The sequence below is a fragment of the Ruegeria sp. AM4 genome, assembly GCF_056540665.1.
Map to the genome: position 1 here is coordinate 334,440 of NZ_JBQFXD010000001.1, position 57,279 is coordinate 391,718.

The window sequence follows — 57,279 nt, forward strand, 5'->3', positions numbered from 1 at the left end:
AGCCGGCGGAGTGTCATGGCACGCATCCTCAGATATCCAATGGTCGGATGAAATTGGCAAAGGAATAGAGGCGGATGTTGATACGCCTCAGAAACTCAAAGCTTTTTCCCTGACCGGTGTAAATTGCCACCGCCGCATGGCCACCAGCGGGAAATGTGTGACCTTCGGGCACATCCACGTTGATCTGAACAGCAATCCGGCCCGGAATTTTGGGTATCTCAAAGCCGGGCAGGCGGCCCGAGGGCAGGTATTGCCCCTGACGGGTGGCCCACCAGATGGCCTCGACCTTGCCGGTCAGAATCTCTCCGGGATAAAGGTCCAACGCCACTTCGACCGGTTGGCCGGGTTCTACAAATTTCAGGTTCTGCTGGCGGAACGTGGCGAGGATATAGGGATGATCTTCGGTCACGAAACTGGCGATTGCACCCAGTCGGATATCGCCCACGACCAGGCCGGGTCGGGCCTGTTGTGACACGATCATCCCGTTTTCCGGGGCGTATATCGTCGTTTGTTCAAGAAAATACTCGGCTTCGGACAATTGCGCCTGGGCTTGCAGGATGCCGGTGTTCACACCGTCGATCTGGGAATTCAGCGCCAGTTGCGATTTCTCCAGATTGGCCTCGGCCTGTTTGACCGCCGCTTGGTCTTCGGTGACCTGTTCGTTCCAGCGATCCAGTTCGTCCTGACGCGCGCCACCGGCAGGCACTAGGTTTTCGTACCGCGCCTGCTGCGTCTGAGCGTAGGCCAGCTGCGCATTGGCGCGCTCGACCGCTTCGGTCGACGAAATCACGTCCTGTTCGAGTATCTTCGCGTTCTGCTGCGCCGCAACCAGTTGCGCCTTTGCATTGTCGACCGCCAGAGAAAACACAGTGTCGTCAAAACGATAGAGCGGCTGACCCTTGGTGACGATGGTGTTGGGTTCGACCAGCACCTCGGTCAGGATGGTGGGCTGCGTCAGTTTGGGAACGATCTGGATTGTCGACCGCACAACATGACTATCGACCGAGAAGGGCTGGAAAAATCGCAGGGCGACCAGAAAGATCAGCAACAGATGCGCGCCAACCCAGAACGAGACGATGCCCCAGGTGATATTGAATTTCAGCCATTGCGCCTTGAAGAAAATGAACCAGACGAAAATGATGTAAAAGAGCGTGATGCCCAGCGCGACGAACATTTTTTGTGACTTCCTTTGGCCTTAGCTCTTTTCGGTTTCGTCGGATGCGGGCTGATATTCGTCCTTTACCTTGCCACCCAGCCGTTCGATGTCTTTGCGGATGGCGTCTTTCTCTTCATCCGGGCCGCGACGAATATCGACGGTGACGCCGTCGTGGAATGCCCACATAAAGGCATGCACCCAAGGGACCACGGCGAGAAACCCCATCCAGCCCATGATCTTGACAGCCTCGGCATGCGGGTGATTGCGCTTGATGGCGATGCGACCGGGCAGTCCCATCAGAAACAGAAACAGCGCCATGACCGCTGCAAGCAGCAGTATCAGGGCAACAAATGTCAGATAGTCGTAATAGCCTAGCGGCTGTCCCAGTAGTCCCATGCTCGCGCCTCCGGTTGGGAAGGTTGTCCTATCCTCAGTTGTTGGTGCCCACTTCGTCAATCAGTTTGTAGCTTGTCGGCGGGTCGGCACAGATCGTCGGGCCACATTCGATCAGGGCGGAGCCCGCGTTCAAGACCGCGAGGCCCAACATGACGAAGAAAGCGAACCGTGCCAGTTTGTTTCCGCCGAACCGTTCCGTATCCGGCTCCGACGCATATTGCCGGTCGAACATCAGCATCACCGCCGTGCCCAGCAGGATCAGGAAAAAGCAGATCGCGGCCCAAGTGTAATAGTGTAGCCCCAGGACCGGAGAACCATAGTGGCCCGTGCCTGGTACGATGTGCAGCAGGATCTGGCGTACGGCGACGCTGCCGCCGAACAGGGCGGCAAGCAGCATCAGGGCATAATGTTGCGGGCGCGGCCCATAAAGCAGGTTCAGGCCCAACCCGACGCCCACCGCGACAAAGCCGACCCTTTGCAACAGGCATAACGGGCAGGGGAGTTCGTAGAGCGCGATCTGGTAACCGAATGCCAGCGCCAGCACGATACTGACCGCCAATGCGCCAAGCGCGTTTAGGGTCCGGGACAGTTCTTGTGTCATCATCATTGGTCCCTATAGCTGAATGGTGAGTTGGCTGGTTGCATGGTACTTCAGCCAATAGACGCTCAACGCCAGCGTGATCAGGAACAGCGTTGTTCCTGCTTTGGTGCGACCGTAATAGTTCAGGCCCATTGTGGCCGTAAATAACGTAAACAAAAGCGCGATCATGGCCCGGTTCTCCCCTTCCGAGTGCCAGTTTTCGGTTCCGTGGATACTGGCAGGCCAATCGGACTCTGACAAGGTGTATGAGCGTAACTATCGGAAAAGGCGAGTGAACCTTCCCAGGCAAGACGCAAACCGGGGTAGCTGGACACCTTAAACAAAACGCCCCGCCGGGTCGGGCGGGGCGTCCATTTTTTGGGTCATGTGGATCAGGCGGTTTCGTCAGCGGGCTTGGGCCCGCCTTTGCCGCCTTTGATCCATTCACGCAGCCCTTGCATCACTGCGTAAAGCACCGGCACAAGGATCACGCCGAACAGGGTTGCGGCCAGCATACCGCCGAAAACGGCCACGCCGATGGCCTTTTGGCTGGCCGCGCCGGCACCACTTGCTGCCAGCAGCGGCACAACGCCCAGCAGGAAGGACAGCGCAGTCATCATCACGGCGCGGAAACGCTGATGCGCAGCTTCGGCAGCAGCGTCCTTGATCGACAGCCCTTTGGCGCGCTGCTCCATCGCGAATTCAACGATCAGAATGCCGTTCTTCGATGCGAGGCCAACCAGCATGATCATTCCGATCTGCGTATAGAGGTTGATGTCACTGCCGACGATCGCGACCGCGGCCACCGCACCAAACAGCGCGACAATGACCGACAGAAGGATCGACACCGGCATGGTCCAACTTTCGTATTGCCCAACAAGGAACAGATACCCGAACAGGATCGCCAGCCCCAGAATGACGATGACCAGACCGCCGGACGCCAGCTGTTGCTGCGCGGTGCCGGTCCACTCAAAGGCGTATCCCGGGGGCAGGGCGGTTTGCGATTCTTCTGTCATCACATTGATCGCATCACCCGTGGACAGCCCCGGCGCAGGCACGGCTGTCACCGTCGCCGACCGGAAGAGATTGTGCCGTTTCAGCAGAACCGGGCCCAGCACGTTCTCGACATCGATCAGCGTGCCCAGCGGTACCATCTCGCCCTTGGTCGACCGGACATAGAGGTTCGAGATGTCCTCGACATTGTCCCGATACGAACCTTCGGCCTGGATCATCACGCGATAAACGCGCCCGAACAGGTTGAAGTCGTTCACGTAGTACGAACCCAATTGCGCCTGCATGGTCTGGAAAATCTCGGCCACCGAAACTTGCAGTGTCTTGGCCTTTTCCCGATCCAGATCGACGAATAGCTGAGGTACATTGGCCCGGAACGTCGTATAGGCCTGCCCGATTTCAGGCCGCTGGTTCGCCGAATAGACAAACGAGCCCACTGCCGACGCCAGATCCTGAGGGGTACCGCCTCCGGTTTGCTGAACCTCCATCTCGACGCCTGCAGACATGCCGAGGCCCTGGATGGGCGGCGGATTGAAAGCCACGATCGAGGCGGCGGATTCGCCGTTGGCGATGGCCAGAACCTTGCCCAGAATGGCGTTGGCACTCAGGTCATCCTCTTGCCGTTCGTCCCAGTTGTCGAGGTTGACAAAGATCGCTGCACCGTTGGTGGTGGTCCCGTTCAGCAGCGAAAAACCGTTGATCAAAACGGTACTGGCAACGCCCGGGATTTGCTGGATTTGCTCATCGACACGGGCAGAAACCGTTTCGGTTCGTTCCAGTGTCGCGGCGTCAGGCAGTTGGATGTCGACGAAGAGGTACCCGTTGTCTTCCAGTGGCAGGAAGCCGCTGGATGTGTTCGACATGATGGTCACGCTGCCAAAGGCGAAGCCCCCGATAATAGCCAGCGAGACCACGGGAATGATCAGCAGTTTCCGCACAATGGCGACGTAGCCGCTGCGCACCGATCCGATGAAGCCTTCAAACACAGCCAACAGACCTTTGGGGGGTCCCGACCGCGCCTGCAGCATCAGCCCGCACAAGGCGGGTGACAGCGTCAGCGCGTTGATCGACGAGATCACAACGGCTGTCGAGATCGTAACCGCGAACTGCGAATAGAGTCGTCCCGAGATGCCGGGCATGAACGTCACCGGCACGAACACGGCCAACAGAACGAGCGTGGTTGCAATGACAGGTCCGGTGATTTGCCCCATCGCCTTGCGCGTGGCTTCGGCCGGGGGCAGCCCTTCATCCGCGATGATCCGCTCGACGTTCTCAACCACAACGATGGCGTCATCCACCACGATACCGATGGCCAGTACCAAAGCGAACAACGAGATTGTGTTGAGGGACATGCCAAAGGCCAGAAGGAAAGCGAAAGTCCCGATCAGTGAAACCGGGATCGCAACGGCCGGGATGATCGTGGCGCGCCAACTGCCAAGGAAGACAAAGACAACCGAGATCACCAGAATGAAGGTCAGAATCAGCGTTGAAACCACATCGTTCAGCGATTGCTCGACAAAGTCAGTCGTGTTGAACGGGACCTGATATTCGACGTCCGTAGGGAAGGAGCGAGACAGCCGTTCAAGCTCGGCCTGGACACGTTCGGATACTGCCAGCGCATTGGCACCAGGTGCCTGATAGATACCAAGCACGGTTGCCGGGACACTCTCGAAGAAACCTGATGCCGCATAGTATTCGGCGCCAAGCTCCACCCTCGCGATGTCCCGGACCCGTACGATCGAACCCGCGTCGCCGGTGCGGATGACAATCTCACCAAATTCGGCAGCCGATGTCAGACGTCCCTTTGTCTTGATCGTGTATTGAAACGTCTGGCCTTCGGGCACCGGGGGCGCACCGATAGAACCTGCTGACACTTCGATATTCTGCTCCCGAATGGCATTGATGACATCGCCCGGCGTGATTGAAAGGGCGGCCATCTTGTCCGGATCCATCCAGACCCGCATGGCATATTCGAGATTGGTCAGAACGTCCGCCTTGCCGACACCTTGAACCCGCGCCAGCGCGTCTTTGAGGTTGATCGAGGCATAGTTGGACAGAAATACGCTGTCATATGTCTTGTTTGGCGAGGTCAGCGTGACCAGCAACAGCATGTTGGTCGAGGCTTTTTGCGTCACAACTCCGGAAGATGTCACTTCGGTTGGCAGCGAAGACATGGCCTGCGCCACACGGTTCTGCACGTTCACCGACGCGATATCCGGGTCTGTGCCAACTTCGAACGTAATATTCAATGAATACGAGCCGTTATCGGCGGACGTTGACGTCATGTAGATCATGTCGTCCACGCCGTTCACCTGCGCCTCAATCGGCGCGGCGACGGTGTTTTCAACCGTCTCGGCATTGGCACCGGTATAGGTGGTGGTCACGCTGACCACTGGCGGAGTGATGTCCGGGAACTGTGCGACCGGCAGCACCAGATATCCGATGCCGCCCATGATCGTGAGAACAAGCGAAATAACAAGCGCCAGCTTGGGCCGGCTGATGAACAGGGCTGAGAACATCAGTTATTCTCCCGGCTGTTCTGAGGCGACAACCGCATCGACAGCGACACCCGGTCGAACCCTTTGCAGACCTTCTACAATCACGCTTTCGCCCTCGCGCAACCCGTCCAGCACGATGACGGCCGAATCCACGTTGTCTCCGGTGGTGATATAGCGCTGTTCGACCATTTGTTTGTCGTTGACGACCAGCACAAATTCACCCCGCTGATCCCGTTGCAGGGCAGCCTGCGGGATCAACACTTGAAGCGTGGGTTCCAGCGCCTCGATCTGGACGTTCAGAAAGGCGCCGTCGATGATCAGGCGGTCGGCGTTGTCGAACTCGGCCCGCACCGTGATCGCGCCGGTCAGGGGGTCGATACGGTTGTCGACAAACACGATCTCACCGGTTTCATCCAGATCCGTGCCATTGGGCAGGGTCACGTGGACATTCGGGCTTTTGTTGCTTTCCGCCAGCGAGGCGGCGTTTTCACCATATTGCTCCAGAACCGAGGTGAACTGCTTTTCGTTCAACGAAAAGTTCACATAGATCGGCGCTTCGCTGACCAGATTGACCAACGGCGGGTTGTTTGGGCCAACCACGTCGCCAACACTGGTTTCCACGCGCCCGATACGACCGTCGAACGGGGCGTGGATTTCGGTATAGCTCAGGTCAAGCTCGGCCTGCTGGATCGCTGCGTGGGCGGCTTTGACCTCAGCCTCGGCCACCAGTTCGTTTGCACGGGCAATGTCACGTTCGGATTCCGGTGTTGCATCGCGCTTATATAGCTCTTCCTTACGGGCCAGATCGACCTTGGCCAGTTCCAGATTGGCCTCGGCCCGATCCAAATCCGCTTTGCGCGCTTCAAGCGTGGCTTGGTAGAGGTCGGGTTCGATGGTGAACAACAGGTCATCCTTTGTCACCAGCGCCCCGTCATCGACATTCTGTGTTTCCAGGAACCCGTTGACCCGCGCCACGATATCGACCTTGTTTATTGCTTCGGCGCGGCCGATAAACACCGCCTCGTCGGTGATTTCTTCACTATAGGCCGCAGCGATTGAAACCTTGGGCGGAGGGGCGTCGCTTTGATCCTGCGCCAATGCCGATTGTGCAGTGCCAAGGCATATCGCAAGGGCAATCACCCCGCTTGGCCTGCAATGGCTGAGTGTCGAGTTCAGGAAAGCAAAAGACATAAGGAACGCCCCGTTCAAACTATGAATCACGCGACCGGCTGGCGAGGCCATCCGGACGAGTCGTTTTATTTTGAGATCAGGATGGCGGTTTTGCCCTGAATTCTCAAGCGCGATGAATGCAAAGATTGGGATATGGCCATGGAAATTTCTTTTTCCGCTGGCGGGCTTATGGAGACATCTTGCGTTATTCGCCCAAATTCACTGATGCGCCCGAATGCAAGAAAAAACCAAGGGTTTGCCAGGCCCTCGGTTTCTGTCAGCTAGAATTGTGGAATATCAGGTGCGCGTACCGGCAAAGCGGGTTTGCCAATCCTCGCGCTGTTCATCCGTGATTTTGGCGAACAGCACATCTGGTACCGTAAAGGCGTGGCCAGCTGGCAGGGCGCGCAGCGCGGCATCCACATCTTCGGGCCAACCGGTGTCCAGCGTGTTCATCGCGCTCAGCATCCGGGCCGAGGTGTCGGGGATGAACGGCGCGCTGAGGACAGCGTAGAGACGGACCAGGTTCAGGCCCAGACGAACCTGTGCGGCGGCTTGGTCAGGGTCTTCCTTGAAGGTCGACCAGGGTGCCGCGGCTTGCAGATACTCATTGCCCGCTACCCAAATCGCGCGCAACTCCTGCGCCGATTTGCGAACCTCCATCGCCTCCATATGCCCTTCATAGGCGCGGACGCGTCTGGTGAGTTCGTCGATCAATGCGTTCTCGCGCTCGCCATAACTGCCGCCCTCGGGCACTGCCTCACCGAATTTCGAACGGCAGAACTTGGTGATCCGGCTGACGAAATTGCCTAGCACATCTGCCAGGTCCTTGTTCACGGATTGCTGGAAGTTCTCCCAGGTGAACTCGCTGTCGCTGCTTTCCGGCGCATGGCTCAGCAGCCACCAGCGCCAGTAGTCGGCGGGCAGGATTTCAAGCGCCTGATCCATGAACACGCCGCGCCCCTGGCTGGTCGAGAACTGGCCGCCATCATAGTTCAGGTAGTTGAAGGATTTCAGGTGGTCGACCATCTTCCAAGGCTCGCCCGACCCCAGAATGGTCGCCGGGAAGCTGAGCGTATGGAAGGGCACGTTGTCCTTACCCATGAACTGCATATAGCGCACGTCTTCGGCGCCCTTGTCGGTCCGCCACCAGCGCTGCCAATCGGCGTCGGTCTTGCCGTTGGCATCCGCCCATTCCTTGGCGCAGGCGATATATTCAATGGGCGCGTCGAACCAGACATAAAAGACCTTGCCTTCCATCCCCGGCCAGTCCTGATCGCCTTTCTTGACCGGCACACCCCAGTCCAGATCGCGGGTGATGCCCCGATCTTGCAAACCATCACCATCATGCAGCCACTTCTTGGCAATCGAGGTGGTCAGGATCGGCCAGTCGGTCTTGCTGTCGATCCAAGCGTCCAGTTGATCCTTCATTGCCGACTGACGCAGATACAGGTGCTTGGTCTCGCGCACCTCAAGATCGGTCGAGCCGCTGATCGCGCTGCGCGGCTCGATCAGGTCGGTCGGGTCCAACTGCTTGGTGCAGTTTTCACATTGATCACCACGGGCGCGGTCATAGCCGCAATTGGGGCAGGTGCCCTCGATATACCTGTCGGGCAGGAACCGGCCATCGGCGTTGGAATAGATCTGTTTTTCGGCGACTTCGCGGATCAAACCGGCGTCGTCCAGTTTGCCCGCAAAATGCTGGGTCAGTACCTTGTTCTGATCGCTGGACGAGCGGCCAAAGTGATCGAAGCTAAGCCCAAACCGCTTGGCGATATCGGCCTGCACGTCGTACATCTCGGCACAATACTCAGCCACGGGCTTGCCTGCCTTCGCTGCCGCCAATTCAGCGGGCGTGCCGTGTTCGTCCGTGGCGCACAGGAACATGACCTCGTTCCCCCGGCCGCGCTGGTACCGCGCGTACAGATCGGCAGGCAATTGCGAGCCGATCAGATTGCCGAGGTGTTTGATCCCGTTAATATAAGGGATCGCCGAGGTGATGAGAATCCGAGCCATGTTCCGTTTCCACGTATCTGTCTGCGCGCTCGTCTACCCTATGTATTCAGATTGCAAAAGCCCGGCTTTCAAATCGGCGACACTTTCGACAACGTTGCGTGGGAAAAAACCGGCGCAAGGACATTGCAGATTGCAATCCTGCGAAAGGTGACACTACCCATAGGTTGAAATTTGGAATCACAACCTCTTGAAATGTTTGTTATGGCTTCCCATCTGTATTGCATACAAAAGTATACAAAAACGGGGACAATCCGCTGATGTTCAGCTCTCTGCTCGAGGGTGCCTTTGTGCCCTTTACCATTTCGCTTGCGCTGTTGTTCGGCCTTCTGGGGCTAGAGCTGATTGCGCTTTTGCTGGGCGGAAGCCTGATGGCGGGAGAGGGCGAAGTTGATCTGGACATGGTCGACGCCCCGGATTTGGATGTTGCAGATTTCGACCTGGATATCGACGCAGATGTCGATCTGGGCGATTTCGAACTGGCCGAGGTCGAAGTGGACGCACCGGGTTCGGCACCTGCCGGGCCTTTGGCATGGCTGGGTCTGGGCAAGGTGCCGTTCATGATCTGGCTGGTGGTTCTGCTGGCAGGCTTCGGCCTGTCCGGTATCGGCCTGCAACTTGCGCTGCGCGATCTGCTGGGTTTTGACCTGCCCAGCTGGATCGCCGCAATCCCTGCCGGAGCCTTTGGCCTGTGGTTCGCGCGCGGCTTTGGCAGCGTCTTTGCTCGCGTGCTGCCGAAAACTGAGACGGAGGCCATGTCCGAACGGATGCTGGCCCGGCGTCGGGGCGTCATCACGCAAGGAACAGCCTCACGCGGCCGACCGGCCGAAGTGCGGGTGATGGATCGGTTCGGCAACACGCACTACCTGCGCGCCGAACCCTTGCAGGACAAGGACGCGCTGGAACAAGGCACCGAGGTGCTTGTGCTGCGCGACCGACGGCGGGACCGGTTCGTTCTGGTTGGCATGTCGGACTAACAAAATTTCAAACCCCATCAAGGAGGATTTTGCATGGAACTCACTTTCCTGATCACTATTGTTGCGACCCTTTTGGCCGTCGTTGTGTTTATTGGCCTTGTGCTGGGCCGCCTCTATCGCCGCGCGACCCGAGAGGTCAGCCTGGTAAAAACCGGGGCAGGCGGCAAAAAGGTCATCATGGATGGTGGCGTCATCATTGTGCCCCTGCTGCACGAGGTCAGCCCGGTCAACATGAAGACCCTGCGCCTTGAGGTGCAGCGTAGTGGTGAGGCGGCCTTGATCACCAAGGACCGGATGCGTGTTGATGTTGGCGTCGAATTCTATGTCTCGGTCATGGCTACCGAAGAAGGCATATCGCGTGCGGCTCAAACACTTGGCGGTCGTACTTTTGACGTCGAGCAACTGCGCGAGATGATCGAAGGTAAGCTGATCGACGGTCTGCGCGCCGTGGCCGCTCAGATGACCATGGACGGGCTGCATGAAAACCGCGCCGACTTTGTGCAAGAGGTGCAGAATGCGGTGTCCGAGGACCTGCTGAAAAACGGACTGTCGCTGGAATCGGTCTCGCTGACTGCGCTGGATCAGACGCCGTTCGAGGCGCTCGATGAGAACAACGCATTTAACGCCGTAGGTATGCGCAAGCTGGCCGAGGTGATTGCAACCTCGAAGAAAGAGCGCGCGCAGATCGATGCTGAGGCCGAAGTCGAAGTGCGTCGTGCGGCGATGGAAGCGCAGCGTCAGAAGCTGTTGATCGAAAAGGACGAAGAACAGGCGCGTATCGAGCAGACGCAGCAGGTCGAAACCCTGCGTGTGGCGCAAGAAGCCGAGATTGCTGCGCGGACCGAAGACTCGGTGCGTGAAACCGAACGCGCCCGGATTGCCCGTGAAGAAGCCATCCGTGCCGCAGAGATTGAGCGCGAGCGCAAGATCCGCGACGCCGAGATCGCCAAAGAGCGCGAGATCGAAGTGGCCGAACAGGAGCGCCAGATCATCATCGCGCAGAAATCCGAAGAGGAAAGTCGTGCCCGTGCCTCCGCCGATCTGGCCCGGGCCGAGGCGACCAAGGCGACAGAAGCGGTGGCAACTGCGCGTGAAGTGGCCGAAGCCGAGCGCCAGAAGCAGATCGTACTGATCGAGGCCACCCGTGAGGCCGAACGTCAGGCAACCGCCATCCGTCTGGCCGCACAAGCCGAGAAAGAGGCCGCCGCCGACCGCGCCGAAGCGCGCCGTGAGGAAGCGCAGGCCGAAGCGGACGCGCTGAACATCCGGGCCGAGGCCAAGAAGAACGACATGCTGGCCGAAGCGGAAGGTAAGCGCGCGATTGTCGAGGCCGACAACGCTCTGTCGGCTGAGCAGATCCGCATGAAGGTCGATATGGCGCGGATCGAAACCATGCCGTCGATCATCTCGGAAATGGTGAAACCGGCCGAAAAGATCGACTCGATCAAGATCCATCAGGTTGGCGGTATCGGCGCCGGCTCTGCTGGTGGCGCGGCCAACAGCGACAAGCCTGTGGTCAACCAGGCGCTGGATTCGATCATGGGCATGGCGGTGCAGATGCCCGCGCTCAAGAAGTTGGGCGAGGAACTGGGCCTGTCGATGGAAAACGGAGTCGGCGGTGTCGTGAACGGCGCGCTAGAGCAGACGCAAGCGCCGGTAGATACGGTCGAAGTTCTCGAGGAAGAGCCAGCGCCGAAGCAATAAAGGCGCAGCATTGACGAAAGGGCCGGGGTTTACCCGGCCCTTTTCTATTCTTCGCGCGATTTCTTGAGCAGCCGTCCAATGGTAAATGACGTGCGCGGGGCATAGACATAGTTGGTCCGCGCCTCGGGTGTCGGGCGCGACCGCATCCGGGCAAGACCAAATGCGATCAGGCCCAGATGCCCGACCGCGACAAATCCGAACAATGCCCCCGGCCCGAACTGCTGGATCAGGGTGGACGAGACATAGGGTGAGGCGATCGCCCCAAGTGCATACCAGAACATCAGAGCTGCCGCCAGCTCGACCCGTTGCTCGGTCGTGGCAAAGTCGTTCGCGTGCGCGGATGAGACCGAGAATATCGGGAAGGTGGTGAACCCGAACACACCGGCGGCCAGCATGACACCTAAGGTCCCGGTGCCGCTGGCGGCTATGGTGATCGCGCAACTGCCCATCGCCGCAACCGATAGCCAGATCAGCACCCAGCGCCGATCATATTTGTCCGCCAGCCATCCCATTGGATATTGCGCCAGCGCGCCGCCCAGAACGAACGACGCCAGGAAGAAGGCGATTTGGTCGACGCCCAGACCAACCTCTTGCCCATAAACCGGTCCAACCATTCGGAACGAGGCTGAACTGAGCGCCGCAACAATCACACCAGCCACCGCCAGTGGCGAGCTGCGCCAGGCCAGTTTTGGTCGCAGACGCGGAGCATCCGGCGTTTGGGGCTGGCTGGCTCGGGTCATCGTAAGGGGCAAAAGGGCAGCACAGCACAGGATCGCCAGCAAGTTGTAAGAGACATAGGATGCGGGCGGCAGGACCGCGATTATCAGCTGCGCCCCAAGGGACGCCCCCATATCGACGATGCGATAGGTTCCCATTGCGCGCCCGCGGGTCTCGTTCGTGACCTTGGCGTTCAGCCAGGCTTCGATCACCGTATAGCTGCCCGCGACGCAGGTGCCGGATGCAATCCTGAGTGCGGCCCAGACATACGGATTGTCGGTCAGGGTATGACCGATCAGTCCCATCGCCCCCAAGGCCGTGCAGACGGCAAACGCGCGCGAGTGCCCCACGTTGCCCATAAGCCGGGGGGCCCACCAGCAGCCAATAAAGAACCCAAGAAAATGCGCCGATCCCAGCAAACCGATCTGTTCGGTTGAGAAATCTAGCGTCAGCCCCGAAATTGCGTCCAGCGGACCAACACCGCCCGTCGAAAGCTGTAGCAGAATGACCGAGAGGAACAGGGCGGTAAATGAAATGATCGTGCGCATAACATGGCCAGCATTACCGCAATGCCAGGTATTGCGCGTGACAATTCGACGTGGTCGCGTCGTTTTTTGCCCTTTTGCCGATCAGGCCCGGCGAACAAGCTGAGCGCGGATGTCCAGCGATACCAGATCTGCGACCAGTTCGGGGTATCCGGATGCGCCAAATGTGTGGCGGTCCAGGGCACCGGCCAAACGGATGGACAGGGCACTCAGGTCGTCCGCGTCGCTGCCCGGCCTACGATAAAGCGCGGCCTTCAAGCTCATCGGGCGTGTGACACCGCGCATCGTCAGGTCGCCGGTGATTAGGGCCCCGTCCGAGATGCGACCGTCCGATCCCAGCCGTATGCGGGTCGATGTGAAGGTGATCGTGGGATGGGTCTGCGCGTTCAGAACACCCTCGCTCAGCATCGGGGCGCGAGCAAAGGGCAGTTTGGTGCGGGCGGCGGCGACATTCAGAACGACGGAAACCTGGCTGTTTTGCAGATGCCTTGTGTCGATCCGAATATCAGTGGACTGGATCGGCATCGTACCGGACTGTGAAACACCGGACAGATCGAAAGTGAACCCGACAGACGTGCCGTTCGGGGTCAGCGCATATGGGACCAGAGCAGCATTTGCGCCGCGGGCCATCGGGGCCGCCGCCAAGCCTGCTAGAAACGAACGCCGAGTCAGAAACCTCATACCGGAACCTCCTGCTTGCGGGGTCGTGAACGTCCAAGAAGGAACAGCAGAATGGCGATATTGAGGCCATTCCATAAAATCCCGTTGATAAAGGCCAATTGATAATTTCCGGTTAAGTCGTAAATCCAGCCCGACATCCACCCGCCCAGAGCCATGCCAAGGATGGTCAACATCAGTACAAATCCGACGCGGGCTCCGGCCTCTTCCGGGGGCATGTATTCTCGGACTACCAGCGCGTAACTGGGTACGATTCCACCCTGCGCCAGCCCGAACATCAGGCTGATGACGTAGAGCGAGGCCATGCCGTCATACGGCAGGAACAGGAAGAGCGCGATGCATTGCAGAACAGATCCGATAAGCAACGTGACGATGCCGCCCAACCTGTCTGCCACCATTCCGGATATGAGGCGGCTGACGACACCGCCCAAAAGCATGAGTGACAGCATCTCGGCCCCGACGGCCGGGCCATAGCCCAGCCCGACGCAATAGGACACGATATGGACCTGAGGCATCGACATCGCGACGCAGCATCCAATCCCGGCGAGGCCCAGAATGTACTGCAATGCACGAGGGGACAGCCCGACACTGTGCGCATTGGCCTGCGCGCTGCTGGCGGCGGTGTGATGCGCCTCGGCCGGGACTTGTCGGAGCAATAGGAACGAAAGAGGAATGACAACGATCAGCGTTAAGGCGGCCAGTGTCAGATACACCTGCTGCCATCCGTCCCGTGTCAGAATTCCGGACAGCAATGTAGGCCAGATTGCGCCGGACAGATAGTTTCCGCTGGCGACCAGTGCCACGGCAATCCCGCGCCGCCGCATGAACCAATGCGAAATATCGGCGATCAGGGGGGCGAATCCGACTGAGGTACCCAACCCCAGCAGCAAATGTGCCGCGGATAGCAAGGCCATGTTCGGTGCCAGCGTCGCAAGAACGTAGCTGACGGCACTCAGAACGGCGGCTCCGATCAGCGCCTTGGTGACACCCATCCTGTCAACCAGTTGGCCCAGCCACATGTTCCCCAGCGCAAAGCCGATCATGGCCAGCGTGTAGGGCATTGATGCCTCGGCCCGCCCGGCGCTGAATTGCATCTCGATCGCGGGCATTACCACGATAACGGCCCACATGCCGGCATTTGCCACTGTGGCGATCAACAGCGTGATCACCAGGCGCAGCCAGGAATAGCGGCTATCGTGAATTGCATGGGTCATGGCCGAAACGCTAGGGCGCACCCTTTGTTTTGGCCAGTCACAACTTGCTCAGGCCCGCCGGGCTCACACGGGTGTGTCTTCTGTGGCGATCCGTTCCAGGTTCAGCCCGGCACGCAGTCTGGTCTGGGTGGCATGCCAACTGACCGAGGGCAGGGCACGGGCGCGGCGGCGGGTCAGGACCCAGCGTCGCGCCTCGCCCTGATGGGCGGCAGCCATGTGCCAGCGCGTCTCGACCCCCTGTGCGCCGCCGTCTCCGGGTGTCAGCAGTACCCCCAGCGGGGCCCGGCCCATCGCGCCACCCTGTTCGGCGGCCAGATGCATCCGGCGCACCGGCGTCAGCCCCGGCGCGCCGGGCAGGTCGCCGATCACCAGCGGGACCGACCCGCTGCGCAGCGCCTCCTCCATGCACCACAGCAGATCCTCGGCACGGTTGGGGTGGGCGAAGAGGAAACGGGCCGGGTCGGCAAAATCCATCATCCCGTTGGGGTTCATCTGATCCAGCGACCACGCGGGCGAAATCCACAAGACTGGCCCCTGCGCCTGAGCAGCCAGCCACATGGCGAAACTGCGCCGGGCGGGGCCGCAAGCTTCGTGTACGCGGGCCAGTTGCAGGCTGATCTGAGGGTGCAGGGCCAGTCCCGGCGCCTCGCGCGCGGGTTTGCGGCCAAGTAGGTGTGCAGACATGCTGTCAGCCTAGCATGTTCTCATTTTGTTCTCAATTGTGAAATGTGCCCGCACAGCCTTTAACGCGACAGGATCAGGCGACCATCCGCAAACTGAACATTTGAAAACCGATGCAGGTAATCCATCCCCAGCAGCGACTGGTGCAATTCCCCCTCATTGACCCAGGCCGAGACATTAGAGTCTGAAATCGGCCCCAAGGTGAGGGTCTCAAGCCGCACCGGCGCGGTCCGAACCACTCCGTTCGCGGTCGATGCGCGGCCGAAATAGTTCAATTGATCGGGGTCGATGCCTATGCGCTCGGCGTCTTGCGTGCTGAGTACGATCTGGCTGGCACCAGTGTCGACCAGAAAGGTGATCGGCTCTCCGTTCACCGATACCGGCAGGTAATAGTGCCCATCTTGCGCGCGCGGCACCTCGATCGTTTCGCCGCTGACGGTCATCTGCGGGGCCGGGCCAACAGTGCTGCGGATATCCTCCCACAAGCCGACGACGGCAATCACGCCGATAAAGATGAACACCCAGGCCATCGCCTGTTGCAGCGTCTTGTTCAGTGTCTGGCGGTTTTGCGAGAGGAACCAGGCCACGACAGCCGCGCCAAGCAGGCTGAGATACGCCAAACGTGCAATATTGTCGCCATCCATTCCGATATCCTAACCCGTTTATCTAAAAGATATATGGGGATTTACGAGGCAAAACCAAAGGCCTTGAGCCCGTCCAGAATGAACTGAACCGACAAGGCCGCAAGCAGCATCCCCAGCAGGCGGGTCAGCACGTTCAGCCCGGTCTTGCCCAGGATGCGCGCGATCAGGCCGCCCAACAGGAAAAACACAAACACCACCGCCATTACGGCCAGCATCACAGCACAGGCCGCAGCAATACCCTGAATGCCGGGATTCTGACCAGCCAGCAGGATGATTGTGGCAATTGATCCCGGCCCGGCGATCAGTGGGATCGCCAATGGAAAGACCGAAGGGTCGGGGCGTTCTTCCTCCTCGGCGCGGTTTTCGCGGCGCTTGGTGCGGCGTTCAAACAGCATGTCGAGAGCGGTCAGGAACAAAAGCGCGCCACCGGCGACACGGAAGGCTGGCATTGAGATTCCGACGAATCCTAGCACCGCCTCACCAAAAGCGGCGAAAGCAATCAGGATGAATACCGCCGTCACGCAGCTGCGGATCGCGATTTTGCGACGGGTCGCGGCATCCAGATCCTGCGTTAGCGCAACAAAGATCGGTGTCGTTCCGAACGGGTCGATCACCACGAACATCGTAGTGAAGGCCGTTATGAAAAAGGCCATGTCGATCATGCTGCGTTCTCGGCGTTTTCAAGTCGTTCGGCTGCGGCGACCCACAGGGCTTCGGCCTTGTTCATGGCCTCGACCACTTCGGCGAATTTGCGGTTCCAGGTCTCGAGATCGTTGATCCGGTCATCTTCGTACAGCGCCGGGTCCGCCAACTTGGCCGAGAGTTTTTCGTGCATATCCGTCAGCTTTTCGATCCGGTCCTCGCATTTGCGCAGATCGGCGCGAAGCGCCAGCATCGCATCGCGCGACGGGCGCTTGGGTTTTGTGGTCTGAGGTTTTTGCCTGACCGGCTTGTCCCGTGCCAGCAGCATAGAACGATAGGCTTCGAGGTCCCCATCGTATTGTTTCACGGTCCCTTCCGAGACCAGCCACAGACGATCCGCCACCAACGACAGCAGGTGCATGTCATGGCTGACCAGAACGACCGCTCCGGAATAGGCGGTCAGGGCCTCGCCCAGCGCCTCGCGGCTTTCGATGTCCAGATGGTTGGTGGGTTCGTCCAGGATCAGCATATGCGGTGCGTCGATGGTGGCGATCAGCAGCGACAGGCGGGCTTTTTGGCCGCCCGACAGGCGACCAACCACGGTCTCGGCCTGATCGGCGTTCAGGCCAAACCCGGCCAGACGCGACCGCCATTTGCCCGGAGCCTCATCCGGGCGCAGGCGGCGCAGGTGGTCCAAGGGTGTTTCGTCCACATACAGCTCATCGACCTGATGCTGCGCGAAATAGCCGATGCGCAGCTTGTTGCTGCGTGTCATTTTGCCCGCCATCAGCGGCAGACGGTCCGACAGCAACTTGGATAGCGTCGATTTGCCCTGACCGTTCTTGCCCAGCAGCGCGATCCGGTCGTCCTGATCGATACGCAGGTTCAGGCGGCGCAGCACCTCGGTTTCGCCATAGCCCGTCACGCCGCCTTCGATCTGGATGATCGGCGGCGACAGTTCCTCGGGTTCGGGGAAGGAGAAGGCACGAAGAGCAGCCTCTTGCGGGGTTGAGACCAGTTGAATGCGCTCGATCATCTTCAGCCGCGACTGGGCCTGCACCGCCTTCGAAGCTTTATAGCGGAAGCGATCCACAAAGCTCTGCAAATGCGCGATGCGGGCCTTGGCCCTGGCATTTTCCGATTCCGCCTGCGCCAGACGTTCGGCGCGGCGTTCAGCGAATTTGTCATAAGGAACCGCGTAGTAGGTCAGCTTGCGGTCTTCGAGATGCAAGATCGAGCCCACTGCGCGGTTCAGCAATCCGCGATCGTGGCTGATGATGATCACCGTATGCGGGTACCTCGCCAGATAGCTTTCCAGCCACAAAGCACCTTCGAGATCCAGATAGTTGGTCGGTTCGTCCAGTAGCAACAGGTCAGGCTGCGAAAACAGCACTGCCGCCAGCGCGACGCGCATTCGCCAGCCGCCCGAGAAATCGGAACAGGGGCGTAGCCGGTCACCGTCATCGAACCCCAGCCCCTTGAGGATCGAGGCCGCCCGCGCCTCGGCCGACCAGGCGTCGATATCGGCCAGCCGGGTCTGGATCTCGGCGATCCGCGCCGGGTCCTCGGCACTTTCAGCTTCGGCCATCAGGGCGCTGCGCTCGGTATCGGCGGCCAGAACCGTGTTGATCAGCGATACATCGGACGAGGGCACCTCTTGCGCAACTCCGTCAATCCGGGCGCGCTTGGGGATCGAGATGTTACCCGATTCCAGCGCCAGTTCCCCACGGATCAACCGGAACAGGGTGGTCTTTCCGGTGCCGTTGCGGCCGACAAGCCCAACCTTGTGACCATCGGGGATGGTCGCGCTGGCCCCGTCGAACAATGGGCGCCCTTCAACGGCATAGGTTATGTCTTCGATCCTTAGCATGTGGCCGCTCTTAGCAGAGCCGTGATGCAGCCGCCAGCGGGTTGGCATGTTCAAGTCCAACGCGATGTGTTAGAGCCCTCACGTTTGTTGATCTGAACCGGTTTTTTCATGCGCGCGGCCCAAACGCCCCCTTCCTTGATCACGCTGATCTTTGCCACCGCGCTGTCAGTGCTGTCGCTGAACATGTTCCTGCCTTCGCTCGCGCGAATGAGCGATGATTTTTCGGTGGATTACGGCCTCATGAACCTGTCTGTTGCCGGATATCTTGCGGTTTCGGCGGTCTTGCAGCTGATCATGGGGCCGCTTTCGGACCGTTTTGGGCGCAGGCCGATCCTTTTGATCTGCATGACTATTTTTGTCGTTGCATCCTTGGGCTGTGTGCTGGCCGGGTCGATCTGGGCGTTCCTTGGGTTCCGCCTTGTTCAAGCGGCTGTGGTGGCCGGGCCGGTTCTGTCCAGCGCCGCGATCCGGGATCAATACCCTCCGAACGAGGCAGCCAGCAAACTGGGCTATGTCGCGATGGCGATGGCGCTTGCGCCGATGCTGGGACCAATGCTGGGCGGCGCGTTGGACATGCTGTTCGGCTGGCGCGCCGGGTTTGTCCTGTATACGCTGCTTGGGGCAGCGGTTCTGGCCTTGCTGTGGTTCGACATGGGCGAGACAAATACGAACCGATCCTCGACCTTTTCATCCCAGTTGAGCGAGTATCCTTATCTGTTCCGCGCCCGTCGATTCTGGGGCTATGCGCTGTGTGCGGCGTTCTCGATCGGGGGGTTTTACAGCTTTATAACGGGCGCGCCGCTGGTTGCTGCCGCTTGGTTCGACCTGAGCCCCGCCATGTTGGGCCTTGGTATAGGCATCATCACCGGTGGTTTCATGGTGGGCAATTTCATCACCGGGCGGATCGCGGCCTACACCCGGCTCACAACGATGATCCTGATCGGACGGGTTGTTGCCTCGACCGGGCCCTTCGTCGGGTTGCTGCTGTTTGTCGCCGGTCTGGGTTCGGTCTGGGTGTTTTTTGGTTCGGCCATCTGCGTTGGTTTTGGCAATGGCCTGACCAACGCCAACGCCTCGGCAGGTGTCATGTCGGTGCGCCCGAAACTGGCGGGCAGCGCTGCGGGTCTGTCCGGCGCCATGATCGTGGCGCTTGGCGCGGTGCTGACGTCGGTGACCGGCGCATTCGTCAGCCCCGAAAACGGACCTTATCTGGTTCTTGGGATGATGTGTGCCAGCAGCTTCATCGGCCTGCTTGCCGTGCTCTACGTTCGCCGTGTGGACGCGCTGGACCCGCTGCCGGACACAATCTGACTGCCAAACCCCGCAGGCCCCATCATTCCACTTTTCATAAGGCACAGACCGTGCTAGGCGGCGCGCGATGGATTTCGGCGCGGGTTTCGCGCCCTATGTTAAGGAGAGGCCGATATGGCACTGGAACGCACATTCTCGATCATCAAACCCGATGCAACCCGCCGCAACCTGACTGGCAAGATCAACGCCAAGTTCGAAGAGGCCGGTCTGCGCATCGTTGCCCAAAAACGCATCCACATGACCAAGGCGCAAGCAGGCAAGTTCTATGACGTGCACGCGGAGCGCCCGTTCTATGACGAACTGTGCGAATTCATGTCGTCGGCGCCGGTTGTTGTTCAGGTTCTGGAAGGCGAAGGCGCCATTGCCAAGAACCGCGAAGTCATGGGTGCAACAAACCCTGCAGATGCGGCCCCCGGTACCATCCGCGCCGAGTTCGCTGAGTCGGTTGGCGAAAACTCGGTTCACGGTTCGGACGCACCGGAAACCGCTGCGGTCGAGATCGCCTATTTCTTCTCGGGCATCGAACTGGTCGGCTAAGTCGCTGACAGTCAAAGATCAGGGCCGCATCCGTCCCGGGTGCGGCTTTTTTGTTTTCAGACCTTTTTCAGATCCTGTGGCGCTATCCGCACACCAATCGCGTCCAGATCAGAGATCATCTGGTTTTCCGGTGCGGTGCTGACACCGGCCTTTATGGCGTCGAATCTTTTGCGCAACGCTTTCTTTTCCTCGCCCTTGCAGTCGTTCCAGGGCCGCCCCTGCAACCCCATGACCAGAACATAGTATCCGATGAAATGTGGGCGCGACCCGGCTTGAAGCAGCCGCGTATAGGCCTCGTCCGCACCCAAATCGCGCAGTTCCTGTGCCGAATGAATACCCGCGCGCGCGCAGGCTTGCTCGAATGCTGGGCCGAGATTGCGGATCGAGGAGACAGGGTCTGACATGTCCCTTGTCTTAGCGCCGCGATTGGTCAATGTCACCAAGGTGTTGACCTGAAAAGCGCCTTGTCTGCTAGCACCTGCGGGCGTGGTTGGTTTTCCTTGCCAATGCGATAGACGCACGCTTTCATGCTGTCATGAGCAAGGCTAGGTCCGCCACTTTCACAATTCCAAAGGTTCTGAGCCCGGACGCACTTGCAGAGGTGCTGGACCGGTACAACCTGTTGGTACGGCCTGAACGATCAGCGTTGCCATTCAAACTCCTCGATTGCCACGATCAGTCTTTGCAACGATCCGGGCGTGTGCTGCTGGAGGCCGAGGGTGCGTTGCGACTGTTTGATGGTCAGGGGCAGATCGTTCGACGGCGCTTCAAAGCACGCGGACGGTTCCTGAAGGATTTTCCGGAAGGTCCGATGAAACAGGCTCTGGCCGGTTTTCCCGTGCTGCGGGCGTTTGTCGTTGTCGGCGAAGGGCAATTCAGCAGCGCAGAGTATTCAATTCTGGACGAATTGCAGAAAACTGTGGTCAAGGCGCGTGTGACAACGCTGGCCTCAAACTCGGGCCAGGCCACGATTGTTCAGGTGGAGGGGTTGCGCGGTTATGACCGGGCGTTTGCAGCAATTTGCGCAGCGCTGATTGATACCAAAGGGGCCACCCCCGGGGTCGAAGCGGTTATTTCGCATTTGTACCCGGATCATTTAAGCTATCAATCCAAACCGAAGATCCCCCTTGGACAGACCGAGCCCGCCATCGAGGCTGCTGCAGATATCATCAGGACCTATCTGGGCGTTGCGCGGCAGAACGAAGCGGGTGTGATCAGTGACATCGATACCGAATATCTGCATGACTACCGGGTGTCTTTGCGCCGCATCAGATCAGTGCTGAGCCTTTTCAGCGGCGTCTATTCTGAGGACGAGACTGCGGAGCTGAAGCAGGTATTTTCTGACCTGATGACCGCAACCGGCAGGCTCCGCGATCTGGACGTCTACCTGCTGGAAAAGGATAGGTTTTACAATCTGATACCGTCGCCTCTTCATGTCGGCTTAGACGAGATGTTTGCAGCGTTCCAAAAGGATCGGACGCGAGAGTTAAACCGCCTGGCGCGATGGCTTCGCAGCGCCGAATATGGCGATACCATGCACCGCCTCACCGTCAGGTTTGAGGGCGCATACAACCTGCAGCCTGGCCCAAGCGCGGATTTTGGGGCCTATCGCTATGCCTGCGCGCTGATTTGGAAACGGTACCGCAAGGTCTGCAAACTGGCGCGCGGTATTCAGCCCGAAACCCCGGACGAGGTGGTGCATGACCTGCGTATCCACTGCAAGAAACTGCGTTATCTGATGGAGTTCTTTGGCCCTTTGTTCGATCCAAAAGATTTCAAGACGATTATCAAGCCGTTGAAAAAGCTTCAGGACAACCTTGGCAGGTTCAACGATTGTTCGGTTCAACAAAACGCATTGCAGGAACTTGTTGCCACGTCCGGCGGGCGGTCCGGGCAGGTCGATGGACAGTTCGCCATGGCAGCCGGTGGTTTGATTGCGGTGCTGGACAAAAAACAACGGGACGAGCGGGATCTGGTGATGGCCAACTTCAACCATTTCGACAGCCAAAGAACTCGGCAACTTTTCCGGACCCTGTTTCACAAGGTGGAGGATTGAAGCATGAAGACCATTGCCTGCTACAGCAACAAAGGCGGCGTTGGCAAAACCGCAACCTCGGTCAACCTTGCTTATGCCTTTGCGCAGGCGGGTCAGCGCGTTTTGCTGTGCGATCTGGATCCACAGGGGGCATCGGGCTTTTACCTGCGTGTCAAACCCTCGAAAAAACTGACTGAAGCGAGGTTCTTTGAGGACGTCAAACGCTTTACCAAATCCATCCGCGCAAGTGATTTCGAAGGGTTGGATGTTTTGCCCGCCAACCTGACTTTTCGGGACTTCGACGTATTTCTGTCACGCATGCGCAACAAGCGGTCGCGGCTGAAAAAGGCGCTGGTGTCGGTGGGGGGTGACTATGACGTGATCGTTCTGGATTGCCCACCGAACTTTTCGACGCTGTCCGAGAATATCTTCAAAGCTTCGGATCTGATCGTGGTGCCGGTGATCCCAAGCACGCTATCCGAGCGTACGTTCGAACAATTGGTTGGGTTCTTTGATGAACACAAATTGCCAAAGAATAAGATCAGGTCCTTCTTTTCCATGGTGCAACGCCGAAAAACCCTGCACCTGCAAACGATGGAGACCATGCGAAAGCAATATCGTAAACGATTCCTCAAGACCTCTGTCCCGTTTTCGGCAGATATCGAGCGTATGGGGCAGTACCGCGCCCCCGTGGTGACCTATGCCGGTCGCAGCGTGGCTGCCACGGCTTATAAGGCACTGTTCAAAGAGATCAAAAAGGGGATGGGCCGGGTCAAATGAGTATCGAGATCGAACGCAAGTTTCTGGTCGCGACCATGCCGGATCTAGGGTCGGCCAAGAAAATGCTGGTGCGTCAGGGGTATCTGACTGCGCCCGAGGACTCGACCGAATTGAGGCTGCGCCAGAAGAACGACGTCTATTACCTGACGCTCAAAGGCAGCGGCGGTATCGCCCGCGTTGAACGCGAGGCGGAAATCTCGGGCGAACAATTCGAAACCTTTTGGCCGGAAACCGACGGGCGTAGGCTGGAAAAGGAACGCTATACCGGAGCATTGCCCGATGGGCACATATTCGAGTTGGACGTGTTCTTGGGCGATCTTGCACCACTGCGTCTGGTTGAGGTCGAGTTCACATCCGAGGTCGAAGCGCGCGCCTATTCGCCGCCGGATTGGTTTGGAACAGATGTGACCGAAGATAAACGCTATAAAAACAAAATCCTGGCCATCAAAGGATTGCCGAGCTAGGGCGAGCGGTAAAGTTTCAGCACCGTCTCAAGCCCGGGTTGGCAGTTGCGCGCGATGAACGCGCCGCCATGCATATGTGAAATTGCGGCAACAAGTGCCAGACCCAATCCGGCATTTCGCTGAGTCCTCGCCGGATCCAGGGTGACAAATGGCATTTGCAGCCGCGCCAGATCCTCGTCAGGCACTCCGGGTCCGCGATCGCGCACGCTCAGCAGGGTAAACGGACCATCCTCGCGGATACCGATTGTAATTGCCGAGTCATGCGGGGCGTAGCGCATTGCGTTTTCCAGCAGATTGGACAATGCCTGCGACAGCAACGGCCGGTGGCCCTGAATCGGCTCGGCCGTGCCCACAACCTCCAACCGGATACCTTGATCGGTTGCGACGGGGTCGTAGAGTTCGACCACATCCTCGACCAATTGGCGCAGGTTCACAGGCTCGAACTGTTCGCGGCCAAGACCGGCCTCGGCGCGCGAAATTTCGGTCAACTGGGTCAACACGCGCAACACATGGTCAATCTCTCCGGTGGCGCGCGCCATGTCGATCTCGCGCTCTGCATCGGTCTTGCCGGGTTCTGACAGCGCCTCGACCCGCTGGCGCAGCCGCGACAGGGGCGAGCGCAGGTCATGAGCAATGGAATTGGAGGTTGTCCGAAGATTGCTGATCAATTCCTCGATGCGATCCAGCATGTTGTTCAGGGTGCCTGCGACCTGATCGAACTCGTCGCCCGTTCCACGTAACGGCATGCGCAGAGACAAATCGCCGGACACGATATTGTCGGCCGTATCGGCAAAATCCTTGAGGCGCGAGAACACCAGCCGCGTCAGTAACCAACCGGTCAGCAGGCTGAGCGCAAAGGCCGTCACCAGCGCAAGGCCCACGGAACGCAGAAGAATACGGTCGAACTGTTGTCGCGCCAGCGCATCGCGCCCGACCAACAAACGTTCGCCACCCGGCAGGCGGATCGAGGCGGCCGAGATCGGGACGTATTCGTCGGTCTCGGTCTTGCGCAGTTCCAATTCGACCCAGCCGCTGCCAGCGACGATATCGTCCGGCCAACGTGTCAGGTTTCCGGCCAGCTTTGTCCCTTGCCGACCGGTCAACAGATACAGCGCATCGCGATCGGCTGCGGTGGGCAGGCGACGCTCGATCGCGTTGATCAGACCGATCAACCCGCGTCGCTCATACTCATCCGCAAGGCCGGTAAGCTCGGCTGTGACGACCGAGCGGGTCTCGCTGGCAATGGTGCGGTTGGCCGTGACATAGACCATCGCCAGAATCGCGGCGGTCAGCAAGGTGCTGAGAACCATGCTGGCCAATACCAGCCGTGTACGCGAGTTTCTGAGCGATAGCAGGATGTTATGCATCCGATACCATGTATCCGGCGCCCCGGACGGTTTCAATGATCGGATCGGCCCCATCTTCGTCCAACTGACGGCGCAGTTTCGAGATGTGGACATCAACCACATTCGTGTTCGGGTCAAAGTGATAATCCCAGACCCCTTCAAGCAACATGGTTCGCGACACCACGCGGTTCTTGCGGCGCAGGAAAAATTCGAGGATCTGGAATTCGCGCGGCGTTAGCGTGATCTCGCGCTCGCCGCGTGTGACTTTGCGCGTCAGCAGATCCATTTCCAGATCGCGGCAGGTCAGGGTCGGGGTCTCTTCCGCCTCTTGCGGGCGGCGCAGCAGCGCCTCGATCCGGGCGTGCAATTCCTGGAATGAAAACGGCTTGACCAGGTAGTCATCCGCACCGGCGCGTAAACCTTTGACGCGCTCGTCGACCGCACTCATGGCGGTCAGCATCAGAACCGGAGTTTTCAGTCCAGCGGCCCGCATCGACTTGATCAGCGACAAACCATCGAGCCCGGGCAGCATCCGATCCAGAACAACCGCATCGAACCCGCCGTCGGTGGCGTGGTACAAGCCCTCGCGCCCGTCGGACGCAACTTCGACCACATAGCCTTCTTCGCCAAAGCCTTTGGCAATGAAGTCGCGCGTATCCTGGTCATCTTCAACGATCAGCAGGCGTCTGCTCATGGTCGGGGCTCCTTTTACTCGTGATATAAACATAATCAGCCTCCCAAAAAAACAGGCCGGGTGCGCTGCCGCACCCGGCCGTCCCGGCGGCGCGTGGACAATCCGTGCCTGCCGGAATAAGTGCGCCAGATTTCCCCATCATGTGGCGCACTTAGGCGTTGTGTCAGACGATCTCGACTGCGACGAAGATCTGATTGCCGCCGCGATTGATCAAAAGCAGCGCCGGATCGGTCTTTTCGCTTTCCAGCGCCGTCTTCAGGGCATCCGGTGTTGCGGTGTCTTGCCCGCCCAGCTTGACGATCACATCGCCGCGCTGAAGTCCGGCCTTTGCCGCAGGGCTTTCCGGCTGCAGATCGGTCACAACCACGCCGTCGACAGTCTCGGCCACGCCCATTTCCGCGCGTGCGGTTTCCGTCAGCGGGGCGACCGTGACACCCAGAGCAGTGCCTTCGATCTGGTCGTCAACGCTGCTGTCGGTCTGCGCCTCGGCGGATTGGTGCTGGCCGATCGTCAGTTCGATCTGCTGTTCCTTGCCGTCACGCAGTACGGTCAGAACGCTGTCGGTGCCGACCTTGGTGGTTCCAACAAGGATCGGCAGATCGCTGCTGGAGTCGACGGGTTCATTGTTGAACGTGAGGATCACGTCGCCCTGATGCAGCGTGCCGTCCGCTGGGCTGCCGTCAACAACGTCCGACACCAGCGCGCCCGAGGTCGCGTCGATACCCATTGCCGCTGCCAGTTTCGGACTGACATTCTGGATCGAAACGCCCAGCCAACCGCGGCTGACCTGACCGTCGTCGCGCAAATCGGTAGTGATATGGTCCACGATGTTCGATGTCACGGCAAAGCCCAACCCGACCGAGCCACCGCTGGGCGAATAGATCGCCGAGTTCACTCCGATCACCTCGCCATCCATGTTGAACAGCGGACCGCCCGAGTTGCCCTTGTTGATCGCCGCATCCGTCTGGATGAACTCGGCATAGGGACCTTCCGATATGTTGCGCCCCTTGGCCGAAACGATACCGGTTGTCACGGTTGAACTCAGGCCAAACGGGTTGCCAATGGCCACGACGTCTTCGCCCACCCGGATCACGTCGCTGTCGCCAAGCTGTACCGCTTGCAGGGCCTCGCCGGCGTCAATTTTCAGAACCGCGATATCGGTCAGTGGGTCGGTGCCGATGACTTCGGCCTCGAACGTGCGGTCGTCGTTCAGGCGCACGGTGATCGTGTCTGCGTTGTCGACAACATGGTGATTGGTGACGACATAGCCGTCTGCGTCCAGTACAAACCCGGACCCAAGCCCCTGACCGGGGCCGCGTTCAGGCATCTGAAAGCCTTCGGGGCCGCCAAAGCGTTCAAAAAACTCTTCAAAGGGGTGACCCTGGAAATTGAAGTCCTGTCCCTTGGCCGGAGCGGGCGCGGCCTTCTGTTCGGCGATGATCGTCACCACCGAGGGTGACACGCTTTCGACCAGATCGGCCAGCGCCTCATCGGCCATCGAGGGCAGGGCGGTGGTGGCCAGCAAGGCTGCGCCCAGCACACCTGTCCCAATCCAGTTGGATGTGCTTGGAAAAAGCAGTGAGGATTTACGGATGCTCATCATGACTCCTGTCTGTGTTAGGCGGTTCGATCCGCGCTTATGAACCGGAGATGACCTGCGAGTGTTGGAAGAACCTGAGCAAAAGATTAAGAAACCTTAATTTTGCCACTTTCCGGGTGTGATGTGCCGCAGCGCAGAGTTTCCGACGATCAGAATCACGCGCATCAGAGTCGCCCGAATCGGTGGATTGTTGCCGAAATAGAAGGCAAGAGCGCAAAAATGTTGAATTGAGTCGGATTTGTTAACAAATAAATCGGCTTGAAAAAGCACCAGAGGATGCTCAATTTAAGGTTGTTGACCCTATAAGCGCCGTTCAGCAATACCCCCGTAGAATGACTTAGATTCAAAAAGATACAGTGTTTTGCTGGCTATTCTTTGATTGCTCGGTTTAGGTCTTACGTAAGGTAATGCAACTTAAAGAAGAGCTTAATATTTTTTGATGTTGCGTTTTTGCAAGGTGGAGACCTCGAAAATTTACCTTTATGGCCAATTTTACGTTGTTTGAACGCAACTGATAGGCGACGATGATCGTGCCCAAGTGAGGGGGGCCTGAAACACTAGGGGGTGTTGAAGGCACATCTCAGTCTCCAAAGCGCGGAGCGGCATGTTAACGAGGGGGTCTTGTTTAGGTTAGGCGGCGAAAAAGTCTGGAGGTCTGTTGGACCGAATGGCTGCGCTTGTTGAGATTGGTGAAAGTGGTAGTCCTGTTTTTGGGCAGCGGCCCGGTCTGAAAAGACCGGGCCGCTTTTATTTTGGTTGTTTGGAAACGATCGTCACCCGCGCGCACGCCAGGCTGCCCAATCTTCCGGCGTGTCCAGATCCAGCAGGGCGTTCTGACCCGGCAGCGGGTGCAGATGTACCTTACCTTTGCAGGACCTGACGACTGACTGCGCCCCGGCATCGCCGGTCAGCGCCGCAAGCGCGGGAAACAGGGCTCGATCAAAGATGACCGGGTGCCCGGGTGCCCCGTCCTTTGTCGCAGCGCGCCAGATCAGATTGTTCGGGTGCGAGGTTCTTGATTCAGCCACGGACAGCAAATCCTGCGCGTCCAAGTCGGGCAAATCTGCAAGCAGGACCATCACCGCCAAGGCGTCCGACGGAATTTGCGCCAGCGCGCCACGCAGGCTGGCATTCATGCCTTCGGCGGCATCATTTATCGATACCCGGTGGACGTCCAGGCCTTCCAATGCCCGATGGCGGGGATGAGGGGCAGGAGGCAGAGCGGTATAGACCGGCCCCACCAACATCGCCCGTTCGGCGGTTCGACGCAGCAGCGGCGTATCGTCGATCGGTTGCATCAACTTGTCGACGTCGCCCATCCGGCTGGATTGGCCGGCGGCAAGCAGGATCACAGGTATCTGTCTCATGCGGTCACAATGCGGCCTGCAGCTTGATCTGTCACCCGAGAACGCCCATCCGCGTCCCAAGGTCATTCAAGCCCGGTTACAGTGGTCTGACTTTCAGCCCCGTGATCCGGTTTCCCTCGCGCGAGGTGACCTCGAACCGGAAACCGTGGAACGAGAATACCTGCCCGGTGGTCGGGATCATCTGCGCCTCGTGAATGACCAGCCCGGCAACGGTGTTGGCTTCGTCATCGGGCAGGGACCAGTCCATTGCCCGGTTGACGTCACGAATGGTCATCGCGCCCTCGATCAGGAATTGGCCGTCATCGGTGCGGGTGACCGGCACGTCCTCGTCCAGATCGAACTCGTCCGCGATCTCGCCGACGATTTCTTCCAGAATATCTTCAAGCGTGATCAGCCCCCGCAACGAGCCGTATTCGTCAACCACAAGGGCGAAGTGGCTGTGCATCCGCAAAAACTCTCGCATCTGGTCGTCCAGAGTGGTCGTTTCGGGCACGAAATACGGGTCATTCGCAACCTTTGAGATATCGAAGGATTTCAACTGTTCAACATCGCCCTGGGCGCCCGCCTGCGCATACATCGCGCGAAACAGGTCCTTGGCGTGTACGACGCCCACGATGTTTTCCTGCTCGTCCCGAAACACCGGAAGGCGCGTGTGCGGGCTTTCAAGGCACTGTTTCAGGATGGCTTCGGGTTCGTCTCCGGCATCGATCATTTCGATATTCGAGCGGTGCAACATGATCTCTTCCACCGCGCGGTCACCCAGATCCAACGCGCCCAGAATGCGGTCGCGGTCTTCTTTTTCAACCACGCCTTCCGAATGGCCGAGTTGCAAAGCTCCTGCAATCTCCTCGCGCACGGCCAGAATGTTGCTGTCAGGGTCGATCTGCACGCCAAACACGCGCAACACGCCGCGCACCAGCAGGCGTACTGCTGCAACCATAGGTGAGAATACGGTGACGACGATGCTGATGACCGGCGCCACCAAAGCAGCGGCTTTCTCGGCATTGGTGATCGCATAGGTTTTCGGCAGCACCTCGGCAAAGATCAACACCAATAGGGTCATGACAAGCGTTGCAAGCGCCACGCCGCTTTCGCCAAAAAGCCGTGTGAACAGGGCGGTCGCGAGCGATGCCGCAAGGATGTTCACCAGGTTGTTGCCCAGCAGAACCGAACCAATCAGGCGTTCGTTGTCATCTGTGATGTCCAACGCCTTTTGCGCGCCCCTTGATCCCTTGTCTGCCTGTGCCCGCAGTTTGCCCCTGGACGAGGCGGTCAGCGCGGTTTCCGATCCTGAGAAAAAGCCCGACAAGACGAGCAGAAGAAGGATGGAGCCGGAGGTGATCCAAAAAGCGCCATCAAGCAAAGAGGAGGTGGGTTCCATCGGTCCTTGGGTTATCTAGTTTCTGCATCCGTTATGGGGGTCCGGCCCCCTGCGATCAAGGGGTTAGGCTTTGTCAGCCTTGTCATCCTTGGCCAGCGGGTGGTGTTCCAGCACCAGTTCCGACAAACGTTCATCCAGAACATGGGTGTAAATCTCGGTGGTCGCCACGTCGGCATGCCCCAGCAGCGTCTGGATCGATCGTAGGTCGGCACCATTGGCCAACAGGTGGGTTGCAAAGGCATGGCGTAAGGTGTGCGGAGTGACTTTTTCAGGCGAAACACCGCCTTCGACAGCCAGTTCCTTGACCAGCAGAAAGAAGCGATGCCGCGTCAGATGCCCGCATTTTCCGCGCGAGGGGAACAGAAACCGCGACCGCTGCGCACCTTTGGAAACAGCCATATCCTCGGTCTCGTCGCGCAGGATCAACCACGCGGCCAAAGCCTCGCGCGCCGGTGGGGACAGGGGCACCATGCGTTCCTTGCCGCCTTTACCCAATACCAGCAACATACGCGGGTCGCCCCGTGCCGAGGAGACCGGCAGCGAGACCAACTCGGTCACACGCATCCCGGTGGCATAGAGCAGTTCCATCAGGCAGGTGTTGCGCACCTTGTCGGCGGTGCTGCGACCTGTTCGGCGGGCCGCTTCGAGCAGGCGGTCAACCTCGGGCACGTCCAGCGTTTTGGGCAGTCGCTTCTGACGGCCGGGTCCTTTGATCTGAATGGCGGGGTTGGCGTCGCGCCAGCCTTCTTCGAACGCAAAGCGGTATAGCTGTTTGATAGCAGACAATCGCCGCGCCCTGGTTGACCGGGACAGTCCTTGCGCGTCGCAGTCGATCAGGTAGCCTTCGATTTGGTCGCGGTCGGCCCTTGCGAACGTCATCTTGTGGCGGTCCAGCCAGCCTGAAAAATCCTGCAAGTCGCGGCCATAGGCCAGCAACGTGTTTGTGGCTGCGCCAAGTTCCGCGGCCTGCGCCTCTAGAAAAGTAGAAATCCACAAGTCCTGCGAGTTTGGGGCAGGCATGGTCAGGCTCCGTTCAGGATCATCAGATGCAACGCCGCACGCCGGGCTGTATCTTCAAGCCCAACGCGGCGGAATGCGGCAATGGCGGCTGTCAGATCCACAAGGTTTCCGCGCGCACCGTGATCGAACAGGATCATGGATTCCAAAATGGCCTCGCCCAGTTGGGCGTTGCGTAACAGGGCTTCGATGTCCGACGGTATTGGAGGCGACCAGGCGAAGCCTTGGGAAATCGCATCTGCCATAGGGGACGGAGACCGCGCGCTGCCGGGATCGCCCATGGCCAGCGCCGCAAGAAACGCGTTTTCCTGCGGCCCTTCGGGCACTGAGCGTGCTGCGTCCTCATAGAGTTCGGACAAAAGCAGGATGCGCCAACGCAGGTTTTCGGCCTCGGGATCCTTGAGTGGCAAATTAGACAGCTCTGCGGCGAACAATTCGGCAAAGGGAACTTCAAGCCCCACGCTCTGCATCTGTTGCCATACATCAGTCAGGCGCTTTGCGAGCGCATTTCGATCGCCCGACTTCAACGCCTTTTCGAACTTCTGAATGGCGGCAACACGATCCCAGACCGCGCCCGACGCCGCTGGCGCGCGTTCGGTGTAAAGCCCCAGCAATTGATTGGGTGTCAGCGCGCCAATCCGGGTCAGGCGCTCTGCGGCTTCGACCTGAGCTTTCCAGCCGGCGACGTCGCGCAAATCGGCATTGGCAAAGCCACGGGGCAGCGATGCGGTTGGCAGCCGCTCGCCAATAGCCTCGAACATGCGGAAAGTCAGCGGGTCCGGATTTTCGGGAACCGGCAGGTACGCCGCCCCTTCGAATAACTCCGGGCTCAGGAACCGGTCAAGCAGGTCCAATTCTTCGGGTGGCAGGATCTCCAACGCATGCGCAGCCTCAAGCGTCAGAGCCGCCGACGCCCAGTCACCGCGCCTTGCCTTGCAGAAAATCTGCGCTGAATAATCCCGAGACAGGTTGGGTTGCGCGATCAACGCGCTGCAACTGCGATCCTCGTCGCCGGTCAGCAGGGTCGCGTCGAACCATTGCCGGAACCTTTCTTGCGTATCTGTCGGCCCGGCGAGTTGTACCAGCGATTGCACCGGATCAGCAGCGCCCAACTGCATCAGGCGATCCAGCCGCGCCATCAGCAAAACATCCTGCGTGTCGGGGCCTGACGGCGGGCGTGCCTCGGACAACAGCAGGGTGAAAAGCAGCCGTTGCAGGGCCGGGTTTGACTTGACCGGCACCTGCCGGATCAGCTCGGCCAAACGCGCGGGATCGCTTCCTTGCCACATACTCACCGGCAGGCCGGTGACCGAAGAGGACACCAGCCCAAGCGGGGGTGATAACGCTTCAAGCGGGGTAACCTGCACATCCGGTTGCAAACCGGTCTGCGTCACAGGTGGCTCCAGCAGCACTGTTCCCGGCAAATTGTCCGGCGGGTCGGTCAGCCAATCGATGGCTGACAACGGTTCGGACGTCTGGGCCTGTGCCGCTCCGGCCAGAACAAGCGCCAGAAGGGCGGGTCTAGTCGGCATTCAGGATGACCGGCTCGCGAATTTCGCTTTGTGGCGCGGAAAAATCCGCGCCGAAGAACGGCCCGATGTAGGCATAGCCCACCAGCCCGATGAAACACAGGCAAATGAGGTAAATCAGGAACTTGAAAAGACGGCCCATGGGTCAACGCTGCCTCAATTTTTGCTTTTGGCCAAGTTATAACTGGCATTTCCCGCAAGATCACGTCATTCACGATGAAATGAGCGAAATTAAGCATAATCCCTCGGTGGCCGGATCGGCGCGGCGATTTGATCTGCACAAAACCGTTGTTTTGGTCGGCATGATGGGCGCTGGCAAGACGGCCGTGGGCCGCGCTTTGGCTGCGCGTCTGGGTGTTCCGTTTCTGGACAGCGATGCCGAGATCGAATCGGCGGCCAATATGACCATCCCCGAGATCTTTGCCCGCGATGGCGAGGCGTTTTTCCGCACCAAGGAAAGTCAGGTCATCGGGCGGCTGCTGGACGAAGAAAAGGGCATCCTGTCAACGGGTGGCGGCGCGTTTTTGTCCGACGCCAACCGTCAGATGATTTCGCAAAAGGGCGCATCGGTCTGGCTGCGTGCCGATCTTGAGGTGCTGTGGAACCGGGTGCGCCACAAGGATACCCGTCCACTTTTGCGCACCACCGACCCGCATGCGACCTTGCGCGCGCTATATGAAGCGCGCGTTCCGGTTTATGCGCAGGCTGATCTGGTGGCGGAGTCCGATGGGGAAACCGCAATCGAGGATATGGTAGACCGGGTTTTGACGGAATTGCTTACGCGCCCGGATGTTTTGGAACTGAAATAGATGCATCAAACCGTACATGTCGAACTGGGCGAACGGTCTTATGACGTTGAGATCGGGCCAGATCTGCTGGCGGAGGCGGGTACTCGGATTGCGCCGCTGCTGCCACGACCCCGCGTAGCCGTTCTGACTGACGAGACCGTCGCCGCATTGCATCTGGATGCGCTGCGCGATGGCTTGGGTGCGGCAGGCGTAGAAATGACTGCGCTAACTTTGCCCGCCGGTGAGGCCACCAAAAGCTGGCCGCATTTTGAACGTGCCGTCGAATGGCTGCTATCGGAAAAGGTTGAACGCCGCGATGTCGTCGTTGCCTTCGGCGGTGGCGTTATTGGAGATCTGGCTGGGTTTGCCGCGGCCGTGATGCGGCGCGGCGTGCGGTTCGTACAGATCCCGACCTCGCTACTGGCGCAGGTCGACAGCTCGGTCGGAGGTAAAACCGGCATCAACGCGCCACAAGGCAAAAACCTGATCGGCGCGTTCCATCAGCCATCTCTGGTGCTGGCCGATACGTCCATTCTGGAAAGTCTCACAGCGCGCGATTTTCTCGCCGGATATGGTGAGGTGGTCAAATACGGTCTGCTGGGTGATGTCGCGTTTTTTGACTGGCTTGAGGTCAACGGCCCCGCCTTGTCGTCGGGCGACATGGCCGCCCGAGTGCAGGCCGTGACCCGCTCGGTCCAGATGAAGGCCGACATCGTCGCGCGGGATGAGACCGAGCAGGGCGACCGCGCGTTGCTGAATCTGGGCCACACATTCTGTCACGCGCTCGAGGCGGCGACGGGCTATTCGAGCCGTTTGCTGCACGGCGAAGGCGTGGCGATCGGCTGCGCGCTGGCGTTTGAGCTGTCCGCACGCCTTGGTCTGTGCGCTCAGGAAGACCCCAGCCGCGTGCGTGCGCATTTGCGGGCGATGGGTATGAAAACCGATCTGTCCGACATTCCGGGGGATTTGCCCGGCGCACAGGCTTTGGTCGATCTGATGGCGCAGGACAAAAAAGTGATCGACGGTCAGCTGCGGTTCATTCTGGCGCGCGGCATCGGACAGGCATTTGTGACTTCGGACGTTTCGCGCGATGCGGTGGTTTCCGTGCTCGAGGATGCCCTGGCGACGTGCTGAGCAAGCCTTAGCGCCCCTGTATGACCATCAGCTCACCGATGTTTTCACGGGTGATGTAGCCGACCATATGCCCGGCTTTGGTGATTACCGCCACAGCCGGCGCGCCACTGTGGAGGCCATCCAGCACCTTATTCAAGCCGCTGGTCAATGTGACTGTCGGGATTTCGGAGTCCATTAGCGAAGTCGCGGGGTCCGAGCGGGGATGTTCGCTGGCCAAGGCCGCCAACAGCCTGTTGCGCGTGACGAAACCGAGAAGAATGCCATTCTGATCCAACACCGGAAACTCGTGCTGAGTCGTGTGGATGACAGCCTGTGCGGCAGTGTTCAGCGTGTCGTTGGGCGACAAGGCGTGAAATTCGGTGATCATCGCGTCCCGGGCCTGAACCTTGCGGGTCACTGCCCTCAGGGCAACGTCCTGGCTTTCGGCATTGGCGGCGATAAAGACGAATACCGCAATCAGGACAAGGATCGGGTTGCCAGAAGTCAGCCCCAGGAACCCCAGTCCGACAGCAACGATCTGCCCGCCCAAGGCCGCCAGCCGCGTGGCTTTGACGCGATCCATTTTCAGGCATAGCAGAGCGCGAAACACGCGCCCGCCATCCATCGGAAAGGCGGGGATCATGTTGAATGCGGCCAGTAGCAGGTTCACATAGGCCAGACGGCCCAGCAGGTCCGCCTTGGCCGAGTCGATCTGCGTCAGCGTATCCATCTGCGTGCCTGCACCCAAAGCCACCAGAACCAGCCAGATGACTATGTTCACCGCAGGCCCCGCCAAGGCCACATAGACCTCTTGCATCGGCTTTTGCGGCATGCGTTCAAGCCGGGCCAGCCCGCCGATCGGCAGCAATGTGATATCCGGGGTTCGAATGCCATAGCGCCGCGCCATTAGGGCGTGGCCGTACTCATGGGCCACCACACAGGCGAAAAGAGCCAGAACGAAAACCAGGTTTTCAACGGCGGCTGGCCATCCACCATCCGCATAGGCGGCGAAGCCGACCCATGCCAAAAGAAGAAAAAAGGTGACATGGACCCTCAGCTCAGATCCGAACAAACGACCGAGCGGGAAGGACCATGCCATGATATGCCTCCGTTGCGTTTAGAACGGAATCTCGTCGTCGTCGATTCCGCCAGATGCCGGTGCCGGGGTGCTGGAGGGGCCGCCATAGGGATCACTGTAACCACCCCCGGCCTGTCCGCCGCCATATCCGCCGGATTGACCACCGCCGCCTTCACCCCGGGAATCCAGCATCGTCAGTTCGCTGCGATAGGGCCGCAGGGCCACCTCGGTCGAGTACCTGTCCTGTCCCGATTGATCCTGCCATTTGCGTGTTTCCAATTGGCCCTCGACATAGACTTTGCTGCCCTTGCGCAGATATTGCTCGGCGACGCGGACCAAGGGTTCTGAGAAGATGGCGACCGTGTGCCACTGGGTCCGTTCCCGACGCTCGCCAGTGTTGCGGTCTTTCCACGTTTCGGAAGTCGCGATGCGCAGGTTACATACTTTTCCACCGTTCTGGAACGACCGTACCTCAGGGTCGGCACCAAGATTGCCGATCAGAATGACCTTGTTGACTGAACCCGCCATAAATTCCCTCGTTTTTGCCTTTGATGTTCTGCGCCCGAATCTGGCGCCTACTCCGCTGCTGACCCTATACGTCCTGCGTCATGGTTAAAACATGGTTGATCGCGCAACGCTGCGCTCGAAAAAGTTAGTGCGGCCTTAACCAAGCTTTCATTTTCGACTGTAATACCTATACTCTGTCTGGTTGTTGAGCGAGCGGGATTGGCTTTAATGCGTGTTCTGGTTGGTGGTTTTGCGGCTTTGTGCCTTTGTCTGACGTCTGTTTCAGTCGGCGCAGAGACTCTATCCACTAAAAACCGCAAAGCAATATTTCTTAAGCAAGCCAAGGTTTTGGACAATAGGGCGTCGACCCAATACCGCGATTCCGAACGGCTGAAGCCGAAAACCAAAAGCAAGGGGTTCTCGAAACGCTATACCGGCAACTACAAGGGCCAGTTTCTGACCCACGCGCGCAACGCAGCACGCAAGCACAATGTCCCGGAAGAGCTGTTCCTGAGGCTTGTGCAGCAGGAAAGCGGCTGGAACCCCCACGCCAAATCGCACAAAGGCGCATTGGGATTGGCGCAACTGATGCCGCAGACGGCCAGATTGTTGGGCGTCGACCCACTTGATCCGATCCAGAATCTGGAAGGCGGCGCGCGGTACCTGTCCTGGCAGTATCGCAAGTTCAAATCCTGGCGTCTGGCCTTGGCGGCCTATAATGCGGGTCCGCAGGCGGTCGAGAAATACGACGGCGTCCCACCTTATGCAGAAACTCAGAACTATGTGAAAGTGATCTGGGGCGGCTGACGAAGCCGTGCCGCAACGCGGCGGATTGGTTTGTTGATCGGCGCCGAAGGGGCGTTGTACGCTTTGGAGATCCAAACCGAACAAAACCAGCGGCCCAATGACCACCGACCGTCCAGACATTCCGCAGGAAACGATCGCCAACTGGCAGGGGCTTGTCGATCTTGTGGCCCAGCTAGCAGATGTGCCGGCAAGCCTGATCATGAAGACCGACGCGCCAGCGCACGCGGTTCTGATCACCTCGGGCCATCCGGACAATCCATACCCTGAAGGCATGACCTTTCACCTGCATCCCAAGCTGTATTGTCAGGGGGTTCTGGCACGCGACGGAGAGCTTGTCGTCGAAGATGCCGACTGCGACCCGCTTTGGATGGACAACGAGGATATGGAACATGGCATGTCCTTTTACATCGGACTGCCGTTGAAATGGCCCGACGGAGGGGTGTTTGGTACGATCTGCGTACTGGACCGTAAGCGCAACCGCCGCGCCTTGCTGTTCCGCGAAGGATTGGCGCAATTCGCCCGTATGGTCGAAGCGGATTTGGCTTTGTTGCAAGAGGTTTACCTCAGACGCGCGCTTGAGGCGAAGCTGAACGAGACCATGGCGCATCTTGAAAGCCGCGTACAGGAACGCACCCGTGCGCTGCAAGAGACCAACACCGCGTTGCGGGTTCTGCTCAGTAGCGTCGATGCCGATCGAAAGACCCGCGAGCAGGAAATTCTTGAACAGGTCCGTGGCATGGTACTTCCGTATCTGGGTAAGCTGCGCCATCAGGTTGACGGAAACGAAGCCTCGCGGATTTACCTGGATCTGGCCGAAAAGAACCTGTGCGAAATCACCTCGGCGCTTTCAGACAAACTCACTGATGCCTTTTCGGTCATGACGCCGACCGAGATCGAGATTGCGCAGCTCGTCATGTCCGGTAAGACCACCAAAGACATCGCCAAGGCGCTGTCGCGGGAAACCTCGACCATCGATTTTCATCGCAACAACATCCGCAGGAAATTGGGGCTGGACGGGCGGGATCAGAACCTGCGCAGCCATCTCCTCGCGATTTCGTGAACAAATAGTATGGGGATTGCCCCCATATTCCCCCCCTGTTTTTCCGATCTGAATCTCAATCAGACCAGTTGCTACCCTTTTTCTGTCGGTCCGGCCCACGCCGTAACCGCGCAAACAAGGGAGAAGTCAGAATGGATCGCAAAGACCTCAGGCCAACGTTGCTGGATGGGACAAAGGATAAATTGGCCGAGGGGCTCTCGCGCCGGTCGTTTTTCATGGCTGCTGGGGCGGCAGGTGTCGGGGCAGGGGCTTCGATGTTGTCTGGCAAACCTGCCGAGGCTCAGTCACAAGCGTGGTTGCAGCCGGGTAACAACAACCACGTCATCGATCTGCAAGGCTCTACTGGACAAGCCAGCACCGGTGCGGTTGGCATCGACTATTACGGGCATTGCGCGATCAAGATCACCTCACCCAGCGGCGCGACTGTCCTGTTCGATCCGTGGCGCGATGATCCCTCGGGCGCGTGGGGTCTGTGGTTCCGCAATGAATTCCCTCAGATCCCGGTGGACATTACCTTATCGACGCATGCGCATTTCGATCATGACGCGATTGAGCGGCCCAGCTCGACGATGGTTCTGGACCGCATGGTTGGAAACTTCGAGTTCGCGGATGTGAAGATCACCGGCTTTGCGGACAAACACGCCTGCGTGGCGCCCGGTTGGTATGACTGGACCAATGCACTTGCCGAGTTCGGGGTCGAGGCCTGTCCGCCCAACAATGTGGGCCACATGGATATGGTCGTCTACCTGATCGAGACCGGTGGTATCCGCACCCTTATCTGGGGCGACAATCGCCACAACCCACCGCAAGAGTTCTGGGACGCAATTGGTCAGGTGGACGTACTGACCCTGCCGGTCGACGGATCAGAGCATATCCTGAGCTTTGAGCAGGGCAATGACATCGTGTCAAAGCTGAAACCCAAGATCATCATCCCGACGCACTATCTGAACGAAGTCACGTCTTACACGCTGACGACGCTGCAAGCCGCAGATGAATGGGTCAAGGGTCAGAAAAGCCATACGATGCTCGACAGCGCCAGCCTGCAGCTAGAGGCCGGAGAGGTCGCAGGCATGAACCAGGAATTCATGCATTTCGGCAACAATGTCATGACGGGTTAAGGCACCGAATGGGGCTGCCACTCACGCAATCCCGTGCACCGCCTGTCTCCCCAATGAACTGCGGTGCGACACGAAAAGGGCCGGTCTGAGGACCGGCCCTTTTTTCCAAGATCGCAGTGGTCTATTCCGCCGCGATTTTGATCACGGGTTCCATCTTGGCCAGAATGTCCTCGGCCAGATGGCATTTGACCTGATGCCCGTCCGCGAGGGTTTGCACCGGCGGAACATGCGACTCGCAGCGGCCATCCGGTACTTCGGATTTCCAGCGACAACGGGTCTGGAACGGGCAACCCGGGGGTGGGTTCATGGCCGACGGAATATCGCCCTCAAGCACGATGTGCTGCTTTTCGACCGAGGTGTCGGCGATCGGCACCGCGCTCAGCAATGCTTCGGTATAGGGATGGTAGGGCGGGCTAAAGACCTGATCGGTGGTTCCCAACTCGACCACATGTCCCAGATACATCACCATCACCCGGTCGCTGAGATAGCGCACGATTGACAGGTCGTGACTGATGAACAGAAGCGTTGTCTTCTGTTCCCGCTGAATCTCCATCAACAGATCGGTCACGGCGGCCTGAACCGAAACGTCCAGCGCAGACACCGGCTCATCGGCGACAACGATCCTCGCATCCCCTGCAAACGCGCGGGCAATGCCGACACGCTGCTTCTGACCGCCCGACAGTTGGCGCGGCATCCGATCGGCAAAAGCGCGGGGCAGCTTTACCAGATCCAGCAGTTCCAGCATCCGCTTTTTGCGATCAGCCTCGGAATTGCCGACGCCAAAGATTTCCAACGCGCGAATGATCTGACGACCTACCGTCATCGAGGGGTTCAACGTGTCAAACGGGTTCTGAAACACCATCTGAACCTCGCCAACGGTCTTGGAGTCCCTTTCCTCGATCGGCACATCTTCGATGTTGCGGTTGTCCAGCAAGATCTGCCCGTCGGTCGCCGTTTCAAGCCCCATGAGAACCTTGGCAAATGTGGACTTGCCGCAACCGGACTCGCCCACGATGGCCAGAGTTTCAGATTCGTGTGCCTCAAAGCTCAGCGTTTCATTGGCTTTCACAACCTTGGTGTCGCCGCCACCGAACAAGGCGTTTGCCGCCACTTCATAGTATTTCTTGAGGTTGTCCATTTTCAGAACGGTGCGGCCGATCTCTGCCTTTTCTTTTTGCTCCCCCACCGTGATAGGCGCGTTCCAGTCGATTTCCTGGAACCTCAGACAGCGCGTGTGATGCCTGTCGTTGCCCGGTACGGCCTCCATCAGGATTTCCTTGGCGTCGCAGCGGCCTTCTTCGAAATAGTCGCAGCGTGGGCCAAAATTACAGCCGGGCGGGCGTTCGTGCGGCAGTGGGAAGTTCCCCGGAATGGCTACCAACGGGCGCGAGTTCTTGTCGGCCCCCGGCAACGGGATCGAGCGGAATAGCGCCTGCGTATAGGGGTGCTGCATCTCGTCGAACACATCCTGGATCGAGCCGCGCTCGACCGCCTCACCCGAATACATCACGCAAAGCCGGTCGCAGGTTTCCAGTACCAGACCGAGGTTGTGCGAGATGAACAGCATCGAAGTGCCATATTTCTTGCCCAAATCCTTGACCAGCTCGACCACGGCGGCCTCGACGGTCACGTCCAGCGCGGTTGTCGGCTCATCTAGGATCAGCAGCGCCGGTTTCGACATCAGCGCCATCGCGATTACGATCCGCTGCTGCTGACCACCCGACAACTGGTGCGGGAAGGAATTTAGCATCCGCTCTGGATCGGGCAGGCGCACATCGGTGACAACCTCTAACGCACGGGCGTAGGCTTCTTCCGCGCCGACGCCCTCGTGGATCATCGGCACTTCCATCAGCTGTTTGCCGATCTTCATCGCCGGGTTCAGCGAGGCCATCGGCTCCTGATAGATCATCGCGATCTCGTTGCCGCGAATGTCGCGCAGTTCTTCGGTGCTCATCTCGGCCAGGTCACGACCCTTGAACTTGATCGTCCCGCCTACAATGCGGCCATTCTTGCCAAGGTCCTGCATGACGCCCAAGGCCACAGTCGATTTACCGCAGCCAGATTCCCCGACCAGACCCACTGCCTCGCCGGGCTGCACGCTGACCGAGAAATCCATCACGGCCGGGATTTCCCTCAGCCGGGTAAAGAAGGATATCGAAAGCTTATCGATCTCCAGAATTGGCCCTTCATAATCCGCCAGTTTATTCATCTGTGTTTCTCCTCGCGAGAGTCCGGGGGATCCCCTTCATCTGGCTAAAAATATCCCGGGGGTCTGGGGGCAGAGCCCCCAGCCGACGCCACCTCAGTCCTTCAGACTTTCTTCGCGCAGACCATCTGCCAGCAGATTCAAACCTAGAACCAGTGACAGCAACGCCAGCGCAGGCGGAAGGGCAGGGTGCAGATAGATCGACAGAAGCTTGCGCCCCTCGTTGATCGTCGAGCCCCAATCCGGGCTTTCCGGCGGCAAGCCCAGCCCGAAGAAACCCAAGGTTCCCAAAAGGATCGTGGTATAGCCAATGCGCAGACAGAAATCGACGATCAGCGGTCCGCGGGCGTTGGGCAGGATTTCCCACAGCATGATGTACCAAGGACCCTCACCACGGGTCTGCGCCGCCGCCACATAGTCGCGGGTTTTGATGTCCAGCGCCAGGCCGCGCACGATGCGGAACACCGTGGGTGAGTTCACGAAGACCACCGAGACGAACACCACCAGAATGCCACCCGGAATATCGAACAGATCCAGATAGGTCGGCAGACCCCAGATCCGGTAGCTGTCGGTGTTGATGATGTAGCCGCCGGTCGAGATCAGCGACAGGTAGAACCACAACGCTACGCCCAGCACTCCGATCAGCAGGGGCGTGCGGAAATTCGGACGCGTGTAATAGCGCGAATTCAGCAGGACCCCGAGGAAGATGATCGGGAACACGAACAACACGGCCGCCATATAGTTCGGCACTCCGGTCGCCACGATCTCGGGCGTGACCAACAGGTAGAACAGCAGGATCACCGGGAACGCCAGGATCAGGTTCGCCAGGAACGACAGAAGCGTGTCCAGACGACCGCCATAGTAGCCTGCGGGCAGACCCAACGTGATGCCGACCATGAAGGCGAACATCGTCGCCAAGGGTGCGATTTGCACCACGATCCAGGCGCCTTTGACCATGCGGCTAAAGACGTCGCGTGCCAGATTGTCGCCGCCCAGAAGGTACCAGGCATACTCCCCGTCTTCGATGCTGGGTAACGGCGTTCCGGGCACCTTGTTCTTCATGCCCGAGACCTGATCCAGCGGCTCATGCGTCACGATCAGATCAAGCGCGCCGAAAATGCCGGTGAACACCCAGAACATGACAAGGCCAAAGCCTATCATGCCGATGGGGCTGTCAAAAAGCTTGCCATACAGGCCCAGCTTGCGTTTGAAGGCAATCGACATCGCATAGAGGATGATCAGAGACAGCCAAACCGGCAGGAATTGCTGGGACATCGCCCCGATAATTCCTGCGCTGGTGCCCATCACGATGCCCAGAACGATATAGGCAACGGCAATGGCAACACTGGCCAGAAAGCTGTAGCGCAGACTTGATTGGATCAGGACGCGCAGCCCCGAGTTTGATGACAGTGTGCCATCGGCATTGACCGTCATCTGGTCTTCCGGCAGCACGATGCTCGCCAGCATCCAGACCACGATCGACAGCACCATCAACGCCAGCGCGATCATCAGAAGCGGGTTCAGAAAGGCGATAGAGCCGGTCCAGGTAAGAGGTTCCATGTCCTATCCTCCCTTATGAAATGCGGATGCGCGGGTTGAGGTAGACATAGCCGATATCCGAGATCAGCTGCGTCACCAGCACCACAAAGACGGACACGACCGAAATCGCCAGCAGCAGCTGGATGTCGTTGTTGCCCGCCGCCTGAACCAGTGCCCAGCCGAACCCTTTGTAGTTGAACAGGGTCTCGACGATCACCACACCATTCAGCAGCCATGGGAACTGCAGCATGATGACGGTGAACGGCGCGATCAGCGCGTTGCGCAGCGCGTGTTTCATGACGATGTTCGGGAACGAGACACCCTTGAGGCGCGCGGTGCGGATGTACTGGGCCGTCATCACCTCGGTCATCGAGGCGCGGGTCATTCGGGCGATATAGCCCATGCCGTAAAGCGCAATCGTCAGTACCGGTAGAAAGAAATTCTCGAATGTCGGGTTTTCCATCGCCTGCGTCGCTGTGCCCTTAAACCATTTCAGGCCCACGGCAGAGGATGTGAAAATCGCGATGAAGATAACGCCCGAGACGTATTCCGGCGTCGCCGTGGTCGTGATGGCAAAGGTCGAAAGCGTCCGGTCGGTGGCTGACCCTTCTTTCATTCCCGCAAGAATGCCGAGGATCAGTGCCGAGGGGACCATCAGCAGCATAACCCAGAGCATCAGGCGGCCGGTAAGATGCAACCGTGTTCCAACAACGGTTGAGACTTCTTCTTTGAAGACGGTCGAATAACCCCAATAGCCTTGCAGGATGCCGCAGAATTTCGGGGCGTCCTCGGCGGCCTGACCCGGCAGTATGCATCTACCCTGAACGGTACCGTCTTCGTTGGTGTATCGGAAGGACGGCAGTACACCCAGCCACTCGCCATATTTGATCGGCGTCGCCTGAAGGTATCCGTTTTTCTCCAGATAACTGCTGACCTGCTCATCCGACATCCGGAAATTGCCCTGCGTCTTCGCAAGCTTTTCCAGGTTCGGGTAGAGGTTGGTCAGAAAGAAGACCAGAAACGTCAGGCACAATGCTGTCAACAGCATGATGCCGACGCGCCTTAGAATGAAAAGTCCCATGTTAGCCCCTGTTGGTAGGCTGGCGTAAATGCCGAAAGGCTTTACGCCTCGCTGTTTTTATGGTCGTCGCGTCAGGACGAAAAGGCCGCGCCAGTGTGGCGCGGCCTGTCATTTGGCTTAGGAGATGAGGCCGAACTTATAAAGTTGCGGCAGGTCCGCAATGTGCTTTTCGACACCCACCATGTTGTCACGGTGGTGGCGCATCGCGGTCCGCCAGTACGGCTGGATCACCACGCCTTCGTCGATCATGATTGCCTGAAGCTTGGCCATCACTTCGCGGCGCATATCGACATCCGCGATCGAGTTGGCTTCGGCGAGAAGTTTGTCGAACTCTTCGTTGGCAAAACCGGATTCGTTCCAGGCGACACCCGATTTGTAGGCCAAAGCCAGAACCTGCGTGCCCAGCGGACGGTGGTTCCAGTTCGTGGACGAATAGGGGTACTTGGTCCAGTCGTTCCAGAAGGTTGAGCCCGGCAGAACCGTGTGTTTGGCTTTGATGCCCGCGTCGTTCAACTGAGCGACAACAGCTGCGGTGGTGTTCCGGCGCCAGTCATCATCGATCGACTGAACTTCGTGCTCGAAGTCACCCATGCCTGCTTCGTCCATCAGCGCCTTGGCGCCAGCCGGATCATAGCCAATACGCTTGACCTCCGAGTCGTACTCGGGGTGCATCGGTCCTACATGGCAGTTCTCGGCAGGAATGCCGTATCCCGACATACCCAGTTCCAGGCAGACTTCGTTGTCCACGGCCATTGCCAGCGCCTGACGGACCCGCTTGTCGCCGTAGATCTTGTTGCCATCGGCGTCTTCGGCCAGCTGGTTGGGACGAATGACGATGGTAAAGCCCGACGGGATTTCCGAGCGAACAAGACCAATGCCGTCAAAGATGTCTACGAACTCACCGACCGACTCCCAGTTCATGTCGATCTCTTCGGCCTCGTAGGCGGCCAGGAACGCAGCAGGGTCGGTGCCGTAGTCGATAAACTCGATGCGGTCGATATATCCGCCTTTTCCGGCCTCATATCCCCACCAGTCGAAGTCTTCGTTGCGGACAAGAACACCTTTCACGCCCACTTCGTGGCTTTCGGGTTTCATGAAGCCTGTACCGACCGGATTGCCAAGCATGTCGTTGGCATCAAAGCTGCTGTGCACGATGGCCCCTGGATAGTCAGCCATTCCCGGAATGATCGTGATGTCCGGAGCGTTACACTTCAGTTTGACGGTGTGGCTGTCGACAACCGTGATTGCGCCGTCCGCTGCCTTTTGCGTACCCTCGTCGATAAGCGACGCCATGCGCGAGGCCATCGAGTTGCCTTCGAGCGAGGAATCACACCAGCCGGTGATGTTGCGCGCAACATCTTCTGCGGTGAAGTCGTCTCCGTTGTTCCACTTGACGCCTTTGCGGACGTTCAGCGTGTATTCGGTCGCGTCATCGTTGGCTTCCCAGCTTTCCAGCAGCATGGGCTTGAACGAACCGTCATTGTTGTACTCGACCAGATACTCAAGCCAGCCTGCGGTAAAGGTGGCGATCTGCGTCCAGTCATAAGTGCGCGGATCTTTCAGTGCGCGAACTTCCATCTGATAGCGGATGGTGCCGCCACGCTGAGGTTCTTGTGCAGCTGCGGGCGATTGCAGCCCGATCAATCCGTATGCCGTGGGAACGGCAACACCCAGCGCGGTTGCACGAGCCATGAATTCCCGACGGCTCAGATTGCCATCGCGGTATTCCTGCGCGTGCATTTCGGCCGCCCAGTGCACCTTGTCTTCGGTGGATGTGTGATTACTCATAGATGTCTCCCTGTGACACTGATTTTATTGATTGACTGTTGCGCTACGCGATCCGGTTCGTGCCGGACGGTAGGGCAGAGGGTTCTGTCCTTTGGATTCTTTGCATCCCCATGCCGGTATTCGGCACCACTTTTTTGGCAAGGTCAATGTTCGGAATCGTCATCAATTGTACAAAAACGACATTCCTCGGGAAAGTCGACCGGGGATGTCGTAAAGCACTTGTGACAAGTATAGTGGCAACGTGGCCGAGGCGAGCGGGATGAAATCCCTGCCGAATCTGCGATCAAGCCGTTGTAAAGTCGAACCTTTCTAGGTTCGTCACGTCGTGCCGATCCGATGCCAGGCTTTCATACGGGCGCGAAACCATGTTCGCTGGCGTTTGGCGAACTGCCTTGTCGCGATTGTCGCCTGCTCGCGGGCCTGATCCAGCGTGATCTGACCGTCCAAATACGACATCAATTCCGGCACTCCGATCGCTTTGCAAGAAGGCAAGTTCGGCTCATAACAATCGCGCATCGCGGCAACCTCATCGAGCGCGCCCATCTCGAGCATCAGGTCAAAACGCCGGGTGATACGGTCCAGCAACCAGTCCTTGTCGGTTTCAAAAACAAGGGCGACGGTGTCTGCAAGATCCAGAACAGGTGGCGGAGTGTCGTCCTGCCAGTCCGCCAGGGGACGCCCGGTCGCGGTCTGAACTTCCCACGCGCGCTGAACACGGGCGCGATTGTTTCTATCAAGTCTCTGCAATGTTCGCGCATCGACACCCCGGATCAAATCGGGCAGAGGCAACTGATCGGCCTCGGCGCGAACCGTTGCGGGTGTCGCGGGTATATCAGCCATGCCTGCGGTGAGTGCGCTAAAGTAAAGCCCGGTGCCACCAACGATGATCGGGCGCAGGCCACCGGTCAGCAAGGGCGTGACCTCGCGCAGCCAATGACCGGTCGAATAGGCCTGATCATAGGCCACATGGCCGTATAGCGCATGCGGCGCACGGGCTTCGTCTTCCTTAGAAGGTCGGGCAGAAATGACCTGCCAGCAGTCGTAGACCTGGCTGGCATCGGCGTTGACGATAACGCCGCCGAGACGTTCGGCTATTTGCAGCGCAAGTTCGGATTTTCCCGAAGCGGTCGGGCCTGCGATCAACACTGGTTTGTCGCTTGGAATGGGGGGCAGTTGATCCCAAAGCCGGGACTTTGAATTGTCGGCCATTTTTGGGTGCCCTATTCCTAACCATCTGCATTGAACCTGCCGCGGTTTTGCTTCATTTTGCGCCGGAAATAAACCCGTGCCAGCCCGGAGCGCCACATGACCCTTTCCCCCGCCACTGAAACCACCGAAACGCCAAAAACCAAGTACAATCGCGTGATGCTGAAGATCTCGGGCGAGGCGCTTATGGGGGATCAGGGATTCGGGCTGCATCCGCCAACCGTCCAGCGCATCGCGCAAGAGGTTAAATCGGTCCACGATCTGGGCGTCGAGATTTGCATGGTCATCGGAGGCGGAAACATCTTTCGCGGGCTGTCCGGCTCGGCCCAGGGGATGGAGCGGACGACGGCGGATTATATGGGGATGCTGGCCACGGTGATGAATGCGCTGGCGATGCAATCCGCGCTGGAAGGTGTTGGTGTGTTTACCCGGGTGATCTCGGCCATCCGCATGGATGAAGTGTGCGAGCCCTATATCCGCCGCCGCGCAGTGCGCCACCTAGAGAAAAAGAGGGTTTGTATCTTTGCCGCCGGTACCGGAAACCCTTATTTCACCACAGACACTGCCGCCACCCTGCGTGCCAATGAAATGGCGTGCGAGGCTATTTTCATGGGCAAGAACGGCGTGGACGGTGTGTATGACAAGGATCCCAAGACCCATGATGACGCTGTGCGCTATGACTCGGTCAGCTATGACGATGTTCTGGCCAAGCGGTTACGGGTCATGGATGCATCGGCCATTGCCCTGGCGCGTGACAACAATCTGCCGCTGATCGTATTCGGGCTGGACGAACCCGGCGGGTTCCGTGGCATTCTTGCGGGCGAGGGGACCTATACCAAGGTCCAGGGCTAGGATGCGGGGCATCAGCATCGAAGAGCTCTGAAAGACAGCATTTGCCATAAATGAGCCGAGACATGAGCAGATTGGATATCGATTTCGTTCGGGCCCAGTTTCCCGCATTTGCCGAACCAAGCCTGCAAGGTCAGGCGTTTTTCGAGAACGCGGGCGGGTCCTATACCTGCAAGCCCGTGCTTGATCGGTTATTTCGGTTCTACACGCAGCGTAAGGTGCAGCCATACTCGGAATTTGACGCCAGCCGACTTGGTGGCGCGGAAATGGACGAGGCGCGCCAGCGTCTGGCTGCGATTCTGGGCGTTGAAACGGATGAGCTGAGCTTTGGACCATCCACCACGCAGAACACCTATGTTCTGGCGCAGGCGTTCCGTCAATGGCTGCAACCCGGTGACGCCATTGTGGTCACCGATCAGGATCACGAGGCAAACTCTGGCCCTTGGCGCAGGCTGGCCGAAGACGGGATCGAGATTCGCGAATGGCGGATCGACCCCGAAAGCGGAGTGCTGAATCCGCAGGACCTTGAGACCCTGCTGGACGAACATGTGCGCCTTGTGTGTTTTCCCCACTGTTCGAACGTGGTGGGCGATATCAACCCGGTCACCGAAATCACCGCCATCGCCCACGCTGCTGGCGCATTCGTTTGTGTCGACGGTGTATCATATGCGCCGCACGGATTTCCGAATGTCGGACATCTTGGGCCGGATATTTATCTGTTTTCGGCGTACAAAACCTATGGCCCGCATCAGGGCTGCATGGTTATCCGTCGTACGCTTGGTCAGATGCTGCCAAATCAAGGGCACTTCTTTAACGGAGATGTCCTATACAAGCGCTTTACTCCGGCGGGTCCCGATCACGCGCAGATTGCCGCAAGCGCCGGGATGGCGGACTATGTCGATCTCCTGTGCGACCATCATGGAGGGCCGCAAGGGGATGCCGCCCAGCGTGGAGGCTTTGTGCATGACCTGATGCGCAGTCACGAAGTTGCGCTGTTGCAGCCCCTGTTGGATGCGGTCAAAAACCGCAATGCCGTTCGCCTGCTTGGTCCCTCGGACGCGCCGCGCCGTGCGCCGACGGTCGCATTGGCTTTGAACCGTCCGGCAGCACCGGTTGCGTCTGAACTGGCTGGTCAGGGCATCATGGCAGGGGGCGGAGACTTTTACGCGGTGCGGGCATTGCAGGCGATGGGAATTGATCCTGAACAAGGTGTTTTGCGGCTCAGCTTTACGCATTACACCTCACAACAGGAAGTCGATCAGCTGCTTGAGGCGCTTGACAAAGTTTTGTGATCCAGTTTCGCTTAGACTTCGTACCCCTTGAAAAACAAGGTAAAGTATGAAGTCCGGGCATCCTCCGATCATCATTTGGTTCCGGCGCGACCTGCGCCTTTCTGACCACGCGGCGCTTGAACACGCGGCGGCATCAGGTCGTCCGATCCTGCCGGTGTTCATCTACGACGATCTGGTTCAGGCGCTGGGTGCGGCACCGAAATGGCGGTTGGAACTAGGGCTGGCAACGTTTGCAAAGGCGTTGGCCAGTCGCGGCAGCCAACTTGTTTTGCGGCGCGGGCCCGCGCTGGAGGTCTTGCGGCAATTGATCCGCGAAACCGGGGCAACCTCGGTTTACTGGACGCGCAGCTACGATCCGGGATCAATTGCGCGGGATACGCAGGTCAAGGAGGAATTGACTCGACTGGGGGTCGAGGCGCGGTCCTTCGCTGGCCATCTGCTGTTTGAACCCTGGGAGGTCGCGACCAAGGCAAAGCAGCCGTTTCGCGTTTTTACGCCGATGTGGCGCGCGGTCCTTGGCCGTGAGGTCAGCGCGCCGCCCGTAGCGCCCTTGATATTGCGGACGCCGGTGGACTGGCCGCGCTCGGACCGTTTGTCGCAATGGCGGTTGGGGAAGGCTATGCAGCGTGGTGCAGCAGTTGTGAAGCCTCATGTCCAGCCGGGCGAGGATGCGGCATTGGCTCGGCTGGATGAATTCCTGCATCGCATCAGCGAATACCAACGCAACCGGGATAGGTTGGATCAGGTTGGAACCTCGGACCTGTCCGAGTATCTGGCGCTGGGTGAGATTGGACCGCGAACCGTTTGGCATCGGGTTCAGACCGCTGCCGCGCTAGGTTCGGCAGGCGCGGATGCCTATTTGCGCCAGTTGGTCTGGCGCGAGTTCGCATATCACCTGATGTATCACACGCCCCATATGCTGATCGAGAACTGGCGACCCGAATGGAACGGGTTTCCCTGGGAAACCGACGAGGATGCGCGCACGGTTCAGGCCTGGCGGCAGGCGCGGACAGGAATTCCGGTGGTCGACGCTGGGCTGAGGCAAATGTACGTGACCGGGCGGATGCACAATCGGGCCCGGATGATCGTCGCCAGCTATCTGACCAAACATTTGTTGGTTCACTGGAAGGTCGGGATGGCTTGGTTTGCCGATTGCCTGATCGATTGCGACCCGGCAGCGAATGCAATGGGGTGGCAATGGGTTGCAGGTTCCGGCCCGGACGCAGCTCCGTTCTTCCGCATCTTCAACCCTGAGACCCAGCGCGAACGGTTCGACCCGAACCTGGACTATGTCAAACGATGGATCGCCGAAGATCACGCCGACCCTAGCGCCGAAGCGCTGGCTTATTTCGAGGCTGTGCCCCGGTCGTGGGGACTGTCAGCGGATGCGCCGTATCCACAGCCAATCGTCAGTCTGCCTGACGGGCGCAGGCGTGCGCTAGCGGCCTATGAAGGCCGAAAATCACCGGTAAGGAATTGAAAACTTGCCAGAAACGATTTCCGGCCCTAGCTTTGAACCGCAACCGCAGAGGGGAGAGCGGATGTTCCTAACGACCACGCAAGGGCAGGAGAATCTGCCAAGGTATTTTGTACAAGTCTTCAAGATGCTGGGCCAGATGAACGCTGGCCGCCTTGATATTTCGCTGCCGGATGGACGCGTGTTTCGCGTCGAGGGGCGGAACCCCGGTCCGGTGGCGCGCGTCGATATTCACGATCCTGAGGTTTTCGCACGCCTGGTCCGCGAAGGTGAGCTTGGTTTTTCCGACGGCTACCTGGAGGGCGACTGGAGCACGCCCGACCTGCGCGCGTTCATGGATCTTGTGCATCTGGGGACCGAAACCGTTTATGACGATTTCACGGGCAAGTTTCTGGTCCGCGCCTACGAACGGTTGCGGTTCTGGCTGCACCGCAACAACCGATCGCAGGCCAAGAAGAACATCTCTTACCATTATGATTTAGGCAACGAATTCTATGGGTTATGGTTGGATGATACTATGACCTATTCCAGCGCTATTTTCGAGACCGGGCAGGAAAGTCTGGAAAAGGCTCAGACAGCCAAATACGCCAGTCTGGTCGATGAGATGGGCGCAAAACCCGGCGACCACATCCTTGAAATCGGTAGCGGATGGGGCGGTTTTGCCGAATATGCAGCGAAGGAACGCGGTCTGCGCGTGACGGGTCTGACCATCAGTCAGGAACAGTTGAAGTTCGCGAGACAGCGTATTGAAAACGCAGGACTTTCTGATCTTGTAGAGTTCAAGCTCCAGGACTACCGCGACGAGCGCGGCGAATATGACGGCATCGCATCAATCGAGATGTTCGAGGCGGTTGGTCAGAAATACTGGCCGGTTTATTTCGAGACGGTGCGCGACCGTCTGAAACCCGGCGCGCAAGCAACCTTGCAGATCATTACGGTCGCGGATCATCGCTGGGAAATCTACAAGAACGGCATTGATTTCATTCAGAAATATATCTTTCCCGGGGGAATGCTTCCTGCGCCTACTATCCTTAAGGAACAGATTGGTCAGGCAGGGCTTGAGGTCGTCCGATCCAAGGAGTTCGGTAAAAGTTATGATCTGACCCTGCGGCGCTGGTACGAGACGTTCAACGCCAGATGGGATCAGATTGCCGAAATGGGCTTTGATGAGCGTTTTCGCCGCATGTGGAATTATTATTTGACCGCCTGCGGCGCAGCCTTTGACACGGGCAATTGCGATGTGACACAGATCACGATAGCAAAACCCAGTTAAAGGACGGACTTAACGAATGCCTACAGCTGCTCGACTTGTCGCTTCAACCTGTTTGTTGGTGGTGGCTTTTCTGGTCTCGTCGATGATCATGTCAAATGGTGAAGAGGGTAAGTCCTATGGCTATTTTCCTGTCGTCAACATGGCGTTGGGCGTGGTGTGCGGTTGGATCGTCATGGGCAAAAGGGCCGGGCGCGGCTGGACGGCTGGTCTGAACAACGGGCTGACCGGCGTCGCGTCGCTGGTGTTCTGGGGGCTGTTTGTGCAAGGCACCTATGAAATGGTGCAACAGGCCATGCGCAACCGCTACGGCGGCCCGTTCGAGGCGGTTATCGCCATATTCGAATTGGGTGTGGGTTTTGCAAGTCAGTTGTGGGCATCCGAAATCATCCTCACATTGATTGTCGGGGCTATCGTGGCGGGTCTGTTGACCGAAATCGCTGCGCGGCGCTGGAATTGACCGCCGAGACTGTCGCAAGGTTCATCACGCGTGACTGATCTGTTTTTCTATGGGACGCTGCGCTACGCGCCGCTGTTGGAATGCGTTCTGGGACGTCCGCTTGGTGATCTGGACGTTGTGGAGGCGTCGCTGCCTGACTACGCGGTCCATGCCGTTCGGGACCAGCCATTTCCCACGCTTGTCGCCGAACCGGGCGGCGCTGCACAAGGCATCGTTGTACGCGCACTGGGTCAGGAAGACCTTGACCGGCTCGCCTTTTACAAGGGCGGGTTCGACTACGTGCTGGCAACGCGCCAGGTTGTAACGCCCGAAGGCAAGAGTTCGCCAGCAGAGGTTTTCTTTCCTGCGCCGGGGCTCTGGGCTCCGGTCGCACCTTGGTCCCTGGCCACATGGGTCGATGCCTGGGGGGCTTTGTCGCTCTGTGCGGCAGAGGAAGTGATGGCGTATTTCGGTCGCGCAGACAGCCAGCACATCGCGCGCAACTTTCCCGCGATCCGAACCCGGGCCTGGGCCCGGTTGGCCGCACGGCAGCGCCATACAGGCGATCCCCAGGACGCCGCGCGCGACGTCATCGTTCACAAGCACAGCAGGGCGTATATCAACTACTTCGCAATGGAAGAGATTGATGTGCAGCACCGCCGCTTTGACGGCACCATGGGCCCCACGCTTAGCCGTAGTGGCTTGATGCAGGGCAGTGCTGTTATCGTATTGCCGTACGATCCGGTGCGCGATGCGGTGTTACTGGTTGAACAGTTCCGAGCCCCGGTGTTTCTGATCGACGACCCCGAGCCCTGGATGTGGGAACCCGTCGCGGGGATGATCGACCCGGGCGAGACACCGGAACAGGCCGCCTACCGCGAATCCATGGAAGAGGCCCATATCAGTCTGAATACGTTGGAATATGCAGGCGGGGCCTATTCCTCGAGCGGCTCGTCGACCGAATTTGTTCACCTGTTCGTGGGTTTGGCTGCGCTGACGCAGACGACAGAACAGGGCGGTGTCGCGTCCGAGGGCGAGGATATTCGCAGCAAAATCCTGTCCTTCGCAGAGTTTATCGATCTGGTCGACCGCCATGTTTACAAGGATTTGCCTTTGCTGACGCTGGCGCATTGGCTGGCGCGGCACCGGGAACGTCTGCGCGCATAAGCATCCCCGCTTGTGGTTGCGGCGGGGCACCTGTAAATCTTCTGCGAAACCAAACGACAAGAGGGCGCCATGCGCATTGCACGAGACCTTGCCGACGCAGTCGGAAAAACCCCGTTGATCCGCCTGCGCCGCATCAGCGAAGAAACCGGTTGTGAAATTCTCGGCAAGGCCGAGTTCATGAACCCCGGCCAATCGGTCAAGGACCGCGCCGCGCTTTACATCATTCGCGATGCGATCGCACGTGGCGAACTGAAGCCCGGTGGCACGATCGTCGAAGGGACGGCGGGCAATACCGGTATCGGTCTGGCCCTGGTCGGCGCATCAATGGGTTTCAAAACGGTTATCGTAATTCCCGAGACCCAGTCGGAAGAGAAAAAGGACATGCTGCGCCTTGCCGGCGCACAGCTGGTGCAGGTTCCGGCGGCCCCGTATCGCAACCCAAACAACTTTGTGCACTATTCCCGCCGTCTGGCCGAAGAATTGGCGCAAACCGAACCCAATGGCGCGATCTGGGCCAATCAGTTTGACAACGTGGCAAACCGGCAGGCGCATGTTGAAACCACCGGTCCCGAAATCTGGGAACAGACAGGTGGAAAGGTTGACGGTTTTGTCAGCGCCGTCGGATCGGGCGGAACGCTGGCCGGGGTGGCTGATGCGCTGCAGCCCAAGGGGGTCAAGATCGCTCTGGTCGACCCGATGGGTGCAGGGCTTTATTCCTATTACACCACCGGTGAGATCGCGATGGAGGGTAGCTCAATCGCCGAAGGCATCGGGCAGGTCCGCATCACAAAGAATCTGGAAGGGTTCACGCCGGATTTCTCGTATCAGATGACCGATAACGAGGCGCTGCCCTATATCTTCGATCTGTTGCGTGACGAAGGGCTGGTCATGGGCGGCTCGACAGCGATCAACATGGCAGGCGCCGTGCGTCTGGCCAAGGATCTGGGACCAGGCCACACAATCGTGACGATCCTGTGCGACTACGGCACCCGTTATCAGTCGAAACTGTTCAACCCCGAGTTCCTCCGGGAAAAGGAATTGCCGGTACCTGACTGGATGACCGAGGCCCCCCGCAGCATTCCCGGCGTGTTCGAGGACGTATGATGATGCGCCAGGCCCGCCTGTTTCTGGCGCTGATCATTATTTGCCTGATCAGCCTTGCAGGCGCGGCCATGGCGCAACTGTCCGACCGGCAAAGCGATTACTACAAAGGCTGGCTCAGCACTGCTGACCGGGCTGAGTCGGTTATCGAGGCCAATCGGGCCTCGGACGCGGCGCTGGAAAATTTGCGCGCAGAAATAAATGATTACCGGGATGACTTTAACCGGGCGCGTGGTGCCAACACCGACCGGATACAAACGCTTGAAGGGCAATTGAAAGCATTGGGCCCCAAGCCCGAAGAAGGATCGTCCGAGCCGGAGGATATCGCGCAACTCCGGTCGCACCTGGAAGACCAACTTAACGGTCTGCGCGTTCCCCGGATCATTTCCGAGGAAGCTTACAGTCGGGCCAATGGCCTGATCAGTGAGATCGACAGGATCATCCGGGACCGCCAAACCAAGGAATTGTTAGAGCGGGGGCCATCCCCGCTCAATCCGGTCTATTGGGGCCCCGCATGGGTCGATGTGCAGGAAGCAAGCCGCGCCCTGTTCAACGAGACCGTCAAAAACCTGCAAACAGATGTGGTTCACGAGCAATTGCATCAGCGTGGGCTTGGCATATTGCTTCTGGTCGTCATCGCCGCGGTCTTGTTGCTGTATGGGCGCCACTGGTCCGAAATCGGTGGGGACTATCTTCGCAAGCTGGGCGGCCGGGGCAGCGGTGTCTGGACATTTGTGATCTCGCTGTTTCGGATCCTGCTTCCTTGGCTGGGTGTCTGGGCACTGGTAATGGCCGTTACCATGACCGGAGTGCTGGGGCTGCGTGGAACGCTTTTGTTTCAAAACATTCCCTATTGGGCCGCAATCGTCTTCTTCTATGACTGGATCGGGCGTCAGATCTACCTGATGGGCGCCGCGCAGAACTTCAAGCGACTGTCTGCGGCCAGGATCACTGAGCTGCGGGTCTACATCGATCTGCTGGCGGTGATGCTGATCCTGCATGAGTTGGCGATCTTGTTCGAACAGATCGAAAACATTTCGGACGCGACCCGAGCAGTTGTCTCGTTTCCGGTGATCGTCGCAACGGCCCTGCTGCTGCTGCGTGTCCGTCAGGTTCGTCAACCAGCCCGGCTTGCTGAACAGGCAGATGTGGAAAACAACGCACGTACTGCCAGCATCTACCAGGCGATAGAGTTTCTGCGCCGGGCCTTGTTTCTGCTGGGGATCGTGTCGCCGGTCCTTGGGGCCTTCGGCTACATCAACGCGGCCGAAGCGATTGTTTTTCCCACCGTCAAAACTCTGGTGCTGTTTGCCGCGTTGCTGATCCTGCAACGGTTCTTCAGCATGCTCTACGGTTGGATCACGGGGCAGGGTGAGGCGGCCCGAGACTCACTGTTCTCGGTCCTTGTGGGATTTGCGCTGGCGATCCTGTCGATTCCGATCCTGGCCTTGTACTGGGGCGCACGCGAGACCGACCTGCTTGAGGCATGGTCGCGCCTATTGTTGGGGTTCAATGTTGGCGGCGTGACAATTTCGCCCAGCAACTTCCTGACCTTTGTTGCGGTTTTCGTCATCGGCTATACCCTGACGCGGTTGTTGCAGAGCGGATTGCGCAATTCTCTGCTGCCAAAGACCAACATCGATCCCGGTGGACAGAACGCAATAACCGCAGGCACCGGTTATGTCGGGATTTTCCTGGCAGCGCTGGTTGCGATTATGGTCGCCGGTTTTGACCTGTCTTCGCTGGCGATTGTGGCCGGTGCACTGTCGGTCGGCATCGGTTTCGGCCTGCAAACCATCGTGTCGAACTTTGTTTCGGGCATCATTCTGTTGGTCGAACGTCCGATCTCGAAAGGCGATTGGATCGATGTGAACGGGATGATGGGCTATGTGCGCGACATCTCGGTCCGATCGACCCGGATCGAGACCTTTGACCGTTCGGACGTCATCGTCCCGAACTCGGACCTGATCAGCGGCGTGGTGACGAACTATACCCGGGGCAACACGATCGGGCGTTTGATCGTGCCGGTCGGTGTGGCCTATGGCTCGGACACGCGCCGGATCGAAACCATTCTGGGCGAGATTGCCAATGCGCACCCAATGGTCTTGGCCAACCCCGCGCCAAGCGTGGTCTTTCAGGGGTTTGGCGCAGATTCGCTTGACTTTGAAATTCGCGCGATCCTGCGCGATGTGAACTGGGTCCTGTCGGTCAAATCCGACATGAACCACGAGATCAACCGCCGTTTCGTCGAAGAAGGCATAGAAATCCCGTTCGCACAGCGCGACATCTGGTTACGCAACGCCGAGGTCCTGCGCGAAGGCAGTCCCGAAACAGCCGAAGAACCCCCGGAAATGACGCCCGCGCAGAAACAAACCGGACCGGTGGAAATGACCGAATCCGACATGGATTCCGGCGACGGAGACGAGCTGTAATTCTACTGCAATCGGGCCTTGCAAATCCCCGTTCAATGGTTCAAACATCGCCGGCACGGAGAGGTGGCCGAGTGGTCGAAGGCGCACGCCTGGAAAGTGTGTAGGCGGGAAACCGTCTCCAGGGTTCGAATCCCTGTCTCTCCGCCACCCACACCGATTTCCGATTACCTGCGATTGTGCGGCGAATGAGTGTGGTACTAAAACGGTGACCGGTCTTCAAACGGCTCAGAAAAACTCGTTGTCGAATTCGATGTGCTTGCGCGTTCCGCATTCTCCGAGGACCTCCAGCCCGCCGTGGCGCAGGTTTACGGATTGAAGTGGTGACCCTGCTGGCCAAGCGATGGCGCCGATCGCGTGTTTGACGGCCGAGGTATTGTTTGGAGAAAGTTCCAGCGCCCCTGGCC

At 58.8% G+C, this 57,279-nt stretch carries 52 protein-coding genes and 1 tRNA gene (2 of these 53 running past the window's edge); 21 read left to right on the plus strand and 32 right to left on the minus strand.

Annotation, left to right across the window (positions count from 1 at the left end; all coding sequences use genetic code 11):
• The 8 genes from ACR0JA_RS01640 to metG form a co-directional block, all read right to left on the minus strand.
• Nucleotides 1-17: the 5' end (the start) of an efflux transporter outer membrane subunit gene (locus ACR0JA_RS01640; protein WP_480569047.1), read on the minus strand. Its footprint begins 1,534 nt before the window's first position; only the first 17 of its 1,551 coding nucleotides appear in the window; its start codon is at nt 15-17; its stop codon lies off the left edge, out of view.
• Between the two features lie 11 nt (nt 18-28).
• Complete coding sequence (locus ACR0JA_RS01645; RefSeq protein ID WP_480569050.1) at nt 29-1,174, minus strand: HlyD family secretion protein; 1,146 nt, start codon at nt 1,172-1,174, stop codon at nt 29-31.
• A 21-nt stretch (nt 1,175-1,195) separates the two neighbouring features.
• Nucleotides 1,196-1,552, minus strand: coding sequence for a DUF3302 domain-containing protein (locus ACR0JA_RS01650; RefSeq protein WP_480569053.1), 357 nt, complete (start codon nt 1,550-1,552; stop codon nt 1,196-1,198).
• Nucleotides 1,553-1,586: 34 nt separating this feature from the next.
• The gene (locus tag ACR0JA_RS01655; protein ID WP_480569056.1) at nt 1,587-2,153 is read right to left on the minus strand and encodes a disulfide bond formation protein B; all 567 of its coding nucleotides are present in this window, start codon (nt 2,151-2,153) and stop codon (nt 1,587-1,589) included.
• A gap of 12 nt (nt 2,154-2,165) precedes the next feature.
• Nucleotides 2,166-2,321 (minus strand): DUF5993 family protein, encoded by a 156-nt coding sequence (locus ACR0JA_RS01660; protein WP_480569059.1) that lies wholly within the window; start codon nt 2,319-2,321, stop codon nt 2,166-2,168.
• Between the two features lie 203 nt (nt 2,322-2,524).
• Nucleotides 2,525-5,662 (minus strand): efflux RND transporter permease subunit, encoded by a 3,138-nt coding sequence (locus tag ACR0JA_RS01665; RefSeq protein WP_480569061.1) that lies wholly within the window; start codon nt 5,660-5,662, stop codon nt 2,525-2,527.
• 3 nt (nt 5,663-5,665) lie between these two features.
• Complete coding sequence (locus ACR0JA_RS01670; protein ID WP_480569064.1) at nt 5,666-6,832, minus strand: efflux RND transporter periplasmic adaptor subunit; 1,167 nt, start codon at nt 6,830-6,832, stop codon at nt 5,666-5,668.
• 276 nt (nt 6,833-7,108) lie between these two features.
• A complete protein-coding gene (gene metG / locus ACR0JA_RS01675; protein ID WP_480569066.1) occupies nt 7,109-8,827 on the minus strand; it encodes a methionine--tRNA ligase in 1,719 nt (572 codons plus the stop codon).
• A 257-nt stretch (nt 8,828-9,084) separates the two neighbouring features.
• On the opposite strand from metG, the gene ACR0JA_RS01680 reads away from it, so the two are divergent.
• Together ACR0JA_RS01680 and ACR0JA_RS01685 are read left to right on the plus strand one after the other, a co-directional pair.
• A complete protein-coding gene (locus ACR0JA_RS01680) occupies nt 9,085-9,801 on the plus strand; it encodes an OB-fold-containig protein (protein ID WP_480569069.1) in 717 nt (238 codons plus the stop codon).
• A 33-nt stretch (nt 9,802-9,834) separates the two neighbouring features.
• The gene (locus ACR0JA_RS01685) at nt 9,835-11,505 is read left to right on the plus strand and encodes a flotillin family protein (protein ID WP_480569071.1); all 1,671 of its coding nucleotides are present in this window, start codon (nt 9,835-9,837) and stop codon (nt 11,503-11,505) included.
• 44 nt (nt 11,506-11,549) lie between these two features.
• Here ACR0JA_RS01685 and ACR0JA_RS01690 read toward each other — a convergent pair whose 3' ends face one another.
• From ACR0JA_RS01690 to ACR0JA_RS01720, 7 genes are all read right to left on the minus strand, one after another.
• Nucleotides 11,550-12,770 carry an MFS transporter gene (locus ACR0JA_RS01690; RefSeq protein ID WP_480569074.1) on the minus strand — a complete coding sequence of 407 codons (1,221 nt, stop codon included), beginning with the start codon at nt 12,768-12,770 and terminating at the stop codon, nt 11,550-11,552.
• A gap of 81 nt (nt 12,771-12,851) precedes the next feature.
• Nucleotides 12,852-13,448 (minus strand): YceI family protein, encoded by a 597-nt coding sequence (locus ACR0JA_RS01695; RefSeq protein ID WP_480569077.1) that lies wholly within the window; start codon nt 13,446-13,448, stop codon nt 12,852-12,854.
• Entirely contained in the window at nt 13,445-14,659 is a 1,215-nt protein-coding gene (locus ACR0JA_RS01700; protein WP_480569078.1) for an MFS transporter, read from the minus strand. Before ACR0JA_RS01700 ends, ACR0JA_RS01695 begins: the two co-directional genes overlap by 4 nt.
• 63 nt (nt 14,660-14,722) lie before the next feature.
• Entirely contained in the window at nt 14,723-15,343 is a 621-nt protein-coding gene (locus ACR0JA_RS01705; protein ID WP_480569081.1) for an ImuA family protein, read from the minus strand.
• A 59-nt stretch (nt 15,344-15,402) separates the two neighbouring features.
• Nucleotides 15,403-15,984 (minus strand): retropepsin-like aspartic protease family protein, encoded by a 582-nt coding sequence (locus ACR0JA_RS01710; protein ID WP_480569084.1) that lies wholly within the window; start codon nt 15,982-15,984, stop codon nt 15,403-15,405.
• 41 nt (nt 15,985-16,025) lie between these two features.
• Nucleotides 16,026-16,646: a MarC family protein gene (locus tag ACR0JA_RS01715; RefSeq protein WP_480569087.1), complete on the minus strand. Its 621-nt coding sequence runs from the start codon at nt 16,644-16,646 to the stop codon at nt 16,026-16,028.
• Nucleotides 16,643-18,496 carry an ABC-F family ATP-binding cassette domain-containing protein gene (locus tag ACR0JA_RS01720; RefSeq protein ID WP_480569090.1) on the minus strand — a complete coding sequence of 618 codons (1,854 nt, stop codon included), beginning with the start codon at nt 18,494-18,496 and terminating at the stop codon, nt 16,643-16,645. The genes ACR0JA_RS01715 and ACR0JA_RS01720 overlap by 4 nt, the downstream gene beginning before the upstream one ends.
• Before the next feature lie 108 nt (nt 18,497-18,604).
• On the opposite strand from ACR0JA_RS01720, the gene ACR0JA_RS01725 reads away from it, so the two are divergent.
• The gene (locus ACR0JA_RS01725) at nt 18,605-19,807 is read left to right on the plus strand and encodes a multidrug effflux MFS transporter (protein ID WP_480569093.1); all 1,203 of its coding nucleotides are present in this window, start codon (nt 18,605-18,607) and stop codon (nt 19,805-19,807) included.
• A 114-nt stretch (nt 19,808-19,921) separates the two neighbouring features.
• Nucleotides 19,922-20,344: a nucleoside-diphosphate kinase gene (ndk, locus tag ACR0JA_RS01730; protein WP_008757405.1), complete on the plus strand. Its 423-nt coding sequence runs from the start codon at nt 19,922-19,924 to the stop codon at nt 20,342-20,344.
• A gap of 56 nt (nt 20,345-20,400) precedes the next feature.
• On the opposite strand, the gene ACR0JA_RS01735 is transcribed toward ndk, so the two are convergent.
• Entirely contained in the window at nt 20,401-20,748 is a 348-nt protein-coding gene (locus tag ACR0JA_RS01735) for a TfoX/Sxy family protein (RefSeq protein ID WP_480569096.1), read from the minus strand.
• Between the two features lie 131 nt (nt 20,749-20,879).
• Here ACR0JA_RS01735 and ACR0JA_RS01740 point away from each other — a divergent pair, with 131 nt between their 5' ends.
• The 3 genes from ACR0JA_RS01740 to ACR0JA_RS01750 are packed head-to-tail and all read left to right on the plus strand — an operon-like array spanning nt 20,880 to nt 23,623.
• Nucleotides 20,880-22,400: a CHAD domain-containing protein gene (locus ACR0JA_RS01740; protein ID WP_480569099.1), complete on the plus strand. Its 1,521-nt coding sequence runs from the start codon at nt 20,880-20,882 to the stop codon at nt 22,398-22,400.
• A gap of 3 nt (nt 22,401-22,403) precedes the next feature.
• Complete coding sequence (locus tag ACR0JA_RS01745; protein WP_480569102.1) at nt 22,404-23,159, plus strand: ParA family protein; 756 nt, start codon at nt 22,404-22,406, stop codon at nt 23,157-23,159.
• Nucleotides 23,156-23,623: a CYTH domain-containing protein gene (locus ACR0JA_RS01750; protein WP_480569105.1), complete on the plus strand. Its 468-nt coding sequence runs from the start codon at nt 23,156-23,158 to the stop codon at nt 23,621-23,623. The genes ACR0JA_RS01745 and ACR0JA_RS01750 overlap by 4 nt, the downstream gene beginning before the upstream one ends.
• Here the strand turns inward: ACR0JA_RS01750 and ACR0JA_RS01755 are convergent.
• The 8 genes from ACR0JA_RS01755 to ACR0JA_RS01790 all read right to left on the minus strand — a co-directional run bounded on the left by ACR0JA_RS01755 (nt 23,620) and on the right by ACR0JA_RS01790 (nt 32,699).
• Nucleotides 23,620-24,990: an ATP-binding protein gene (locus ACR0JA_RS01755; RefSeq protein ID WP_480569108.1), complete on the minus strand. Its 1,371-nt coding sequence runs from the start codon at nt 24,988-24,990 to the stop codon at nt 23,620-23,622. The genes ACR0JA_RS01750 and ACR0JA_RS01755 overlap by 4 nt on opposite strands.
• On the minus strand, nt 24,983-25,663 hold the full coding sequence (locus ACR0JA_RS01760; protein WP_480569111.1) for a response regulator transcription factor: 681 nt from the start codon (nt 25,661-25,663) through the stop codon (nt 24,983-24,985). Before ACR0JA_RS01760 ends, ACR0JA_RS01755 begins: the two co-directional genes overlap by 8 nt.
• A gap of 163 nt (nt 25,664-25,826) precedes the next feature.
• Complete coding sequence (locus tag ACR0JA_RS01765; RefSeq protein WP_480569114.1) at nt 25,827-27,263, minus strand: DegQ family serine endoprotease; 1,437 nt, start codon at nt 27,261-27,263, stop codon at nt 25,827-25,829.
• 773 nt (nt 27,264-28,036) lie between these two features.
• Nucleotides 28,037-28,630 (minus strand): nucleotidyltransferase family protein, encoded by a 594-nt coding sequence (locus ACR0JA_RS01770; RefSeq protein WP_480569117.1) that lies wholly within the window; start codon nt 28,628-28,630, stop codon nt 28,037-28,039.
• Between the two features lie 76 nt (nt 28,631-28,706).
• Nucleotides 28,707-30,011: an HlyC/CorC family transporter gene (locus tag ACR0JA_RS01775; protein ID WP_480569119.1), complete on the minus strand. Its 1,305-nt coding sequence runs from the start codon at nt 30,009-30,011 to the stop codon at nt 28,707-28,709.
• Between the two features lie 63 nt (nt 30,012-30,074).
• On the minus strand, nt 30,075-31,031 hold the full coding sequence (locus ACR0JA_RS01780) for a site-specific tyrosine recombinase XerD (RefSeq protein WP_480569122.1): 957 nt from the start codon (nt 31,029-31,031) through the stop codon (nt 30,075-30,077).
• 2 nt (nt 31,032-31,033) lie between these two features.
• On the minus strand, nt 31,034-32,560 hold the full coding sequence (locus tag ACR0JA_RS01785) for a hypothetical protein (RefSeq protein WP_480569125.1): 1,527 nt from the start codon (nt 32,558-32,560) through the stop codon (nt 31,034-31,036).
• Nucleotides 32,550-32,699 (minus strand): hypothetical protein, encoded by a 150-nt coding sequence (locus ACR0JA_RS01790; protein WP_480569128.1) that lies wholly within the window; start codon nt 32,697-32,699, stop codon nt 32,550-32,552. The genes ACR0JA_RS01785 and ACR0JA_RS01790 overlap by 11 nt, the downstream gene beginning before the upstream one ends.
• Nucleotides 32,700-32,778: 79 nt before the next feature.
• Here ACR0JA_RS01790 and ACR0JA_RS01795 point away from each other — a divergent pair, with 79 nt between their 5' ends.
• The gene (locus ACR0JA_RS01795) at nt 32,779-33,366 is read left to right on the plus strand and encodes a shikimate kinase (RefSeq protein WP_480569130.1); all 588 of its coding nucleotides are present in this window, start codon (nt 32,779-32,781) and stop codon (nt 33,364-33,366) included.
• The gene (gene aroB, locus ACR0JA_RS01800) at nt 33,367-34,479 is read left to right on the plus strand and encodes a 3-dehydroquinate synthase (RefSeq protein WP_480569133.1); all 1,113 of its coding nucleotides are present in this window, start codon (nt 33,367-33,369) and stop codon (nt 34,477-34,479) included. It abuts the gene before it with no gap.
• 7 nt (nt 34,480-34,486) lie between these two features.
• Here aroB and ACR0JA_RS01805 read toward each other — a convergent pair whose 3' ends face one another.
• Both ACR0JA_RS01805 and ssb read right to left on the minus strand, forming a co-directional pair.
• Nucleotides 34,487-35,557, minus strand: coding sequence for a site-2 protease family protein (locus ACR0JA_RS01805; RefSeq protein WP_480569136.1), 1,071 nt, complete (start codon nt 35,555-35,557; stop codon nt 34,487-34,489).
• Between the two features lie 18 nt (nt 35,558-35,575).
• Nucleotides 35,576-36,064 carry a single-stranded DNA-binding protein gene (gene ssb / locus ACR0JA_RS01810; protein WP_480569139.1) on the minus strand — a complete coding sequence of 163 codons (489 nt, stop codon included), beginning with the start codon at nt 36,062-36,064 and terminating at the stop codon, nt 35,576-35,578.
• A 207-nt stretch (nt 36,065-36,271) separates the two neighbouring features.
• Between ssb and ACR0JA_RS01815 the strand changes: the two genes are divergently transcribed.
• From ACR0JA_RS01815 to ACR0JA_RS01825, 3 genes are all read left to right on the plus strand, one after another.
• Entirely contained in the window at nt 36,272-36,850 is a 579-nt protein-coding gene (locus tag ACR0JA_RS01815; RefSeq protein ID WP_480569142.1) for a lytic transglycosylase domain-containing protein, read from the plus strand.
• A gap of 97 nt (nt 36,851-36,947) precedes the next feature.
• Nucleotides 36,948-37,910 (plus strand): LuxR C-terminal-related transcriptional regulator, encoded by a 963-nt coding sequence (locus ACR0JA_RS01820; protein ID WP_480569145.1) that lies wholly within the window; start codon nt 36,948-36,950, stop codon nt 37,908-37,910.
• A 131-nt stretch (nt 37,911-38,041) separates the two neighbouring features.
• Entirely contained in the window at nt 38,042-39,028 is a 987-nt protein-coding gene (locus ACR0JA_RS01825) for an MBL fold metallo-hydrolase (protein ID WP_480569148.1), read from the plus strand.
• Between the two features lie 121 nt (nt 39,029-39,149).
• Here the strand turns inward: ACR0JA_RS01825 and ACR0JA_RS01830 are convergent, their stop codons facing one another.
• The 5 genes from ACR0JA_RS01830 to miaA all read right to left on the minus strand — a co-directional run bounded on the left by ACR0JA_RS01830 (nt 39,150) and on the right by miaA (nt 46,851).
• A complete protein-coding gene (locus ACR0JA_RS01830; protein ID WP_480569151.1) occupies nt 39,150-41,237 on the minus strand; it encodes a dipeptide ABC transporter ATP-binding protein in 2,088 nt (695 codons plus the stop codon).
• Nucleotides 41,238-41,330: 93 nt separating this feature from the next.
• Nucleotides 41,331-42,794, minus strand: a complete 1,464-nt coding sequence (locus ACR0JA_RS01835; RefSeq protein ID WP_480569154.1) for an ABC transporter permease — start codon at nt 42,792-42,794, stop codon at nt 41,331-41,333.
• A gap of 13 nt (nt 42,795-42,807) precedes the next feature.
• Nucleotides 42,808-43,854: an ABC transporter permease gene (locus tag ACR0JA_RS01840; RefSeq protein WP_480569157.1), complete on the minus strand. Its 1,047-nt coding sequence runs from the start codon at nt 43,852-43,854 to the stop codon at nt 42,808-42,810.
• 117 nt (nt 43,855-43,971) lie between these two features.
• Nucleotides 43,972-45,642: an ABC transporter substrate-binding protein gene (locus tag ACR0JA_RS01845; protein ID WP_480569160.1), complete on the minus strand. Its 1,671-nt coding sequence runs from the start codon at nt 45,640-45,642 to the stop codon at nt 43,972-43,974.
• A gap of 318 nt (nt 45,643-45,960) precedes the next feature.
• Entirely contained in the window at nt 45,961-46,851 is an 891-nt protein-coding gene (gene miaA, locus ACR0JA_RS01850; RefSeq protein ID WP_480569163.1) for a tRNA (adenosine(37)-N6)-dimethylallyltransferase MiaA, read from the minus strand.
• Between the two features lie 96 nt (nt 46,852-46,947).
• Between miaA and pyrH the strand changes: the two genes are divergently transcribed.
• The 9 genes from pyrH (at nt 46,948) to ACR0JA_RS01895 (ending at nt 57,022) form a co-directional block, all read left to right on the plus strand.
• The gene (gene pyrH, locus ACR0JA_RS01855; RefSeq protein ID WP_480569166.1) at nt 46,948-47,700 is read left to right on the plus strand and encodes a UMP kinase; all 753 of its coding nucleotides are present in this window, start codon (nt 46,948-46,950) and stop codon (nt 47,698-47,700) included.
• Between the two features lie 62 nt (nt 47,701-47,762).
• The gene (locus tag ACR0JA_RS01860; RefSeq protein ID WP_480569169.1) at nt 47,763-48,989 is read left to right on the plus strand and encodes an aminotransferase class V-fold PLP-dependent enzyme; all 1,227 of its coding nucleotides are present in this window, start codon (nt 47,763-47,765) and stop codon (nt 48,987-48,989) included.
• A 46-nt stretch (nt 48,990-49,035) separates the two neighbouring features.
• On the plus strand, nt 49,036-50,469 hold the full coding sequence (locus ACR0JA_RS01865; RefSeq protein WP_480569171.1) for a cryptochrome/photolyase family protein: 1,434 nt from the start codon (nt 49,036-49,038) through the stop codon (nt 50,467-50,469).
• Between the two features lie 61 nt (nt 50,470-50,530).
• The gene (locus ACR0JA_RS01870; RefSeq protein ID WP_480569174.1) at nt 50,531-51,739 is read left to right on the plus strand and encodes a class I SAM-dependent methyltransferase; all 1,209 of its coding nucleotides are present in this window, start codon (nt 50,531-50,533) and stop codon (nt 51,737-51,739) included.
• A gap of 16 nt (nt 51,740-51,755) precedes the next feature.
• Nucleotides 51,756-52,196: a TrgA family protein gene (locus ACR0JA_RS01875; RefSeq protein WP_480569177.1), complete on the plus strand. Its 441-nt coding sequence runs from the start codon at nt 51,756-51,758 to the stop codon at nt 52,194-52,196.
• 30 nt (nt 52,197-52,226) lie between these two features.
• Complete coding sequence (locus ACR0JA_RS01880) at nt 52,227-53,342, plus strand: NUDIX domain-containing protein (protein ID WP_480569180.1); 1,116 nt, start codon at nt 52,227-52,229, stop codon at nt 53,340-53,342.
• Nucleotides 53,343-53,411: 69 nt separating this feature from the next.
• Nucleotides 53,412-54,446, plus strand: coding sequence for a cysteine synthase A (locus ACR0JA_RS01885; protein ID WP_480569183.1), 1,035 nt, complete (start codon nt 53,412-53,414; stop codon nt 54,444-54,446).
• Complete coding sequence (locus tag ACR0JA_RS01890) at nt 54,446-56,875, plus strand: DUF3772 domain-containing protein (protein ID WP_480569186.1); 2,430 nt, start codon at nt 54,446-54,448, stop codon at nt 56,873-56,875. The genes ACR0JA_RS01885 and ACR0JA_RS01890 overlap by 1 nt, the downstream gene beginning before the upstream one ends.
• A 57-nt stretch (nt 56,876-56,932) precedes the next feature.
• Nucleotides 56,933-57,022: transfer RNA gene (locus tag ACR0JA_RS01895), tRNA-Ser, on the plus strand.
• A 78-nt stretch (nt 57,023-57,100) separates the two neighbouring features.
• On the opposite strand, the gene ACR0JA_RS01900 is transcribed toward ACR0JA_RS01895, so the two are convergent.
• Nucleotides 57,101-57,279: the 3' portion of a hypothetical protein gene (locus ACR0JA_RS01900; RefSeq protein WP_480569189.1), read on the minus strand. The gene runs 877 nt beyond the window's last position; the window shows 179 of its 1,056 coding nt (coding positions 878-1,056); its start codon lies off the right edge, out of view; it ends in the stop codon at nt 57,101-57,103.

Bases quoted from the DNA above. Each gene is read 5' to 3' on its own strand.
- ACR0JA_RS01700 (WP_480569078.1), bottom strand. From the start codon at position 14,659: ATGACCCATGCAATTCACGATAGCCGCTATTCCTGGCTGCGCCTGGTG.
- ACR0JA_RS01785 (WP_480569125.1), bottom strand. From the start codon at position 32,560: ATGCCGACTAGACCCGCCCTTCTGGCGCTTGTTCTGGCCGGAGCGGCA.
- ACR0JA_RS01725 (WP_480569093.1), top strand. From the start codon at position 18,605: ATGCGCGCGGCCCAAACGCCCCCTTCCTTGATCACGCTGATCTTTGCC.
- ACR0JA_RS01790 (WP_480569128.1), bottom strand. From the start codon at position 32,699: ATGGGCCGTCTTTTCAAGTTCCTGATTTACCTCATTTGCCTGTGTTTC.
- ACR0JA_RS01660 (WP_480569059.1), bottom strand. From the start codon at position 2,321: ATGATCGCGCTTTTGTTTACGTTATTTACGGCCACAATGGGCCTGAAC.
- ACR0JA_RS01665 (WP_480569061.1), bottom strand. From the start codon at position 5,662: ATGTTCTCAGCCCTGTTCATCAGCCGGCCCAAGCTGGCGCTTGTTATT.
- ACR0JA_RS01865 (WP_480569171.1), top strand. From the start codon at position 49,036: ATGAAGTCCGGGCATCCTCCGATCATCATTTGGTTCCGGCGCGACCTG.
- ACR0JA_RS01770 (WP_480569117.1), bottom strand. From the start codon at position 28,630: ATGAGACAGATACCTGTGATCCTGCTTGCCGCCGGCCAATCCAGCCGG.
- ACR0JA_RS01805 (WP_480569136.1), bottom strand. From the start codon at position 35,557: ATGGCATGGTCCTTCCCGCTCGGTCGTTTGTTCGGATCTGAGCTGAGG.
- ACR0JA_RS01885 (WP_480569183.1), top strand. From the start codon at position 53,412: ATGCGCATTGCACGAGACCTTGCCGACGCAGTCGGAAAAACCCCGTTG.
- ACR0JA_RS01715 (WP_480569087.1), bottom strand. From the start codon at position 16,646: ATGATCGACATGGCCTTTTTCATAACGGCCTTCACTACGATGTTCGTG.
- ACR0JA_RS01825 (WP_480569148.1), top strand. From the start codon at position 38,042: ATGGATCGCAAAGACCTCAGGCCAACGTTGCTGGATGGGACAAAGGAT.
- ACR0JA_RS01815 (WP_480569142.1), top strand. From the start codon at position 36,272: ATGCGTGTTCTGGTTGGTGGTTTTGCGGCTTTGTGCCTTTGTCTGACG.
- ACR0JA_RS01695 (WP_480569077.1), bottom strand. From the start codon at position 13,448: ATGAGGTTTCTGACTCGGCGTTCGTTTCTAGCAGGCTTGGCGGCGGCC.
- ACR0JA_RS01720 (WP_480569090.1), bottom strand. From the start codon at position 18,496: ATGCTAAGGATCGAAGACATAACCTATGCCGTTGAAGGGCGCCCATTG.
- ACR0JA_RS01775 (WP_480569119.1), bottom strand. From the start codon at position 30,011: ATGGAACCCACCTCCTCTTTGCTTGATGGCGCTTTTTGGATCACCTCC.
- ACR0JA_RS01760 (WP_480569111.1), bottom strand. From the start codon at position 25,663: ATGAGCAGACGCCTGCTGATCGTTGAAGATGACCAGGATACGCGCGAC.
- ACR0JA_RS01780 (WP_480569122.1), bottom strand. From the start codon at position 31,031: ATGCCTGCCCCAAACTCGCAGGACTTGTGGATTTCTACTTTTCTAGAG.
- ACR0JA_RS01685 (WP_480569071.1), top strand. From the start codon at position 9,835: ATGGAACTCACTTTCCTGATCACTATTGTTGCGACCCTTTTGGCCGTC.
- ACR0JA_RS01765 (WP_480569114.1), bottom strand. From the start codon at position 27,263: ATGAGCATCCGTAAATCCTCACTGCTTTTTCCAAGCACATCCAACTGG.
- ACR0JA_RS01795 (WP_480569130.1), top strand. From the start codon at position 32,779: ATGAGCGAAATTAAGCATAATCCCTCGGTGGCCGGATCGGCGCGGCGA.
- ACR0JA_RS01735 (WP_480569096.1), bottom strand. From the start codon at position 20,748: ATGTCAGACCCTGTCTCCTCGATCCGCAATCTCGGCCCAGCATTCGAG.
- aroB (WP_480569133.1), top strand. From the start codon at position 33,367: ATGCATCAAACCGTACATGTCGAACTGGGCGAACGGTCTTATGACGTT.
- ACR0JA_RS01830 (WP_480569151.1), bottom strand. From the start codon at position 41,237: ATGAATAAACTGGCGGATTATGAAGGGCCAATTCTGGAGATCGATAAG.
- ACR0JA_RS01680 (WP_480569069.1), top strand. From the start codon at position 9,085: ATGTTCAGCTCTCTGCTCGAGGGTGCCTTTGTGCCCTTTACCATTTCG.
- ACR0JA_RS01690 (WP_480569074.1), bottom strand. From the start codon at position 12,770: ATGCGCACGATCATTTCATTTACCGCCCTGTTCCTCTCGGTCATTCTG.
- ssb (WP_480569139.1), bottom strand. From the start codon at position 36,064: ATGGCGGGTTCAGTCAACAAGGTCATTCTGATCGGCAATCTTGGTGCC.
- ACR0JA_RS01655 (WP_480569056.1), bottom strand. From the start codon at position 2,153: ATGACACAAGAACTGTCCCGGACCCTAAACGCGCTTGGCGCATTGGCG.
- ACR0JA_RS01670 (WP_480569064.1), bottom strand. From the start codon at position 6,832: ATGTCTTTTGCTTTCCTGAACTCGACACTCAGCCATTGCAGGCCAAGC.
- metG (WP_480569066.1), bottom strand. From the start codon at position 8,827: ATGGCTCGGATTCTCATCACCTCGGCGATCCCTTATATTAACGGGATC.
- miaA (WP_480569163.1), bottom strand. From the start codon at position 46,851: ATGGCCGACAATTCAAAGTCCCGGCTTTGGGATCAACTGCCCCCCATT.
- ACR0JA_RS01820 (WP_480569145.1), top strand. From the start codon at position 36,948: ATGACCACCGACCGTCCAGACATTCCGCAGGAAACGATCGCCAACTGG.
- ACR0JA_RS01645 (WP_480569050.1), bottom strand. From the start codon at position 1,174: ATGTTCGTCGCGCTGGGCATCACGCTCTTTTACATCATTTTCGTCTGG.
- pyrH (WP_480569166.1), top strand. From the start codon at position 46,948: ATGACCCTTTCCCCCGCCACTGAAACCACCGAAACGCCAAAAACCAAG.
- ACR0JA_RS01650 (WP_480569053.1), bottom strand. From the start codon at position 1,552: ATGGGACTACTGGGACAGCCGCTAGGCTATTACGACTATCTGACATTT.
- ACR0JA_RS01705 (WP_480569081.1), bottom strand. From the start codon at position 15,343: ATGTCTGCACACCTACTTGGCCGCAAACCCGCGCGCGAGGCGCCGGGA.
- ACR0JA_RS01745 (WP_480569102.1), top strand. From the start codon at position 22,404: ATGAAGACCATTGCCTGCTACAGCAACAAAGGCGGCGTTGGCAAAACC.
- ACR0JA_RS01860 (WP_480569169.1), top strand. From the start codon at position 47,763: ATGAGCAGATTGGATATCGATTTCGTTCGGGCCCAGTTTCCCGCATTT.
- ACR0JA_RS01875 (WP_480569177.1), top strand. From the start codon at position 51,756: ATGCCTACAGCTGCTCGACTTGTCGCTTCAACCTGTTTGTTGGTGGTG.
- ACR0JA_RS01710 (WP_480569084.1), bottom strand. From the start codon at position 15,984: ATGGATGGCGACAATATTGCACGTTTGGCGTATCTCAGCCTGCTTGGC.
- ACR0JA_RS01750 (WP_480569105.1), top strand. From the start codon at position 23,156: ATGAGTATCGAGATCGAACGCAAGTTTCTGGTCGCGACCATGCCGGAT.
- ACR0JA_RS01840 (WP_480569157.1), bottom strand. From the start codon at position 43,854: ATGGGACTTTTCATTCTAAGGCGCGTCGGCATCATGCTGTTGACAGCA.
- ACR0JA_RS01845 (WP_480569160.1), bottom strand. From the start codon at position 45,642: ATGAGTAATCACACATCCACCGAAGACAAGGTGCACTGGGCGGCCGAA.
- ACR0JA_RS01755 (WP_480569108.1), bottom strand. From the start codon at position 24,990: ATGCATAACATCCTGCTATCGCTCAGAAACTCGCGTACACGGCTGGTA.
- ACR0JA_RS01890 (WP_480569186.1), top strand. From the start codon at position 54,446: ATGATGCGCCAGGCCCGCCTGTTTCTGGCGCTGATCATTATTTGCCTG.
- ACR0JA_RS01835 (WP_480569154.1), bottom strand. From the start codon at position 42,794: ATGGAACCTCTTACCTGGACCGGCTCTATCGCCTTTCTGAACCCGCTT.
- ACR0JA_RS01740 (WP_480569099.1), top strand. From the start codon at position 20,880: ATGAGCAAGGCTAGGTCCGCCACTTTCACAATTCCAAAGGTTCTGAGC.
- ndk (WP_008757405.1), top strand. From the start codon at position 19,922: ATGGCACTGGAACGCACATTCTCGATCATCAAACCCGATGCAACCCGC.
- ACR0JA_RS01870 (WP_480569174.1), top strand. From the start codon at position 50,531: ATGTTCCTAACGACCACGCAAGGGCAGGAGAATCTGCCAAGGTATTTT.